The sequence below is a fragment of the Variovorax sp. GW821-FHT09B01 genome, assembly GCF_059418345.1.
Genome location: NZ_JBWKPQ010000019.1, coordinates 55,691 through 109,591, shown reverse-complemented (window position 1 = coordinate 109,591; position 53,901 = coordinate 55,691). Strand labels below are relative to the sequence as shown.

The following is a 53,901-nucleotide window of genomic DNA, read 5'->3' as shown; positions in this document are numbered from 1 at the left end:
GGTCGAGGATGGTGCCGATGCGCAGCGCGCCGCGCACGCCGCCCTTCATGCGCTCGGCGGCGATCGCGAAATCGTTGAGGCCTTCGAGCGCGTGTTCCGCGTGGTTCAGCAGCGCCGCGCCGTCGCGCGTCAGCAGCAGGCCGGTGGGCGTGCGCTGGAACAGCTCGAGCTCGACCAGCGCGCCGAGCTCCTTGAGCTGCAGGCTGACTGCCGGCTGCGTGAGGAAGAGGCGCTGCGCGCCTTTGGACACCGATCCCTCGCGCGCGACGGCCACGAAGGCCTGCAGCAGCCGCGGGTCGATCTTCTTCATGCGGCGCGCGTGCTCAGGGCATGAGCGTGTTCGAGGGCAGCGTCTCGTCGAGCAGCTTGCGCGCCGTCTCGATGCCGGCCACCGGCAGCAGCTTCGGGTCGAGCAGGCCTACCTGCACCAGCACGCTGGCCTGGTCCCAGTAGATGTGCTCGTGGTAGAGCTTGTCGCCGCGGAACTTGATGACCGCGAGCAGCGGCACCTCCACGCGCCGGCCCGTGGGCGCCACGCCCGGCAGCATCCACGGGATCTCGGTGGTGTGGGTGAAGGTGAACAGCAGCTCGTCGACCACCTGCGTCGCGCCGACGGTGCGCGAGATCGAGGTCAGCGCGGTGTCGGGCGGATTGCTGTTGACGAAGTGGTTGGTATAGAAGGCGTGCAGGTTCCCGTAGCCCACGCCGCCCGTCATGGTCGGAATGTGGTTGACGTAGGGCTCGGTCACCATGGTCGACATGGTGTCGTCGACGTTGCGCGTGCCGAACTCGTACTCGCAGTGCTTGTCCCACAGCGCCGAGAGGTCGTAGTGCGGCCCGATCGCGGCCTTGAGCGCGGCGATGCTGCGCTCGTGCGCCATCAGCGCCGAGGGCTTGTGGAAGTGGTCGCCGCCCGCGCGCGCGAAGGCGTGGTCCACGCCCGGATAGACGTGCAGCGCCACCTTCGGATGGCCCTGGAGCGCCTGCACGATGCGCTCGCGCGCCTCGGGCGGGCAGAACTTGTCGAGCTCGGCCACGTGCAGCAGCAGTGGCTTGCGGATGTTCTTCGCTTCCTCGAGCGCCGCGTCGATGCCCACGCCGTAGTAGCCCACCGACACGTCGGCATCGGTGCGGCAGGCCGCGAGGTAGGCCAGCTTGCCGCCGAGGCAGAAGCCCAGCACGCCAGCCTGGCGCTCGACCACCTCGGGCCGGTCGCGCAGCACGTCGAGCGCGGCCTGGATGTCCTCCATGCCCTTGGCCTCGTCGAAGCCGCCGTAGAACTTGAAGGCCTGCTGCCAGTCGGCCTCGCTGTAGCCCAGCTCCACGTCGGGCTGCTGGCGCCAGAACAGGTCGGGCACCAGCGCCACGTAGCCTTCTTCGGCGTAGTAGTCGGCCACGTCGCGCATGGTCTTGTTCACGCCGAAGATCTCCTGCGCGATCACCAGGCCGGGCCCGTGGCCCGAGGCCGGCACGGCGAGGTAGCCGCGGAAGCTGCCGCTGCCGTCTTTGGCGGCGAGCTGGATGTATTGACCTGTCATCGGTGTCTCCAAGGTGGGGATGGGTGTTCTGCAGGCGCGGTCGCGGCCTGGGGTCTTCGCCCGAGGGGCGGACGCTGCAAGGATAATCCGCCCCCATGGAAATCATCAGCTTTCTCGTCGACTTCATCCTGCATGTCGACAAGCACCTCGAGGCCTTCGTCATCGCCTACGGCCCCTGGGTCTACGCGCTCCTGTTCCTGATCGTGTTCGTCGAGACGGGGGTGGTGGTGATGCCCTTCCTGCCCGGCGATTCGCTGCTGTTCATCGTGGGTGCGCTGTGCGGCGTGGGGCTGATGAGCTTTCCGATCGCCTGCACCTTGCTGGTGATCGCGGCCATCCTCGGCGACCAGTGCAACTACAGCATCGGCCGCTACTTCGGGCCCAAAGTGTTCCAGTGGGAGAGTTCGCGCTTCTTCAACCGCAAGGCCTTCGACCAGGCCCATGCCTTCTACGAACGCTACGGCGGCATCACCATCGTGCTGGCGCGCTTCATGCCCTTCATCCGCACCTTCGCGCCCTTCGTGGCCGGCGTGGCCGAGATGAGCCGCGCCAAGTTCAGCATGTTCAACGTCGGCGGTGCGCTGCTGTGGGTGCTGGGCATCGCGACCGCGGGCTACTTCTTCGGCAACCTGCCGCTGGTGCGCCAGCATCTCGACAAGATCATCTGGGCGCTGATCTTCGTGCCGGGCCTGCTCGCGATCTTCGGTGCCTGGCGCGCGGCGCGGGCCGAGAAGGCGCGCGCGCAGCAGGGCGCCTGAGGCCGTCCGCCCACAAAAAAGAGCGCCCCGCGGGGCGCTCTTTTCGTTCAGGCAGTGCGGGTGGCAAGCACCCGGCCGATCAGTAGTTCGGGCCGTTGCGCGGGTAGTAGTTGCCCTGCGGATAACGCTGCTGGTTGTAGTAGTTGCGTTCGTCGGCATTGCGGCCGACCTGATTGCCGATGATGCCGCCGATGGCGGCACCACCCACGGTGCTGGCGGTGTTGCCGCCGATCGCATTGCCGACCAGCGCGCCACCGACCGCGCCGACGCCCGTGCCCAGGTTCTGGTTCGGGCCCGACGCGCAGCCTGCCAGCGCCATCACGGAGGTGGCCGCCGCAGCGGCAATCCAGATGCGTGCTTTCATGATGTCCACCTTTCTGTTTAAAAAAATCGATGGAGTGATCTTCTGCAAAACGGCGTTCCATCCTGTGTAGGAGCCCGCCGCGCCTGCCTGTGCGGGGCGCCGGGCCGCAGCGTGGGAAGGGGAGCCTGCGCGGGGTCGGCGCTGCCCACGCCGCCCTCTGAAAACAGGGCCCGCAGACCGCTCAGAGCTGCCGGCTGCGCGCCAGCGGCGGGTTCTGCGCGAAATAGCGCTGGATGCCGCGCATCAGCGCATCGGCCAGGTCTTCCTGGTACTGCACGCGGCGCAGGTTGGCTTCTTCCTCGGGGTTGCTGATGAAGGCGGTCTCGACCAGCACGCTCGGAATGTCGGGCGCCTTCAGCACCGCGAAGCCGGCCTGCTCGACCTGGCCCTTGTGCAGTCGCGCGCCGATGCCCTTGATCTCGCCGAGCATCGCGCCGCCGAGCTTGAGGCTGTCGTTGATCTGCGCGGTGGTGCTCATGTCGAGCAGCGCGCGCTGCACCTGCGCCTCGTGGTTGCCGACGTTCACGCCGCCGACCTTGTCGGCGTCGTTCTCCTTGTTGGCGAGCCAGCGCGCGGCGCTGCTCGAGGCGCCGCTCTGGCTCAGTGCGAACACGCTGGCGCCGCGTGCGGCCGGCGTGGTGAAGGCGTCGGCATGGATGCTCACGAACAGGTCGGCCTGCACGCGCCGCGCCTTCTGCACGCGAACGCCCAGCGGCACGAAGAAGTCGGCATCGCGCGTGAGGAAGGCGCGCATCGGGTTGCCGTTGATGCTGCTGGCGTTGATGCGGTCGCGCAGGCGGAACGCGACCTGCAACACGATGTCTTTTTCGCGCGTGCCGGCCGGGCCGATGGCGCCGGGGTCCTCGCCGCCATGGCCGGGATCGAGCGCGACGATGATGATGCGGTCGGTGCGGTTGGTGGTGGCGCCGCCGCGCGCGACCGCCACCGGCGGCGGCGGAGTCACGGGGCGGGGCGCGGCCGCGGGCGGGCTCGGCGGCATCGGCAGCGGGCGGTTCTCCGCGACCACCGGCGGCGGCGTCGCGGGACCGGGCCGCATCGACTGCTGCGCCATGAGATCGCCCAGCGGATCCTGTACGGGAGGCGGCGCGGTCGCGACGACGGGTGGGCGCACGGGCGGCGCGACGGGCGTGGGAACGGGCCGCGGTGCCGGCACGTTGGGCGAGGGCCGCACGAGGATCGGCGGCCCGCCGTCGGGTGCCAGGCCCGAGGGCGGCGTCGCGGGCGGTGGCACCGCGGGGGCGCTGGCCACCGAGGTGTCGTTGCTGCCGCTGGTGCGCGGGGCGTCGCGCAGGCGCTCGGTGATCAGCGCCTCCATCGGGTCGATGGCCTTCTCGGGATAGAGGTCGAGCACCAGCCGGTGCTTGTAGGCGGCGATCGGTGCGAGCGAGAACACCTGCGGCGCCACGGTCTGCTTGAGGTCGAACACGATGCGCACCACCTTCGGTGCGTTCTGTCCCACGCGCAGGCCGTTGATGTAGGGGTCGCCGGGCTTGATCTTGCCGACCAGTTCGCGCAGTTCGCTGCTGAGGTCGATGCCCTCGATGTCGACCGCGAGCCGCGGCGGGTTGCCGACCACGAGCTGCTGCGAATGCAGGCGCACGTCGGACTCGATGGTCACGCGCGTGTAGTCGGCCGCGGGCCAGACGCGCACCGCGAGGATGCTGGCGCCGCGCGCGATCTGATGGACGCCGAGCACCAGCGCGAGGCTGCCGCCCTGCAGCAGCACGCGCCGCTTGAGGCCGCCCGCCTTCATGCGGCGGCGTGGGACAGCAGGTCGCCGCCGCGAGGTGTGTTCGCCAGGAGTGTCACGCTGCGTGTGTCGTCGGTCATTGCTTCGATTTTAATAGCTAGGTCCGCAATTGGAGTGCGCCCCGCCGCGTTTTCGGGCCATTCCGCCAGCTTGAGGCCCGGGCCCGCGAAGATGTCACGGAAGCCCGCATCCTCCCATTCGCGCGGATCGCTGAAGCGGTAGAAGTCGAAGTGGAAGATCGCGAGGCCGTCGGGCGCCTCGTGCGGCTCGACCACTGCATAGGTCGGGCTCTTGATGCGCCCCGTGATGCCGAGCGCGCGCAGCAGGTGCCGCACGAAGGTGGTCTTGCCGGCCCCGAGGTCGCCGTGCAGTTCGACGAAGGCATCGCGCAGCGCGGGGGAGGCCGCGAGCGAGCGAGCGAAGGCCTCGGTGTCGGCCTCGTCGCGCCAGCGCATTTCTACAATCGGCAAGTGATCGTCAGCAGCCATCCACTCGTTGTGCGTATTCAGGCCTTGGCCCGGGAACTCGGATTCTCCCAAATCGGAATCGCGGGCGTCGATCTGTCGAGCGCCGAGGACGGTCTGATGCAATGGCTGGCCCATGGGTTCCATGGCGAGATGGATTACATGGCCGCGCACGGCACGCGGCGCGCGCGGCCCGCCGAGCTGGTGCCCGGCACCGTGAGCGTGATCACCGCGCGCATGGACTACCTGCCGCGCGATACCGATCCCGACTGGCAGGCGATCGAGTTCGAACGCCTGCGCTGGCCCGGCGAGGCGATCGTCTCGGTGTATGCGCGCGGCCGCGACTATCACAAGGTGTTGCGCAACCGGCTCGCGAAACTGGCCGAGCGCATCGCGCAGGAGGTCGGGCCTTTCGGGCATCGCGCCTTCACCGATTCGGCGCCGGTGCTCGAGGCCGAGCTGGCCTCACGCAGCGGGCAGGGCTGGCGCGGCAAGCACACGCTGGTGCTCGATCGCAACGCGGGCTCGATGTTCTTTCTCGGCGAGATCTACGTCGACATGGTCCTGCCCGAGAGCGAACCGGTGAGCTCGCACTGCGGCAGCTGCAGCGCCTGCATCGACGTGTGCCCGACGCAGGCGATCGTCGCGCCGCGGCGGCTCGATGCGCGGCGGTGCATCTCTTATCTCACGATCGAGCATGGCGGGGCGATCCCGGTCGAGCTGCGGACGTTGATGGGCAACCGGATCTATGGCTGCGATGACTGCCAGTTGATCTGTCCGTGGAACAAGTTCGCCAAGAAGAGTTCGTTGCCGGACTTCGATGCGAGGGAAGGGCTGACGGGGCGCAGTCTGGCCGAGCTGTTCGCCTGGACCGAGGAGGAGTTCCTGCGCAGGACCGAGGGGAGTCCGATCCGGCGGATCGGCCACGAGCGGTGGCTGCGGAACATCGCGGTGGCGCTGGGGAATGCGCTGAGGGCTGGCGAGGAGGGGGCTCGCGAGGCCCTGGTGTCCCGCAAGGACGGCGCCAGTGCCTTGGTTCGGGAGCACGTGGAGTGGGCCTTGGGGACCGTTGCTTCCGAGTAGGTTCTTTCGTTGGAGTGGCCGGCTGCGCTCGGCCTTGATGTTCGTCAGCCGGCTTCTCGCGCAACGGCGATGGCAGGCTGGCGGGCCAGTTCGATGAAGGCCCGCACGTAATCGATGGCGGTGTCCGCCTCGCGTGCCCCGAGGAAGATCTGCTTGGCGATGCCGCGCGGGCCGAGCCGCACCGGCACCACGTCCATCTTCTGCGCGTATTCCTCGACCAGCCAGCGCGGCAGCGCGGCCACGCCACGGCCGCTGGCCACCATCTGCAGCATGATGTCGGTGGTCTCGATGGCCTTGTGGCGCTTGGGCGTGACACCGGCCGGCAACAGGAAATGGTTGTAGATGTCCAGGCGCTCGACGTCCACGGGATAGCTGATGAGCACCTCCTCGGTCAGCTGCCGGGGCTTCACGTAAGGCGCCGAAGCCAGCGCATGGCCCTTGGCCACCACCAGCACCTGCTCGTAGTCGAACACGGGCTCGAACTTCAGGCCCGGCTTGTAGAGCGGGTCGGGCGTGACCAGCAGGTCGATCTCGTAGCCGAACAGCGCGCCGATCCCGCCGAACTGAAATTTCTGCTTCACGTCCACGTCCACATCGGGCCATGCGGCCAGGTAGGGTGAAACCACCTTGAGCAGCCACTGGTAGCAAGGGTGGCATTCCATGCCGATGCGCAGCGCGCCGCGCTCGCCCTGCGCGAACTGGCCCAGGCGCTCCTCGGCCAGGTCCAGTTGCGGCAGCACGCGGTTCGCCACCGCCAGCAGGTACTGGCCGGCCTGCGTCAGGCGCAGGCTTCGGCCTTCGCGCAGCCAGATGTCGGTGCCCAACTGCTGTTCCAGCTTCTTCATGCTGTGGCTCAGGGCCGACTGGGTCAGGTTCAGCACGCCCGCGGCGGCCGTCAGCGAGCCTTGCTGTTCGACCTGCCGGACGATGCTGAGGTGGAGGCGTTCAAGCATTCACATGACTCCTGTTCATGGATTGTTGAAATAAAACCATTTTACGTCATCGATTCCCCTGGCTAGCATCCAGCCAGATGAAAGAAGAAATGACACGTCCACTCCGTCTCGTCGCTGTTTCCGGCGGACTGCAACGCCCATCGAAGTCCGCCGCGCTGGCTGAGCACCTGCTGGAGCTGATCGCCGACGCGTTCCCTTGCGAACAGCGCCTGGTCGAACTCGGCCCCCTCGCGCCGCAGTTCGCCGGTGCGGTCTGGCGCTCCCAACTGCCCGAAACGGTGGAACGGGAACTGGCCGCGATCGAACGAGCCGACGTGCTGGTGGTCGCAACGCCGGTCTATCGCGGCTCCTACACGGGACTGTTCAAGCACTTCTTCGACTTCATCGATCAGGACGCCCTGATCGACAAGCCCGTGCTGTTGGCCGCCACCGGCGGCAGCGAGCGCCATGCCCTGGTGATCGACCACCAGCTGCGACCGTTGTTCAGCTTCTTTCAGGCGCGTACCTTGCCGCTGGGTGTCTACGCGACCGACAACGATTTCGTCGACCACCGCCTGCGGAGCCAGGCCCTCATCGAGCGGGCGAGGCTGGCGGTCCAGCGGGCCTTGCCATTGCTCGAATTGCCGCGCCTCGCCTCTCCCCTCGCGGCCGAGGAGGCGGCTCTGGCCTGAAGCCGGAATTCGTCTTCTCTCTTCAAAAAAACCAGATCGCTGGATTCCAATGAACAAAGAACTCGCCTTCAACCTCAAGAGCATCCGTTTCGATGAGAACTACCAGCCATCGGACAGCACGCGCATCACCACCAATTTCGCCAACCTGGCCCGGGGAACGAGCCGGCAACAGAACCTGCGCAACACCTTGAGGATGATCGACAACCGCTTCAACGACCTGGCGCACTGGGACAACCCGACGGGCGATCGCTATGCCGTCGAGCTCGAGATCATCTCCGTGGAGATGAGCCTGGATGCCGAGAGCGGTAATGCCTCGTTCCCGCTGATCGAGATACTGAAGACCAGCATCCTCGACAAGAAGACGAACAAGCGCATCGACGGCATCGCGGGGAACAACTTCTCTTCCTACGTGCGCGACTACGACTTCAGCGTGTTGCTTCCCGAATACAACGCCCATCGGGCTGAATTCGGCACGCCGGAGGATTTCGGCGACCTGCACGGAAAGCTGTTCCAGCAGTTCGCCAACTCGCGCATCTACAAGGAGCGTTTCGGTAAGCCGCCTGTCATCTGCATCAGCGCCTCGACCAGCAAGACCTATCAGCGGACCGGAAACCAGCACCCGGTACTGGGTGCCGAGTACCAACAGAACGAACTGTCCTCGACCGACCAGTACTTCGCCAAGATGGGGATGCAGGTTCGTTTCTTCATGCCGCCCAATGGCGTTGCGCCCCTGGCTTTCTATTTCCATGGCGACCTGCTGGGCGACTACACGAGCCTCGAGCTGATCGGCACCATCAGCACGATGGAAACCTTCCAGAAGATCTATCGCCCCGAGATCTACAACGCCAATTCCTCGGCCGGAAAAATCTACAGCCCGAGCCTGAAGAACCAGGACTACTCGTTGACGCAGATCGTCTACGACCGGGAAGAACGCAGCCAGCTGGCGGTCAAGCAGGGGAAGTTCGCGGAGGAGCACTTCATCAAGCCCTACAGGAACGTTCTCGCGCAGTGGGTTGCCGATTGCGTTGTCTGACCCCCATCCACATGCCATCGAGCGGCTGCGCGGCCCCACAGGCCCCGCAGTACGCTCGCCATCCCGTCTTCGCTTGAAAAAAGGAAAATCCAGATGTTCGAAACCTCCATCGCCGGCAGCCTGCCGAAGCCAGCCTGGCTGGCCGAAACCAACAAGCTGTGGCCTCAGTGGGCGGCCGAAGGCGATGCGCTCCGCCAGGCCAAGGCCGACGCGACCCTGCTGTGGATCAAGGCCCAGGAGGACGCGGGCCTGGACATCGTGTGCGACGGCGAGCAGTCGCGCCAGCACTTCGTGCACGGCTTCCTCGAGCAGGTCGAGGGCATCGACTTCGAGCACAAGGTGAAGATGGGCATTCGCGACAACCGCTACGACGCGATGGTGCCGCAGGTGGTCTCGGCCCTGCGCCTCAAGGGCCGCGTGCATGCCTTCGAGGCGCAGCTCGCGCGTGCGCACACGAAGAAGAAGCTCAAGTTCACCCTGCCGGGCCCGATGACCATCGTCGACACCGTGGCCGATCGTTTCTACGGCGACAAGGTGAAGATGGCCTTCGCTTTCGCCGAGTTGCTCAACCAGGAGGCCCTGGCGCTGCAGGCCGATGGCGTGGACATCATCCAGTTCGACGAGCCCGCCTTCAATGTCTACATGAAGGATGCCGCCGACTGGGGCGTGCAGGCGCTCGAGCGCGCGGCGCAGGGCCTGACCTGTACGACGGCCGTGCATATCTGCTACGGCTATGGCATCAAGGCCAACACGGACTGGAAGAGCACCCTCGGCGAAGAATGGCGCCAGTACGAGCTGGTGTTCCCCGCACTCGCCAAGAGCCGAATCGATCAGGTGAGCCTGGAGTGCATCCACTCCCACGTGCCGCCCGACCTGATGAGTCTGTTGTCCGGCAAGGACGTGATGGTCGGCGTGATCGACGTGGCCAGCGAGGCGATAGAGACCCCCGAGGAAGTGGCCGACACCATCGGCCGCGCCCTGCAGTTCGTCCCGAAGGAGCGCCTGTTCCCGTGCACGAATTGCGGCCTGGCCCCGATGAGCAGGGACGTGGCATGGCGCAAGCTCAAAGCCCTCGCAGAAGGCACCAAGCTGGCCAAGGAGCGGCTAGCCACGGCGTAACACCAAAAAGAAGGACGCGCCACGGCGCGTTGACCCTGATCCCCTCTGGCTGTGCCGAGGAGCGCAGGAGAAAGCGGGATCAGGGCCGCAGCTGTCTGAGCGGAACGAAGTGCAGCGAGTTCTGCGGACCCCCGCTTTCTCCGAGCACCGCAGGTTGCCCGTAGCGAAGCGGAGGGACACAGACAGTGGGGTCGCCTTCTCTTTGGTTACTTTCTCTTGGCGAGACAAGAGAAAGTGACTCGCCCGCCGGGGCGAGACCCGGCCAACAGCCTCCGCACGACCAACAAAAAAATCAAGAAAACACCGGTCGAAGCATTCAACGAGGCAGCGCCAAGGCAAACGGCAAACTGACCACCCCCAACACCGTAGACATAGTCACCAACCCCGCCACAAACGCCCCGTTGTACCCCATCCTCTGCGCCAACACATAAGCACTCGAAGCCGTAGGAACCGCAGAAAAAGCCATCAACACCGAAGCCTGCGCCGCATCCAGCCGCAACCACCGCGCCAGCCCCCAAGCCACCAGCGGCAAGATGAAGTGCCGAATCGAAAGCACCGAAGCGGCCAGCACCTTCCCCCGCCCCAACGTAGCAAACTGCATCCCCGCCCCTGCCGCCAGCAACCCGAGCGCCAACGAAGCCGCCCCGATCCGCGACAAGGTCGGCGTCAGCCAGCCAGGCACCGTGAACCCCAGCACATTCGCCAGCAACCCCGCCACCGTCGCCACGATCAGCGGATTGCGCACCAACTGCCGCGCGAACCCCGTCTGCGCATGCCGCGTCATTGGCCACACCGCCGCGATGTTCATCATCGGCACGCACACCCCGATCAGCACCGCGATCAGCAGCAGGCCTTCGGGTCCCGCGAGCCGCTCGGCCATCGCGAGGCAGATGAAGGAGTTGAAGCGGAACGCGACCTGCACGCTCGCCGCATGGTCGCGCCGATCGAGGTGCGAGCCGATGCCGGGCACCCAGGGCAGCGCATAGGCCAGCGCCACGCCGCAGAGGCTCACGCCCACGCCCGCCATCAGCAAGCTCGAGGTCGCACCGAAATCGAGCGGGCTGCGCACGATCGAATGGAACAGCAGCGTGGGAAAAAGAAAGTAGTAGACGAGGCTCTCGACCTGGTCCCAGACCTTGCGGTCCAGCGCGGTGTAGCGGCACAGGAGCCAGCCGATGGCGATCAGGGAGAAGTCGGGGAAAAGCAGCTGCGCGTAGTTCACCGCGCCGAGCATAAACCGCCCAAACCATGGGTATTCCACAGCCCGGGTCGCAGCGGCGAGCCGCTAGCATCGCTGCTTTCGCAATTTTCGTCCCCATCGTTCAAGGAGTAATCGATGCAACGTCGTCAATGGAGTGCCTTCGTCGGTGCCGCCGCGCTGGTCGCGGTCGCGGGCCCGGCCTTCGCCCAGGGCTATCCCAACAAGCCGGTCGAACTGAGCGTTCCCTTCGCCCCGGGCGGTACGACGGACATCGTGGCGCGCGTGGTGGCCGATCCGCTGGGCAAGGTGCTGGGCCAGCCGGTGGTGGTGATCAACCGCGCCGGCGGCGGCGGCATCGTGGGCGCGGCCGAGACGGCGCGCTCGGCGCCCGACGGCTACAAGCTCGGCGTGGCCACGGTGTCGAGCACCGCGGCCAACCCGGCCATCAATCCGAAGACGCCGTACGACCCGATCAACGACTTCACGCCGATCATCAACATCGCGGCCACGCCGAACATCATCGCGGTCAACCCGAGCTTCCCGGCGAAGAACTACGCCGAGTTCGTGGCCGAGCTCAAGAAGAACCCCGGCAAGTACTCGTACGCCTCGTCGGGCACGGGCGGCATCGGCCACCTGCTGATGGAGCTCTACAAGAGCCTCACCAACACCTTCGTCACGCACATCCCCTACCGCGGCGCGGGCCCGGCGCTCAACGACGTGGTGGCCGGCCAGGTGCCGATCATGTTCGACAACATCCCCTCGGCCATGCCCTTCATCCAGAGCGGCCGCCTGGTCCCGATCGTGGTGTCGGCGCCGCAGCGCCTGGCCGCGCTGCCGAACGTGCCGACCTTCAAGGAAGTCGGCCTCGAGCCGGTGAACCGCATGGCCTACTACGGCATCCTCGGCCCGAAGGGCCTGCCGAAGGAAGTGGTCGACAAGATCAGCGCCGGCGTGAAGAAGGCGGTGGAAGATCCGGCGGTGAAGAAGCGCATCGAGGACACCGGCTCGCTGATCGTGGCCAACACGCCCGAGCAGTTCTCGGCCCAGATCAAGGCCGAGTACGAGGTCTACAAGGACGTCGTGGCCAAGCAGAAGCTCAAGCTCGACTGAGCCTGCCCGATCCCGAAGGGGCCGTTCCCTGCAGAGGGAGCGGCCTTTTTTCATGGCCATCGCCATGGTTGTCGCCCAGGCCCGGCGCGGGGGCCGCGCTTTTTGCTATCTTGCCCACCCATGACCGAGGCCGCCGCCGCACCCACCCCCGACATCGACGAATTCATCGACGCCCTCTGGCTCGAGGACGGCCTGTCGAAGAACACGCTCGCCGCCTACCGGCGCGACCTCGCGCTGTTCGCGCACTGGCTCGACCAGCAGCGCGGCGGCATGAAGCTCGGCGCGGCGCAGGAGGCCGACCTGCAGGCCTACATGGGCGTGCGACTGTCGGCCAAGGGCAAGGCGACCTCGGCCAACCGGCGGCTCACGGTGTTCAAGCGCTACTACCGCTGGGCGCTGCGCGAGCGCCGCATCGTGGCCGACCCGAGCCTGCGGCTGATGCCGGCGCGCCAGATGCCGCGCGCGATCAAGCTGCTGTCGGAGAAGCAGGTCGACGACCTGCTCGGCGCGCCCGACGTCGACACGCCGCTGGGCCTGCGCGACCGCGCGATGCTCGAGCTGATGTATGCGAGCGGGCTGCGCGTGAGCGAGCTGGTGTCGCTCAAGGTGATCGACATCAGCCTCAACGACGGCGTGCTGCGCGTGCTCGGCAAGGGCAGCAAGGAGCGGCTGGTGCCCTTCGGCGGCGAGGCGCGGCGCTGGATCGAGCGCTACATCGAGGAGTCGCGCCCCGTGATCCTCGACGGCCAGCAGACGCCCGACCTGTTCGTGACCGCGCGCGGCGCGGGCATGACGCGCGTGATGTTCTGGGTCATCGTGAAGAAGCAGGCGGCCGCGGCCGGTATCCACGTGCCGCTGTCGCCGCACACGCTGCGCCATGCCTTCGCGACCCACCTGCTGAACCACGGCGCCGACCTGCGCGCGGTGCAGATGCTGCTGGGCCATGCCGACATCTCGACCACCACCATCTACACCCACGTGGCGCGCGAGCGGCTCAAGCAGCTGCACGCCCAGCACCACCCGCGCGGCTGAGCCCCGCGCTCAGTGGCTCCTGCGCCGCCGGCCCTCGGGCGCGGCGGAGAGCGCGGGCGAGAGCGTGTCGAAGAAGGCGCTGACCATGCGCATGTCGCGCCGCTCGGCCAGGCACAGCGCATGGGCCGAGGTGAAGATCTCGGTGTCGCTGATCGCCACGCGGTGCAGGTCGGGCGCGGGCACGTACTCGACCTCCGATACCGCGGCGATGCCCAGTCCCTGCAGCACGGCTTCGCGGATTACCTCGCGGCTGCCGATCTCCATCACCACGTCGGTCCGGATGCGCGCCTTGTCGAGCGCGAGCTCGAGCGCCTTGCGCGTGGTCGAGCCCTGCTCGCGCATGATCAGCCGCTCGCCCTCGAGCTCGGCCAGCCGGATCGCGCGGCGGCGCGCGAAGCGGTGCGAGGAGGGCACGAAGACCACCACCGGCTGCTTCATGAAGGGCACCGAGAGGAAGCGCTCGTCGCGCACCATCTGCGCGAGCACGCCCACGTCGGCGCTGTAGTCGAGCAGCTGGTTCAGCACGTCCTGCGAGTTGCCGGTGCTCACCGTCACCTTGATGCCGGGATAGCGCTGGTTGAAGTCGACCAGCATCTTCGTCACGTGATAGGGCCCGACGGCCGCCACGCGCAGGTGGCCGGTGCGCAGCTCGCCCGCGTCGCCCAGCAGGTTCACGGCGTCGGCCTCCAGGCTGAAGATCTGCTGCGCGAGCTGCATCAGCTGTTCGCCCATCACCGTGAGCTGCACGCGCCGGCCGCGGCGGTGGAACAGCTCGACCTTGTAGGCCTCCTCGAGAAAGCGCACCTGCGTCGTGATGGTGGGCTGGCTCACGTGCAGGCTCTCGGCGGCGCGCGTGAAGCTGCCTTCGCGGGCCACCGCGAAGAAGGAACGAAGCTGGGTCAGGCGCATGCGGCGGCTCCGGAAAAAAGCGGAATTCTCGATGAATCCGACTATAGGTTCATTGAATACATCGACGAAAAAATTTGAATTGGATCGATGAATGGGCCGGTGATGTACTCGCCGCCAGGCGCTCCAGGTCGGCACCCAAAAGACGACCGGAACGCCACGAATCCCCGGGCCGCCACGACGGCGGCGCGGGGGACCGGAACCGCAGAAGACTGGAGACACAGATGATGAAACGCAGAAGCTTGCTGTTCGGAGCTGCCGCCGGCGTGGGCGCGGCCTTCCTTCCACCGGCGCGGGCGCAGCAGGCGCTCACGGTCGGGCTGATTCCTTCCGAGGATTCGCGCGCGATGATCGCCAACAGCCAGCGCATGATGGACATGCTGGCCCAGGGCCTCGGCATGCCGGTCAAGCCCTTCGTGGCGGCCGACTACAACGGCGTGATCGAGGCGCTGCGCTCGAAGCGGCTCGACGTGGCCTACCTCGGCCCGTTCTCGTACGTGCTGGGCACCACGGTGGCCGACATCGAGGCCTTCGCGGTCGCCGAGACCAAGAAGGCCGGCCGCACCTTCTATTACAGCCAGGTGGTGGCCCACAAGGACAGCGGCATCAAGAGCGTGAAGGACTTGAAGGGCCGCACCTTCGCCTTCGTCGACCCCAGCTCCACCTCGGGCCACCTGTTCCCCAAGGCCGGGCTGATGAAGGCCGGCTTCGATCCCGACAAGGACTTCGGCCGCGTGATCTTCTCGGGCTCGCACGATTCGAGCGCGATCGCGGTGCAGAACCGCAAGGTCGACGCGGCCGCCATCGCCGACCGCATCCTCGATGCCGCGGTGGCGAAGGGCCTGGTCAAGCGCGAGGACCTGGTCGAGGTCTGGCGCTCGGATCCGATCCCCGAGTCGCCCACGGTCTGGCGCAAGGACCTCGGCGCCGATCTCAAGCAGCGCGTGCAGGCGGCCTTCCTGCAGGTGAAGGACATCCCCTGGTCCGACCAGGGCCTGCTCAACGGCTTCCACCCCACCAACGACGCGGCCTACAACGTGATCCGCGACACGGCCAAGATCCTGAAGCTCGACCTGGGGAAGATGAAATGATCGAGATCCGCGGCCTTGGCAAGCGCTACGGCGACTTCACCGCGCTCCACCAGGTCGACCTCGCGGTCGGCAAGGGCGAGTTCGTCGTCATCCTCGGTGCCTCGGGCGCCGGCAAGTCCACCCTGCTTCGCTGCATCAACCAGCTCGCCGAGCCCACGCAGGGCGAGGTGCGGGTGGACGGCGCGCCCGTGCGGCGCGATCGCGCGGGGCTGCGCCGCGTGCGCCGCGACGTGGCGATGATCTTCCAGCACTACAACGTGGTGCCGCGCCTGTCGGTGCTGAAGAACGTGCTGACCGGGCGGCTGGGCTCGATGCCGGCGCTGGCCTCGTGGTTCCAGGTCTTTCCGGCGCGCGACATCGCGATCGCGCGCGAATGCCTGCGCCGTGTCGAGCTCGACCACAAGGCCGACCTGCGCACCGACACGCTCTCGGGCGGCCAGAAGCAGCGCGTGGGCATCGCGCGGGCGCTGGCGCAACGGCCCAAGGTGATCCTGGCCGACGAGCCCGTGGCCAGCCTCGATCCGAAGACCTCGCGCAAGGTGCTCAATTACCTGCGGCAGGCCAGCCGCGAGGACGGCATCACCGTGATCTGCAACCTGCACCAGGTCGACTACGCGCGCGAGTTCGCGCAGCGCGTGATCGGCGTGGCGGGCGGGCGCGTGGTGTTCGAGGGCCGGCCCGATGAGCTCACGGACGAGGTGCTGCAGCGCATCTATCCGGGCGGCCTCGAGCCCGACCCCGGGGAACCGAAGGAAGACGCGGCCGTGGCCGCGGTGTACACGCCGGCGATGCCGCCGGTCCAGCAACTCGCCCTGGAGCAGCCATGATCGCGATCGGACGCTACAACCTGTTGATCGCCCGCAGCGGCGGCAACCCCGGCTGGTGGAAGTACCTGGTCGCCGCGGCGGCCGGGCTCGGCGTGCTCTGGTGGGCCGCGATCGGCGCGCAGGTGAGCTTCGGCGAACTCGCCAAGGGCATGCCCTGGATCGCCGATTTCCTCGGCCGCATGCTGCCGCCCAACTGGGAGTTCATGGGCAAGCTGGTGAAGCCCGCCATCGAGACGGTGCAGATCGCGCTCTGGGGCACGCTGCTGGCGGTGGTGCTCGCGGTGCCGCTGTGCTTCTTCGCGGCGCGCAACATCTCGCCGAACCCGGCGGTGTTCCATGCGATGCGGCAGGTGCTCAACATCACGCGCGGCATCAACGAGATCATCCTCGCGCTGATCTTCGTGGCGGCCGTCGGGCTCGGGCCCTTTCCCGGCGTGCTGGCGCTGGCGCTGCATGGCGCGGGCATGCTCGGCAAGTTCTTCGCCGAGTCGATCGAGGAGATCGACCAGGGGCCGATCGAGGCGCTGCGCTCCACGGGCGCGGGCCCGATCCAGACCATCGTCTTCGGCGTGATCCCCCAGGTCGTGACGGCATGGATCGGCGTCATCGTCTACCGCTTCGAGACCAACCTGCGCCAGGCCACCGTGCTGGGCATGGTGGGCGCGGGCGGCATCGGCTTCGAGCTGGTGGGCAGCATGAAGCTGTTCCAGTACCAGGACACGGCGACCTGCATCCTGGTCATCGTGGTCATGGTGATGACCGCCGACTACCTCTCGACCCGGCTGCGCGCCTGGATCCAGCAGGGCAGCCGTTCCTGAGGCCGCGCGCCGACGACCGACCCCGACCATGACCTTCCACTACTTCAACCCCGTGCAGAGCACGTACGGGGCCGGGGCCCTGTCGTCCCTGCCGAAGCTGCTCGCGGGCCGCCGCGCGGCGCTGGTGACCTTCCAGGAGGCCCGCGCGATCGGGCTGCTGGGCCGGCTCGAGGCGGTGCTCGGCGATGCGCTGGCCTGCGTGATCGACAACGTGCGGCCCAACCCCGACGTGGCCGAACTGGCCGCGACCTACGCGCAGTTCTGGCGCGCGCATCCGCAGGTGGAGGCGATCGTGGCGGTCGGCGGCGGCAGCGCCATCGACACCGCGAAGGCGCTGATGGTGGCGGGCGAGGGCGCGCGCTTCGACGACCTGGTGGCCGGCCTGGCCGGCGAGCGGCCCTTCGTGCCGGTGCACGCCAAGATGCTGATCGCCGTGCCGACCACCGCGGGCACCGGCAGCGAGGTCACGCCCTGGGCCACGATCTGGGACCGCGGCCGGCAGCGCAAGTATTCGCTGCACCTGGCGCAGACCTGGCCGCGCCATGCGCTGATCGATCCCGAGCTGATGCTGTCGCTGCCCGCGGCGGTCACCTTGCAGAGCGGGCTCGATGCGCTCTCGCATGCGCTCGAGTCGATCTGGAACGTGAATGCCAACCCGGTGTCGGACACCTTCGCGGTGGCCGCGGTGCGCGACACGCTCGAGGTGCTGCCGCAGCTGATGGGGCGGCTCGACGACGTGGCGCTGCGCGGGCGCATGGCGCTGGCCGCGCTGAAGGCCGGCATGGCCTTCTCCAACACCAAGACCGCGCTGGCGCACTCGATCTCCTACGAGATGACGCTGCGCTACGGCCTGCCGCACGGCATCGCCTGTTCGTTCCCGCTGCCGCTGGTGCTCGAGCGCGCGATCGGCCGGCGCGCCGACCGCGACGCGGTGCTGGCACAGGCGCTGGGCCTGCCGCTCGCGAAGGCGCCGCGCCGGCTCGCGGCCTTCATCGAATCGCTGGGCGTGAAGACCCGCTTCGCCGACTACGGTGTGGGCGAGGACGAGGCGCGGCGGATGCTGCTGCAGGCCCTGAGCGGCGCGCGCGGGCGCAACTTCATCGGCGGCGCGATCGCGCAGGACACCGCCTGAGCAGGCGGGGCGCGGCGAATCCCGGGTCGCTCGCGGCTTGCCGCAGAATCGGCGGCTTTCGAACACGAGAGACATCGACATGAGGATCAACCGCGTCTTCCTCGCCGGCCTCGCGCTGGCCGCGACCGCCGCCACCATCGGCCCCGCCCTGGCCCAGGGCTACCCCTCCGCCAAGCCCATCCGCCTGATCGTCGGCTATCCGCCCGGCGGCGGCATCGACTTCGCGGCGCGCACGGTGCAGGTGCCGCTGCAGGAGGCGCTCAAGCAGCAGCTGGTGGTCGACTACAAGCCCGGCGCGAGCGGCATGATCGCGGCCACCGAGCTCACGCGTCAGCCGGCCGACGGCTACACGCTGCTGCTGGCCAACACCGGGCCGTTCGCGATCGCGCCGTACCTGCAGAGCAAGCCGCCCTACGACCCCATCAAGCAGTTCACCTACATTGGCCAGATCAGCCAGGGCAGCTACATCGCGGTGACGCGGCCCGACCATCCGGCCAAGGACCTCAAGGCCTTCGTGGCCTGGGCCAAGGGCCAGCCCGGCAAGGTCAACTTCGCCTCGGGCGGCAACGGCACCTCGACGCACCTCAACGGCGAGCTGATGAACCAGGTCACGGGCCTGGACATGACGCACGTGCCCTACAAGGGCAGCGCGCCCGCGGTGCAGGACCTGATCGGCGGGCAGACGCAGATCCTGATCGACGCGGGCAGCGTGCTGCTGCCGCAGGTGAAGGGCGGCAAGCTCAAGGCGCTGGCCGTGACCGGGCCGCAGCGCGATCCGCAGCTGCCCGACGTGCCGACCGTGAAGGAGCTGGGCCTCGCGGGCATGGAGTCGGTGGGCTTCCAGGGCCTGGTGGGGCCGGCGGGCATGCCCAAGGAGGTGGTGGACCGCCTGTCGGGCGAACTCGCCAAGGCGCTGGCGCAGCCGGCGGTCCGCGCCAAGTTCGCCGCCGCGGGCGCCGAGGTCCATTCGCTGGGCCCGACCGAGTTCGCGGCCTTCGTGAAGGCCGACAACGAGAAATGGTCGAAGCTGATCCGCGAGCGCAAGCTGCAGCTCGACTGATGGAGGCAGACTCGAGCGCCATGACGAATCCGATGCATTCCTTCTTCTTCCCGACGCGCCGCACCGCGGTGCTCGCCTCGCTGGCCGCGGCCGGCGCCTTCCTCTGCGGCGCCGCGGCGGCCCAGACCCCGGCCGTGCCCAAGACCCTGCGGCTGATCGTGGCCTATCCGGCCGGCGGCGTCAGCGACGTGGTCGCGCGCGCGCTCGGCGACCGGCTCGCGGCGCAACTCGGCACCACGGTGGTGGTCGAGAACCGCGCGGGCGCCAGCGGCGCGATCGGCATGGACGCGGTGGCCAAGGCCGCGCCCGACGGCGCGACCCTGGGCTTCTCGGCCATCAGCCCGCTGGTGCTGAGCCCGCACCTGGGCAAGCTGCCCTTCGATCCGCTGAAGGACGTGGCGCCGGTGGCCAGCGTGATGTATTCGCCGGTGCTGCTGATCGCCACGCCCGCGAGCAAGGCGAAGGACTTCCGCGCGCTGCTCGACGACGCCAGGGCCCATCCGGGCGCGGTGCGCTGGGCTACATCGGGGCCGGCCTCGCTCGGCCACATCGTGCTCGAGCAGCTGCGCTCGGCGGCCAACGTCGACATCACGCACGTGCCCTACAAGGGCGGCGGCCAGCAGCTCAACGATGCGCTGGGCGGGCAGTTCGAGATCCTCTCGACCAACGCCAGCCCCACGCTGGGGGCGCACATCCAGTCGGGCAAGCTGCGCCCGCTCGCGGTGGGCGCGCCGGCGCGGCTCGAGAGCCTGCCGCAGGTGCCCACGCTGGGCGAGCTGGGCTACAAGGCGGCCAACATCAACTCGCTGTTCGGCGTGTTCGCGCCGGCCGCCACGCCGCCGGCGCTGCTCGCGCGCTACAACGCCGAGATCAACAAGGCGCTGGCCAGCCCCGAGCTGCGCGCCAAGCTCACGGCCACCGACAACGTGCCCACGGGCGGCCCCGCGGCCGACTTCGCGAAGGAGATCGCCAGCGAGTTCGAGAGCAATGGCAGGATCGTGAAGGCGGCCGGCATCAAGGCCGACTGAGAACCCCACCGGCCGCGCGGGCTTGTCGCCCGCGCGATAGCCACTCCGATTTCCCTACCTTATAGTAGGTAGCCATGAGCAGCGTTTCCTCAGCAGCCCTCGCCACCGGCAGCACGCGCGACCAGATCCTGGGCGCGGCGCGCGAACTCATCGCCACGCGCTCCTACCTGGGCTTCAGCTTCCAGGACGTGGCCGACGCGGTCGGCGTGCGCAAGGCCAGCCTCTACCACCACTTCCCGTCCAAGGAGGCGCTGGGCGTGGCCGTGCTGCGCGACGCGATCCAGGGCTTCCGCCGCAGGGACGAGGCCAAGGCCCGCACGCCGCGCGAGTCGCTCGACGCCTATTTCCGCATGTACCGCAACGGCCTGCGCGCCGGCTCGGCGGTCTGTCCCGCGGGGGCGCTGGCCCCGGGCTGGGACTGCATCAACGACGAGCTGCGCCGCACGGTGCAGGAGCTGCGCCAGATGCAGGTGCTGTGGCTGACCGGCGTGCTCGGCGCGCTGGTGTCCGAGCGCGCCCAGGGCGCCGGCAGCGCGGGCCCCGCGGCGCTGGCGGCCTATGTGTTCGCGGTCTGCCAGGGCGCGCTGATCGCGGCGCGCATGACCGGCCGCGTGGAGGATTTCGACGACGCGGTCGCGCAACTGAGGAGTTCGCTGCCCGTCTGACGCCCCGGCATCCACCCGAAGGCACGCCACGCGTGCCTCTTTTTTGACCTGTCAACCTACCGATTGGATGGTAGTTTTTAGGAGCACATCATGAAAGCCGTCATTTCCGCCTATGCCCGTTCGCCGTTCCATTTCGCGAAGAAGGGCGCGCTGGCCGAGGTGCGTCCCGACACGCTGGCCGCCGGCGTGGTCCGGGGCCTGCTGCAGCGCACCGACCTCGATCCCGCGCTGCTCGAGGACATCGTCCTGGGCTGCGCCTATCCCGAGGCCTCGCAGGGCAACAACCTCGCGCGCATCGTCGGCCTGCTGGCCGGCCTGCCGCACGAGGTGGGCGGCATGACCGTCAACCGCTTCTGCGGCTCGTCGATGCAGGCGGTGCACATCGCGGCCGCGCAGATCGAGGCCGGCATGGGCGAGGCCTTCCTCTGCGTGGGCGTCGAGTCGATGAGCATGGTGCCGCAGGGCGGCTTCAACTTCTCGCCGAGCCCGGAGCTGCTGGCCGACACCGACGCCTACATCTCGATGGGCGAGACCGCCGAGAACGTGGCGCAGCGCTGGAACGTGAGCCGCGCCGACCAGGAGGCGCTGGCGGTGGAGTCGCACCGCAAGGCCGCGGCCGCGCGCGAGCAGGGCCGCCTGGCCGGCGAGATCGTGCCGGTGCGCCTGGCCTCGGGCGAACTGGTCGAGGCCGACGGCTGCATCCGTCCCACCACCTCGGCCGAGGCACTGGCCAACCTCAAGCCGGCCTTCCGTCCCGATGGCGTGGTGACGGCCGGCACCTCGTCGCCGCTGACCGACGGCGCGGCCGCGGTGCTGGTGACCAGCGATGCCTTCGCCGCGCGCCATGGCCTGAAGGCGCTGGCGCGCATCAGGTCCTTCGCCACCGTGGGCGTCGACCCGGCCATCATGGGCATCGGCCCGATCCCGGCCACGCGCAAGGCGCTGGCACGCGCGGGCCTGAGCGTGGCCGACCTCGACGTGGTCGAGATCAACGAGGCCTTCTCCTCGCAGGCGCTGGCCTGCATCCGCGACCTCGGGCTCGACCCGGCCACGGTCAACCTCGATGGCGGCGGCCTGTCGATCGGCCATCCGCTGGGCGCGACCGGCGCGCGCATCACGGGCAAGGCGGCCTCGCTGCTGGCGCGCGAGAACGGCCGCTATGCGCTGGCCACGCAGTGCATCGGCGGCGGACAGGGCATCGCGACCATCCTCGAGCGCGTCTGAGCGCCGGCGCGACACGACGCGGCACGGTGGCGACAATGCCGCCGTGCCATCAGCGAAGGAGGAACGCACCATGACCGACACCATCACCCCCCGCGCCAAGCTCTACCTCGACGACCTCGCCGTGGGCGACCGCTTCACAAGCGGCGAATACGCGCTCGACGCCGAGAAGATCAAGGCCTTCGCGCTGCAGTTCGATCCGCAGCCCTTCCACACCGACGAGGAGGCCGCCAAGCGCACCTTCTTCGGCGGCCTGGCCGCGAGCGGCTGGCACACGGCGGCCGTCACCATGCGCCTGCTGGTCGACAGCGGCATCCCGCTGGCCGACGGCATCATCGGTTCGGGCGGCGACGAGATCCGCTGGCCGCAGCCCACGCGGCCCGGCGACGTGCTGCACGTGGTCAGCGAGATCGTCGAGATCGTGCCCTCGCGTTCCAAGCCGGGCCGCGCCATGGTCCGCGTGCGCTGCGAGACGCGCAACCAGCGCGGCGAGGTGCTGCAGCACTTCTCGCCCAAGCTGGTGGTGATGAAGAAGCCGGATTGACTCCTAGGCGGCGCTGCCGCCGCCCAGCGCCTTCAGCTCCTCGTCGCTGAAGCCCGCGCGCGTGCGCGCCTCGAGGTTGAACGGCGGCTTGAGCCGCGGCGCCTCGTAGCGCGCCACGAGTTCGGGGTAGGCGGCCTCGGCGTCGATGCCCGCGCGCTCGCAGAGCCAGCGGTACCAGTGGTTGCCGATCGCCACGTGGCCCACCTCGTCGCGCAGGATGATGTCGAGGATCTCGACCGCGCGCAGCGCATCGGGCGTGTTCACGCGCTTGAGCTTGGCCTGGATCAGCGGCGTGGCATCGAGCCCGCGCGCCTCGAGCGTGCGCGGCACCAGCGCCATGCGCGCGAGCACGTCGTCGCGCGTCTTCTCGCACATGCTCCACAGGCCGTCGTGGCCGGTGAAGTCGCCGTAGCGCCAGCCCATGGTCCGCAGGTGCGCATGCAGCAGCGTGAAGTGCTGCGCCTCCTCGTCGGCCACGCGCAGCCAGTCCTGGTAGTAGCGCGCGGGCATGCCGTCGTAGCGCCAGGCGGCGTCGAGCGCGAGGTTGATGGCGTTGAACTCGATGTGGCAGATCGAATGGACCAGCGCCGCGCGGCCCTCGGTGTTGAACGGCGAGCGCTTGCCCACCGCCATGGCCGACACGCGCAGCGGGCGCTCGGGCCGGCCCGGTACGCCGAGCTCGTCGCCGGGCACGCGCACGGGTTCGTCTGCTATGGTTTCGCTAGCGATATGCGCTGCCAGCGCGCGGGTTGCCGCCACTTTCTCTTCGGGGTCGGTGAGGCGCAGCGCGGCCAGGGCGCTCAATCGGGGGTGCATCCCTACAATTCTAGGTTTCACCCCTCTTTCCCTTTCCGGAGACTCCCACGATGGCCCTCTATGAACTCGACGGCGTGGCGCCGCAACTCGGCGACGGCGCCTGGGTCGCCGACAGCGCCGAGGTGATGGGGCGCGTGACGCTGGCCGAGAACGCGAACGTCTGGTTCGGCGCCGTGCTGCGCGGCGACACCGAGGCCATGACCATCGGGCGCAACAGCAACATCCAGGACCTGTCGGTGCTCCATTGCGACATCGGCTGCCCGCTGACCGTGGGCGAGAACGTCACCGTGGGCCACCAGGTCATGCTGCACGGCTGCACCATCGGCGACAACACGCTGATCGGCATGCAGGCGGTGGTCTTGAATAACGCGAAGATCGGCCGCAACTCGATCGTCGGCGCCGGTGCGCTCGTGACCGAGGGCTCGGAATTCCCCGACAACTCGATGATCCTGGGATCGCCCGCCAAGGTGGTGCGCACGCTCGACGAAGCGGCCGCCGCCAAGCTGCGCCAGGGTGCGGAGCACTACGTCAAGAACGCCCGCCGCTTTGCGGCCGGCCTGAAGAAGATCGCCTGAGCCTGCGCGCGAGGGCACCCGAAGAAAGAACCCCGTTGTGAGCGAGCTGCACAAATTCCTGTTCGATGGCCTGCCGGTGCGCGGCATGATCGTGCGCCTGACGGACGCCTGGCAGGAGATCCTCGCGCGGCGCGCCTCCAACACCGCCACCGGCGCCTACCCGCCGCCGGTGGTCGAGCTGCTCGGCGAGATGACGGCCGCGGCCACGCTGATGCAGGCCAACATCAAGTTCAACGGCGCGCTGATCCTGCAGATCTTCGGCGACGGCCCGGTGAAGGTGGCCGTGGCCGAGGTCAAGCCCGACCTGAGCCTGCGAGCCACCGCCAAGACCATCGGGGAGCTGCCGGCCGATGCGCGGCTGCCCGACATGGTCAACGTGAACAACAAGGGCCGCTGCGCGATCACGCTCGACCCCAAGGACAAGCTGCCGGGCCAGCAGCCCTACCAGGGCGTGGTGCCGCTGTTCGGCGACGAGGGCGAGAAGCTCGGCAAGCTCAGCGAGGTGCTGCAGCACTACATGCTGCAGAGCGAGCAGCTCGACACCACGCTGGTGCTGGCGGCCGACGACAAGGTGGCCGCGGGCCTGCTGATCCAGCGCCTGCCGGTCAAGGGCGAGGGCAACCTCGAGGGCACCTCGCCGGCTGATCGCGACCAGGCGAACGAGGACCAGATCGGCCGCAACGAGGACTACAACCGGATCTCGATCCTGGCCTCGACGCTCACGCGCGAGGAGCTGCTCACGCTCGACGTCGAGACCATCCTGCGGCGCCTGTTCTGGGAAGAGAAGCTGCTGCGCTTCGAGCCGCAGCGCGGCATGCTGGGCCCGCACTTCGCCTGCACCTGCGGCCGCGAGCGCGTGGCGCAGATGATCCGCGGCCTCGGCGCCGAGGAAGCCGAGAGCATCCTCGCCGAGCGCGGCGACATCGAGGTGGGCTGCGACTTCTGCGGCAAGCAGTACCGCTTCGACGCGGTCGATGCGGCGCAGATCTTCCGCCCGCCGGGCGACCAGATCCCCGGCACGCCGGTGGTGCAGTAAGTCGGTGCCGGGCGCTCAGCCCGGCTGCCGCAGCACCTTGACCATCGCCGCGAGCCGCTCGTTCGCATAGCCGGCCGCGAGCGCGCGGTCGAACCATCCCATCAGGAAATCGGGAAAGCCCGTGTCGAGCCGCGCCTCGCGCGCCTGCCGCACGAACAGCCGGCCCGAGCCCGCGCAGGTCGCCATCGAGCTCTCGGGTTCGCCATAGCGCTGGTCGTGGATGCTCTCGCCCTCGGCGCGGATCATCTCGCCGATCACGGGCGAGATGGTGCCGATCATTTGCGCGAAGTCCCGCACCGGCAACTGCTCCGATTCGAAGATGCGCACGCCGTGGAAGAAGCCGGCCATCGCGCCGAACATGCACGAGAGCGTGGCCAGGTCCCAGGCGGCGGCGTTGCCGATCGGCTCGCCCAGGTAGGCGATGTGGCCCGCGATGGCCTCGAGCACCGGCCGGCAGGCCGCGAGCGCGCGCTCCTCGCCCGACACGAACAGCGGCGTGTCGGGCCGGCCGATCTGCGAGGGCGTGGCGAGCAGCGCGCCGTCGAGGTAGGCCACGCCGTCGAGTCGCGCCCAGTCGTCGCGCGCATCCTGCGGCGTGCCGGTGCTCAGCTGCACCAGCACCTTGCCGCGCAGTGCCTCGGCCACGCCCGGCTGCGCGAGGATCGCGCGCCAGGCCGCGTAGTCGGCCACGCAGACCAGCACGATGGGGCTGGCGGCGACGGCCGCGCGTGCATCGGCGGCGAGCACGGTGCCCTGGCCGAGCAGCGCTTCGGCGCGGCTCGGCGTGCGGTTCCACAGCGTGAGCGTGTGGCCACGCTGCAGGGCGCGCGCGAGCGCGATGCCCATCGGGCCGAGGCCGATGAGGGAGACGTCGGTAGGGGTCATGGTTGCTTCCTGCATGGATCGGGGATGCGGTTCATTCGTGCGCCGGGCTGAGGTTCTGGCCCAGGCCGCCGTCGACCGTGAGCCGCGCGCCGGTGGTGAAGGTGGCGTCGAAGGCCAGGAACAGCACCGCGCGCGCCACTTCCTCGGCGCTGCCGTGGCGCCGCATCGGCGTGATCTGGTCGCCCAGGCGCACGAACTCCGCGCGCTCGGCGGGCGTGGCATCGGCCACGCCGAGCGTGGGCGTGTCGATGAAGCCCGGGCTCACCACGTTGACGCGGATGCCGCGCCCCACCAACTCGGCCGCGAAGCCCGAGGCGAAGGAGCGCAGCGCGGCCTTGGTCGCGCTGTAGACGCCCATGCCGTGCATGCCGCCCTCGTCGGCGATCGACGAGGTGAAGACGATGGACGCGCCGGGCTTCATCAGCGGCGCGAGCTTCTGCACCGTGAAGAAAGCGCCCTTGGTGTTGATCGCGAAGGCGCGGTCGTAGCCGGCCTCCGTGACCTGCTCGAAGGGCTCGAGCGTGGCGATGCCGGCGTTGATGTGCAGCAGGTCGACGTGGCCCAGCGTCGCGCGCGCGGTGGCCGCGAGCGCATCGATGTCGGCCAGCGAGGCGGCGTCGCTCGCCAGCACCTGCGCCTGCGGGCCCAGCGCGTGCCGCGCGGCCTCGAGGTTCTTCGGATTGCGCCCGGTCAGGATCACGCGGGCGCCGCCCGCGAGCAGCGCCTGGGCCGTGGCCAGGCCCATGCCGATGGTGCCGCCCGTGATGACGGCGGTCTTGCCGCGGTAGCGGGTGTTGCTGTCTTGGTGGAGAGTGGTGTTCATGGCCGCGATGATTCCGCGCGCATCGCGCGCGGTCGCGCACGATCGGGCAGCCCCGAGCACGAACGGACGACGGCGCGCGGCCGATAATGGCCCGATGAGCGACACCGACCTGCGCATCGAACTGCGGCAGACGCCCGCCGGCATCGTCGGCTACGAGCCGCTGCCCGAGCACCGCATCAAGCTCCACGTGGGCGCGCCGGTGGCCGGCGCCTGCCAGTTCCATCGCTTCCTCTACACGCGCGGCGACCTCGACATCGTGCCCGCGGGCGTGAGCGACGTGTGGCACGAGGAGGCAGCGAGCACCTCGCTGATGCTGCGCGTGTCGACCGCGCTGCTGCGCCGCACGGCCGACGAGATGGGGCTGCCCGCCGAGTGCGCCACGCTCGCGCAGCGCCACCAGTTCCGCGATGCCCACATCGAGCACATCGCCTGGGCCCTCGACGCCGAGCGCCGCGCCGGCTTTCCCAACGGCACCCTGTATGCCGACAGCCTCGGCACCGCGCTCGCCGTGCACCTGCTGAGCGGCCAGCGCCGCCCCGAGCCCGTGCCCGCGCGCGGCCTCACGCGGCCGCAGCTGCGCCGCGTGACCGAGCACATCGAGGCCCACCTCGACGGCGACCTTTCGCTATCCTCGCTGGCCGACGTGGCGGGCCTCAGCGCCTCGCACCTCAAGACCTTGTTCAAGCGCTCGACCGGCCTGCCGGTGCACGAGTACGTGGTTCACCGCCGCGTCGACCGCGCGCGCGGCCTGCTGCTGCGCAGCGAGCTGCCCGCGAGCCAGGTGGCGCTGGAGAGCGGCTTCTCGCACCAGAGCCACATGGCGCGCTGCATGCGGCGCGTGCTCGGCGTGACGCCGGGCGAGGTGCGGCGCGCGGGTTGAACGGGGCGCTCAGCGCGCCTTGGCTTCGCGCGGGTTCGCGCTGTCGAAACCGCCGAAGAAGATGTCGGGCGCGCTCGTGTTGTGCTTCGACGGCACGCTGCGGCCGAAGCGGAATTCCGTGCCTTCTAGCGTCTTCACCTCGGGCAGCGGCGTCGCGACCGACGGCGCGTCGGGCGTGGCCTGCCAGCGCACTTCGCTGACGTCGGCGTTGTCGGGCGTCACGTACATCGAGCGCAGCACCGCGAAGGGCCGTGCCTCGCGCGTGGGGGCCGAGAAGCGCACGTCGAGCGCGGTGCGTTCGCGGCTGATCTCCTCGACGTTGGCGACGGCGCTGCCGCCGCGCGCGAAGCGCAGGTGGATCGACAGCGGCTTCGGCACGATGCGGATCGAGGCGATGTCGACCACCGGCCGGCCGGCCTGCTCGACCGGGCCGAGCAGGAACGAGGAGCCGTAGACGCCGTCGCCGAAGCGCGCCTCGGGCAGGGGCTTGATGCGCCAGTAGCCGTCGGAGGGATAGAGCACCAGCGCCTCGAGTGCCTTGCCGTTTTCCTTGCGGAACACCTGCAGCAGGTGGAAGCCGCGGTCGCTGACGGTGCCCACGCGCACCGGCACGCGCTGCGGCCGCCAGAAGCTCGCGAGCGTCATGCCGACGATGCGCCACTGCGCGTTGTCGAGCAGCACCACGGTCCGCGGCTCGAAGCGGTGCGCGGGGTCGGTGGGATGCTCGCCGCCGTCGAAGTTGCAGCCCGAGAAGTCGGGCGCGGTGACGTCGTTGCCGATGCTGTCGAGGTAGGACGGCTGCAGCGCCTCGATGCGCAGCCGCCGGATGCCTTCGCCGCGCAGCACCAGCGAGACGTTGTCCTCCTCGGCGCAGGCGGTGGGTGTGGTGCCGTTCTCGACCGTGGCGCGCAACGGGGCCGCGCTGGCGGCGGCGCCGACCAGCACCGAGGCCGCGAGGGCGGTGGCGAGGAGGGCGGCGGTGCGGAAGCGACGGCGAAGAGGCATCGGGTCTCCAGGCAAGAGGAAGAGGAAAACGGCAACGGACGCCGAAGCTTAGAGGATGGCGCAGCGCAGGCCGGCGCCATGTCGGAGGGCACCGCGCGGGCGCGGCGGCCTCACTCGCGGCGCGCGAGCAGGTCGGTGAACAGGCGGTGCTCGCACTCGGGATCGGAGCACTTGTCGCAGGACCAGGTCCAGCCTTCGCCCGTCGTGGCGGCGTCGCGATCGGGCGCTACGGCATCGCGTCCGCCGTCGCGCGACAGGCCGCCGCGGTCGGCCACGCTCTGGATCGCGCGCCAGGCGCTGGCCAGCCGTTCGCTGCCGCTGCCATGCACCACGGTGTAGGCCACGCCCGCGCTGGCGAGCGCGCGGCGCACCATCGCGTCGACCGGCTCGCGCACGTGCGGGCCGTCGCGCATCTCGTCGGCCACCCAGGGCAGGTCGAGCGCGGTCAGCAGGGTGATCGCGCAGCGCTGCTGGGCCGCGAGCGCATCGGGGTAGAGGGTGGTGTCGGCGAACAGCAGCTCGCTGTAGACGGCGGTCATGACGGCCGTGGTGTCGGCCACCGCCACGCCGAGCGCGGCCGCGGCATCGATGCGGCGGGTCTGCTCCTCGGCGATGGCCTGCTGCTCGTCGGCACGCGGCGTGCGGCCTTCGCGCTCGCACCATTCGCGCAGGTACTCGCCGACGAAGGTGGCGTGGATGCCGCGCTCGTTCATGCGCTGCACGAGGGCGCGCGCGAGCTCGGTCTTGCCGGTGCTCTCGGCGCCGAGCAGCGCGACGATGCAGCCGGTGGGCAGCACGGGCGTCATGCGGCGGCCGCCCTCGGCAGCCGCTGGCGCCAGGCCAGGTAGCCGGCCACGCTGAGCGCCGCGAACACGGCGTACAGCCCGACCGTGAGCCACAGGCCCTTGTGGACGAAGAGGCCGATGCTGACCAGGTTGACGGCCAGCCACACGACCCAGTTCTCGATGAACTTGCGCCCGAGCAGGAACTGGCCGACCAGGCTCAGGCCGGTGGCGAAGCCGTCCCACCAGGGCACGTCGGTGTCGGTGAAGCGGCGCAGGAAGAGGGCGACCGCGGGCCAGGCCAGCGCGCAGGCCAGCAGCGCGAGCGCGAGGCCGCGGCGCGAGAGGCGGCTCACGCGCAGCGCCGAGCCGTCGGCCCGGTGGCCACGCAGCCATTGCAGCCAGCCCCAGAAGGCGACGACCGCGAAGAAGACCTGCAGCGAGGCGTCGCCATAGATCTTCGCCTGCGCGAACACGCCCACGTAGAGCAGCGAGCTGACGATCGCCAGCGGCCAGCCCCAGTGGATCTCGCGCATGTTGCAGCCGACCATGGCCAGTGCCAGCACGGCGGCCACGCATTCGAGCCAGGTGACGGGAGAGCCCCAGAGCGCGAAGGCGGGGGCGGAAAGGAGTTCGGGCATCGGCTGGGCGGCGTGCACGGCGCGCCGAGGGCTCGGCGAGAGCGGCCCGCGTGGATCAGTGGGCGATCTGGACGAAGACCTCGTTGGGCTTGACCATGCCCAGCTCCTGGCGGGCACGTTCCTCGACCATCTCGAGGCCGTCCTTGAGGTCGTTGACCTCGGAGGCCAGCCGCTCGTTGGTGATGGCGGCCTTGGCGTTCGACTCCTTCTGCGAGGCCAGCTTGGCCTGCAGCTGCGCCACGTCGCGCACGCTGCCGCGCCCGTTCCACAGCTGCCACTGGAGGATGGCCAGCAGCACGAGCAGAACGATGGGAGGAATGAAGCGCGCGCGCATGGTCCGCGGACTTTACCCGCGCTCCCCGCACGGCCCGCCAGGGACGGCGCATCGCCGATCCGCGAAATGCGGAAAAAGCGGCAATGCGCGCGGCTCTTCGGGCCGGGGAGGGGGCATCACTTGAGGTTGTAGAACGCGCCGCGGCCCGGGTAGACGGCGATGTCGCCGAGGTCTTCCTCGATGCGCAGCAGCTGGTTGTACTTGGCGATGCGGTCCGAACGCGAGAGCGAGCCGGTCTTGATCTGGCCGGCGTTGGTGCCCACGGCGATATCGGCGATGGTGCTGTCCTCGGTCTCGCCCGAGCGGTGCGAGATCACGGCCGTGTAGCCGGCGCGCTTGGCCATCTCGATCGCGGCGAAGGTCTCGGTCAGGGTGCCGATCTGGTTGATCTTGATCAGGATCGAGTTGGCGATGCCCTTCTCGATGCCTTCCTGCAGGATCTTGGTGTTGGTGACGAACAGGTCGTCGCCCACCAACTGCACGCGCTTGCCCAGGCGTTCGGTCAGGTGCTTCCAGCCGTCCCAGTCGCCTTCGTGCATGCCGTCCTCGATGCTGATGATCGGGTACTTGTCGACCCAGGTCGCCAGCATGTCGGTCCAGTTCTCGGCCGACAGCGAGAGGTTCTCGCCAGCCAGCACGTACTTGCCGTCCTTGTAGAACTCGCTGGCGGCGCAGTCCAAGCCCAGCGCGATCTGCTCGCCGGCCACGTAGCCGGCCTTGTCGATGGCTTCGAGGATCAGCTGGATCGCCGCTTCATGGCTCTCGACGCTCGGCGCGAAACCGCCTTCGTCGCCCACGGCGGTGCTGATGCCGCGGTCGCCCAGGATCTTCTTGAGCGCATGGAACACCTCGGCGCCGTAGCGCACGGCTTCGCGGAAGCTCGGCGCGCCCACGGGGATGATCATGAACTCCTGCAGGTCCAGGCTGTTGTTGGCGTGCGCGCCGCCGTTGATGACGTTCATCATCGGCACCGGCATCTGCATGCCGCCCATGCCGCCGAAGTAGCGGTACAGCGGCAGGCCCGATTCCTCGGCGGCCGCGCGGGCCACGGCCATCGACACGGCCAGCGTGGCGTTGGCACCCAGGCGGCCCTTGTTGTCGGTGCCGTCGAGGTCGATCATCGTGCGGTCGAGGAAGGCCTGTTCGCTGGCATCGAGGCCGAGCACGGCTTCGGAGATCTCGGTGTTGATGTTCTCCACCGCCTTGAGCACGCCCTTGCCGAGGTAGCGCTTCTTGTCGCCGTCGCGCAGCTCGATGGCTTCGCGCGAACCGGTGGATGCGCCCGAGGGCACGGCCGCGCGGCCCATGGTGCCCGATTCGAGCAGCACGTCGCACTCGACGGTGGGATTGCCGCGGCTGTCGAGGATCTCGCGGCCGACGATGTCAACGATTGCACTCATCTTCTTTTCTTTCTCCAGTAAAAACGGATCACAGACCTTCGACGACGACCATGCGCATGATCGCGGCGCCCTGGCGCGACTCGCGCGCCTTGCCGTATTCGGGCGAACTGTTGAACTGCTTCGCGGCCTCGACGCTCGGGAACTTGAGGATCACGATGCGCTGCGGCGCCCAGTCGCCCTCGAGCACCTCGACCTTGCCGCCACGCACGCAGACCTCGGCGCCATGCGCCTGCATGGCGGCGGTCGACCACTTCTTGTACTCCTCGTACTGGGTCGGGTTCGTGACTTCGACGTTGGCGATGATGTAGGCGCTGGTCACGCAACCGCCTTCAGCGTCTTGCCCGCATTGCCGGCGCCCTGGCCCTTGTGGTCGAGCGCGGCCTTGATGAAGGCGTTGAACAGCGGATGGCCGCTCCACGGCGTGGACTTGAACTCGGGGTGGAACTGCACGCCCATGAACCACGGATGCACGTCCTGCGGCAGCTCGACGATCTCGGTGAGCTGTTCGCGCTGCGTGAGCGCGGAGATCACGAGGCCGGCCTTGCGCAGCTGGTCGAGGTAGTTGACGTTGGCTTCGTAGCGATGGCGATGGCGCTCGGTGACCACGTCGCCGTAGATGCTGTGGGCCAGCGTGCCGTCGGTCACGTCGGAGCTCTGCGCGCCCAGGCGCATGGTGCCGCCGAGGTCGGACTTCTCGTTGCGCACCTTGATCGTGCCGTCGGCGTCCTTCCACTCGGTGATCAGCGCGATCACGGGGCAGGAGGTCTCGGGGTCGAACTCGGTGCTGTTGGCATCGGGCAGGCCGGCCACGTGGCGCGCGTACTCGATGGTGGCGACCTGCATGCCCAGGCAGATGCCGAGGTAGGGCACCTTGCCTTCGCGCGCGAAGCGGGCCGCGAGGATCTTGCCCTCGACGCCGCGCTGGCCGAAGCCGCCGGGCACGAGGATGGCGTCGTACTTGGCCAGGCGCGAGACGTCCTGCGCGGTGATGGTCTCGGAGTCGACGTAGTCGATCTTCACGCGCGCATGGTTCTTCATGCCGGCGTGGCGCAGCGCCTCGTTGAGCGACTTGTAGCTGTCCGACAGGTCGACGTACTTGCCGACCATGGCGATCGCCACTTCCTGCTGCGGATGCTCGACCTCGTAGACCAGTTCGTCCCAGCGCGAGAGCTTGGCCGGCGGCGTGTTGATGCGCAGCTTGTCGCAGATCAGGCCGTCGAGGCCCTGCTCGTGCAGCATGCGCGGCACCTTGTAGATGGTGTCCACGTCCCACATCGAGATCACGCCCCATTCGGGCACGTTCGAGAACAGCGAGATCTTGGCACGCTCGTCGTCGGGGATCGGGCGGTCGGCGCGGCACAGCAGGGCGTCGGCCTGGATGCCGATCTCGCGCAGCTTCTGCGCCGTGTGCTGCGTGGGCTTGGTCTTGAGCTCGCCGGCGGCGGCGATCCAGGGCACGTAGCTCAGGTGCACGAAGGCCGAGTTGTTCGGGCCCATGCGCAGGCTCATCTGGCGCACGGCCTCGAGGAAGGGCAGCGACTCGATGTCGCCCACGGTGCCGCCGATCTCGACGATGGCCACGTCGACCTCGTGCGCGGTGCCGATGCCGGCGCCGCGCTTGACGTATTCCTGGATCTCGTTGGTGATGTGCGGGATCACCTGCACCGTCTTGCCGAGGTAGTCGCCGCGGCGTTCCTTCTCGAGCACGGTCTTGTAGATCTGGCCGGTCGTGAAGTTGTTGGCCTTGCGCATGCGCGTCGTGATGAAGCGCTCGTAGTGGCCGAGGTCGAGGTCGGTTTCCGCACCGTCGTCGGTGACGAACACCTCGCCGTGCTGGAACGGCGACATCGTGCCGGGGTCGACGTTGATGTAGGGATCGAGCTTGATGAGGGTGACTTTGAGGCCGCGCGATTCGAGGATCGCGGCCAGCGAGGCGGAGGCGATTCCCTTGCCGAGGGAAGACACCACACCACCGGTGACGAAGACAAATTTGGTCATGCCAGTTCCGGACGCGAGGACCGGGCAGTGGGAAATTGAGATTATAGGTGTGCCCCCGGCGACACCCGGCGCGGGTGGACACTGTTACCTCGCCCGGCGCGGGACATCGGGGCCGCCGCGAACGACCGTTCGCCCCAGGGCGCGGCGGGGATGCGCGGGTCATTACACTCCGCCCCACCATGCAAGACCTCGCCGGCAAACACATCGTTCTGGGACTCACGGGCGGCATCGCCTGCTACAAATCGGCCGAGCTGTGCCGGCTGTTCGTGAAGGCGGGGGCCACGGTCCAGGTCGTCATGACCGAATCGGCCGAGCAGTTCATGACGCCGGTCACGATGCAGGCGCTGTCGGGCCGCCCCGTCTACACCTCGCAGTGGGACGCGCGCGAGCCCAACAACATGCCGCACATCAACCTGAGCCGCGAGGCCGACGCGATCGTGCTCGCGCCCTGCAGCGCCGACTTCATCGCGCGCCTGGTGCAGGGCCGCTCCGACGAGCTGCTGAGCCTGCTGTGCCTGGCGCGCCCGCGCGACCGCGTGCCGCTGCTTCTCGCGCCCGCCATGAACCGCGAGATGTGGATGCATCCCGCGACCCAGCGCAACCTGGCGCAGGTGGCGGCCGACGGCGCCACCGTGCTCGGCGTGGGCAACGGCTGGCAGGCCTGCGGCGAGACCGGCGATGGCCGCATGCTCGAGCCGGCCCAGCTGCTCGAGGACATCACCGCCTTCTTCCATCCCAAGCTGCTCGCGGGCCAGCACCTGCTGGTGACGGCCGGACCGACCTTCGAGGCGCTCGATCCGATCCGCGGCATCACCAACCACTCGTCGGGCAAGATGGGCTTCGCCATCGCCCGCGCCGCGCGCGAAGCCGGCGCCGAGGTCACGCTGGTGGCCGGGCCGGTGCACCTGCCGACGCCGCGCGGCGTCACCCGCATCGACGTGCGCTCGGCGCAGGAGATGCTCGCGGCGACCGTCGGTGCATCCTCGCGTGCTAGCGTTTTCGTAGCAACGGCGGCGGTCGCCGACTGGCGCCCCGCGACCCAGAGCGACCAGAAGATCAAGAAGGACGGCAGCGGCAAGACGCCGGTGCTCGAGTTCGTCGAGAACCCCGACATCCTGCTGACCGTGGCGCGCAGCGAGCGCGCGCAGGCGAAGAAGCTGTTCTGCGTGGGCTTCGCGGCCGAGAGCGAGAACCTCGTCGCGCATGCCAAGGCCAAGCGCGAGCGCAAGGGCATCCCCTTGCTGGTGGGCAATATCGGCCCGCTGACCTTCGGCCAGGACGACAATGCGCTGCTGCTCGTGGACGCCGATGGCGTGCGCGAACTGCCTCGCGCGCCCAAGCTCACGCTGGCGCGCGAGCTCATGACGGAGATCGCGGCGCGGCTGCCCGACTGGAGGGTCTGATGAAGGCTGAATGGAACACCCCGCCCAATGGCGACTTCGTGCGCTATGTCGAGGGGCTGACGGCCCAGGCCGCGAGGAACCTCGGGCGCGGCCAGACGGACGTGACCGGCGAACACGGGCTCGACGTCGGCATGACGCCGAGCGCGGGACCGGGCGCGGTGGTGCCGCCGGCACAGGCCCGCGCGCGCGCCGCGGCCACCAATGCCGCCAAGTCCGAATCCGCGCAGGGCGGGCCCTTCGGCGCGCTCACCAAGCCCCTGCTCGGCGCGGCCGGCGTGGCCTTCGTGATCCTGTGGTCGGTCGGCGTGCCGATCTACGTGCTCGTGGTGCTGGCCGGCCTGGCGTTCTGGTTCGCCGGCAAGCTCAAGACGCTGGCCTTCCCGGGCGCGGCCAAGTGGCAGCAGGTGCTCGAGCAGGCGAACCGCCGCGAGACAGAATCTCAACAAGGAAAAGCAAGCAAGTGAAAGTCGACGTCCGCATCCTCGATCCCCGCATGGTGGAGCAGTTGCCCACCTACGCCACACCCGGCAGCGCGGGGCTCGATCTCAGGGCCTGCATCGATGCGCCCGTCACGCTGGAGCCCAATGCCTGGCAACTGGTGGGCACCGGCATCGCGATCCATCTCGGCGACCCGGCCTATGCGGCGATGATCCTGCCGCGCTCGGGCCTGGGCCACAAGCACGGCATCGTGCTGGGCAACCTGGTCGGGCTGATCGACAGCGACTACCAGGGCGAGCTCAAGATCAGCGCCTGGAACCGCAGCGACACGCCCTTCGTGCTGCAGCCGATGGAGCGGCTCGCGCAGCTGGTCATCGTGCCGGTGGTGCAGGCGAAGTTCCATGTCGTCACCGAGTTCGCGCCCACGCAGCGCGGCGAGGGCGGCTACGGTTCCACCGGCAAGCACTGACCGGCAGCTGACTGCAGCGACGCGCAACCGCGCGCAACGGCGCGTATCGCGGCGGTAAAGAAAGGAACCTCGGAAGCGGGGCGGGGCTCACAGGTTTCAGCTTGTGTCCTTGCGTCATCGCCGTGGCCACTGCGGCGTTGAACACACAGGCGGGTGCGCCGCTCCATCGCATGGCGCACCGTTCTTTCCGAGGAGCCTTTCAACATGAAGATCTCAATGCGCTTCGTTTCCGTCACCGCATCCGTGCTGGCCCTGGCCACGCTCACCGCCTGCGTGGCACCCGCACCGGTCTACCAGACCTCCCGCTATCCCTACCAGCCGCCGCCGCAGGCCGTGCCCTACCGCGAGGCCGCCTACGTCGAGTACGGCCACGTGGCGAACATCGAGGTGCTGCGCAGCGAGACCGCCGGCACCGGCACCACCGGTGGCGGTGCCGTGGCCGGTGGCGTCATCGGCGGCGTGGTGGGCAACCAGTTCGGCCGCGGCAACGGCCGTGCGGCGGCCACCGCGCTCGGCGTGATCGGTGGTGCGCTGCTGGGCAACACCATCGAGGCGCAGCAGAACGGTCCGCGTGCCTACGAGAGCTACCGCATCTCGGTGCAGACCGACCGCGGCGGCTACCGTGCCTTCGACGTGCAGCACCCGGGCGACCTGCGCATCGGCGACCGCGTGCGCATCGACAACGGCCAGCTCTCGCGCATGTAGGTCGGCATCGGCGTCACATCGCGCCAGCCAAGAAAAAGCCGGGCAATGCCCGGCTTTGTCGTTGATGCGCCGAGGGACTCAGTGCAGCGTGTCGTTGCCCGGCGAGACCGGCTGCACCTTGAAGAAGGCCGTGCCCGCGGTGCCGCGGCCGATCTCCTCCTCGGTGGCTTCGCGCACCGAGCGCACGAGGATGTCGAGTCGGATCGCGATGCCCGCCAGCGGATGGTTGCCGTCGAGCACGAGGTGCTCGGGATAGATCTCGGACACCGTGTACATCGCATCCTTCGGGATGTTCTCGCTCACGCCCGCGGGCAGCGCGCTGCCCTCGAAGGTCATGCCTTCCTCGGTGCCTTCGGGGAAGAGGGCGCGCGGTTCGAGGAAGAGCAGCTGGTCGTTGAAGTCGCCGAAGCCCTGTTCGGGCTCGACCTGCAGCTGGATGCGGTCGCCGGGCTCATGGCCCTGCAGGGCTGCCTCGATCACGTCGAACAGATCGTCGCCACCGATCAGGAATTCGACCGGTTCGTCGAGCACGTCCAGCACATCGCCGAGCGTGTCTTTCAGGGTCCAGGTCAGGCCGACCACGCATTGTTCAGAGATTTCCATTGCAGAATTCTCCCATGGAGATCACAACACCGCTGCCCCTGCTGGGCGGCCTGAGCGCCGCGCAGTTCATGCGGCGGCACTGGCAGAAGAAACCGCTGCTGGTGCGACAGGCGGTACCCGACATGGTGCCACCCATCGACCGTTCCGCGCTGTTCGCGCTGGCCGAACGCGAGGAGGTCGAGTCCCGGCTGATCCGCCATGGCAAGACCGGCTGGAGCCTGAAGCACGGCCCGCTGCCGCGCCGTTCGCTGCCCTCGCTGAAGCAGGCCGCCTGGACCCTGCTGGTGCAGGGCGTGGACCTGCACCACGAGGGCATCCATGCGCTGCTGCGGCAGTTCGGCTTCCTGCCCGACGCGCGGCTCGATGACCTGATGATCAGCTACGCGAGCGACGGCGGCGGCGTGGGTGCGCATTTCGACAGCTACGACGTGTTCCTGCTGCAGGCGCAGGGCCGGCGCCGCTGGTCCATCGGCAAGCAGGGCGACCTGCGGCTGCAGCCCGACGTGCCGCTCAAGATTCTCGAGCGCTTCGAGCCCGAGCAGAGCTTCGTGCTCGAGCCCGGCGACATGCTCTACCTGCCGCCGCGCTACGCGCACGACGGCGTGGCGGTCGGCGGCGACTGCATGACCTTCTCGATCGGGCTGCGTTCGCCGTCCGCGGGCGAGCTCGGTGCCGACCTGCTGGCGCGCATCGCGCAGGCCCATGCCGACGAACTCGAGGATGCGGGCCCGTCGGCCGCCGTGCGCTACCGCGACCCCGCGCAGCCCGCGGTCGAGGCGCCCGGCGCCATGCCCGCCGCGCTGCAGGCCTTCGCGCGCAAGGCGGTCGAGATGGCGCTGCGCGACCCCGACGCGATCGACCGCGCGCTCGGCGAATCGCTGACCGAGCCCAAGGCCAGCACCTGGTTCGACGAAGGCGGCGAGGCGCCCGACGCGCTGCATGCGGTGCGGCTGGACCGCCGCACGCGCATGCTCTATGACGCGCGCCATCTCTACATCAACGGCGAGAGCTTCCGCGCAGGCGGGGCCGATGCCACGCTGATGCGGCGCCTCGCCGACCGGCGCGCGCTCGGGCCGCGCGAGCTCGCGAAGGCCAGCGACGATGCGCTGTCGCTGCTGGCCGAATGGTGCGAGGCGGGCTGGCTGCATGCCGAGTGACACCGCGTTGCCGTCGCCGCTGCCCGAGGGCCGCTTCGACGGCCGCGAGGACTTCGACCGGCTGCTGCGCACCGCGCTCGCGTCGGCCGCGCAGCAAGGCTGGAAGGAACTGATCTTCAGCGACCCCGACTTCGCCGACTGGCCGCTGGGCGAGCGCGCGAGCATCGAGGCGCTGCAGGCCTGGTCGGCCAGCGGCCGCAGGCTGGTGCTGCTGGCCGAGCGCTTCGATGGCGTGGAGCGCCGGCATGCGCGCTTCGTCGGCTGGCGCCGCAGCTGGGACCACATCGTCGAATGCCGCGCGTTGCGCGTGTCGCCGGCACAGGCCGGCAGCGGCGTGCCGAGCGCGCTGTGGACACCGTCGTGGTTCCTCCATCGCATCGACCTCGAACGCAGCCGCAGTCTCGCCAGTGCCGATGCGCGCACGCGCAGCGCGCTGCGCGAATCGATCGAGGAATGCTGGCGCCAGGCGCGGCCCGCCTTTCCCGCGAGCACGCTGGGCTTGTAAGCCAATGCCGCGAATCCCGCGGCCAGACATAAGAGCGACAGCATGCGGGTCTAGAATTTTTTTCGTCCCTCAAGACCTTCATTGCCAAAGGAGCCTTTTCATGAAGAAGACAACGTCCGTCCTGCTCGCCTCGCTGCTCGCCGCTTCCGCCCTGGTGGCTTGCGGCAAGAAGGAGGATGCGGCGCCCGCCGTGACCACGCCGCCGCCCGCGCCCGTGACCGAGCCCGCACCGGCCCCCGCGCCCGCCCCTGCCGCATCGGCGCCGTCGATGGGCGCCTCGGCACCATCGGCCGCCGCATCGTCGGCACTCGATGCGGCCAATGCCGCGACCGAAGCCGCGAAGAAGGGCGAAGCGCCGAGCAAGTAAGCCGTCGCCGCACACGAAGCAAAGCCGCCTCCAGGGCGGCTTTCTTCATGGGGCTTTCAATCGCCTTTCAATCGGCTGCCGATCGCGCGGCACGCGCGCTCAGACGTCGAGCCAGGGCGAGCCTTCGGCCGCGCTTGCGGTGAGCATCTCGGCCTCGTTGCCGCCGAGTGCCTGTGCCATCAGCTGGCGCACGATCTCGGGCCGGTTGTTCTGCTCGCTCAGGTGCGCCGCGACCACGTGGCGCAGCCCGTCGTGCAGCACCGCGCGCGCGATCTCCGCGGCGGCCTGGTTCGAGAGGTGGCCGTAGTTGCCGCCCACGCGCATCTTCAGGAACGGCGGGTAGGCCGAGTTGGCCAGCAGCTCGCTGTCGTGGTTGAACTCCAGCAGCAGCGAATGCGCGCCACTCAGGCGCGCGAGCACATGGGCGGTGGCATGGCCGAGGTCGGTCAGCACGCCGAGCGTGCGATTGCCGTCGGTGCAGCGCAGCTGCAGCGGCTCGCGCGCATCGTGCGGCACGGTGAAGGGATGCACCGAGAGCTCGCCGACCGCGAAGTCCTCGTCGTCGCGCGCGATGTGCAGCTGCCCTTCGAAGTCGCGCCCGCCCGTGGCCAGCCAGGTGCCTTCGCTCATCCAGACGGGAATGCGGTTGCGCCGCGAGAGGGTGTGGGCGCAGCCGATGTGATCGCCGTGTTCGTGCGTGACGAAGATGGCATCGATGTCGCTCGCGGCGAGCCCGGCGCGGGCCAGCCGCTGATCGAGCTGGCGGATGCCGAAGCCGCAGTCGATCAGGAGCCGGGAGGTGCGGCCGCCGCTGGTCGCCTCGACCAGCGCGGCATTGCCCGTGCTGCCGCTGCCGAGGCTTCGGAAGCGGAGCATGGGACTTACTTCAGGTCGTCGGCGATGACCTTGACGATGCGCTCGGCATTGGCCGAGGTCTCAGGCGCGCCGGCTTCGTTCTGCACCGACACCGTGCTGCTCTCGCCCTGGCTCTTGATCAGGATGCGGAACTTGAGCGGCGACTCGGTCTTGCTCGAGCTGAACAGCTTGCCGAAGAAGCCGGGCTCCTTCTTGTCGGGGTTCGGCGGCACGTAGCGCACGAAGTAGACGCCGGCGCTGCGGTCGCGGTCTTCCACCGTGAAGCCGGTGCGGTCGAGCGCGAGGCCGACGCGGCGCCATGCGCGGTCGAAGCCGTCGCTGAGCTGCACGATCGGCTGGCCGCCGACATTGGCCACGCGGGCGGTCTGCACCGGTGCCGCGGCGGCGGTGGCCGCGACCTGCTTGGCCTGCTCCTGCGAGACGCCGAGCTTGACCATCAGGCGGCGCAGGAATTCGGCTTCGAGCTCGGGGTCGGACGGACGCGGCTGCCAGACGGTCTGGTCCTGGCGCGTGTTGGTGTAGACCTCCTGCATGCCGCGGTGGCTGATGTAGATCTCGGTGCCGTTCGCCGTGCGCTCCATGCGGGTGCGGAAGCGGTCGAGTTCGCCGGTGGAGTAGATCGAGTCGACCAGCTTGCCCAGCGTGCCGCGGATGATGTCCTGCGGCAGCTTGGCGCGGTTCTCGGCCCAGTCGGTTTCCATGATGCCGAGGTTGCGCTGCTCGGTGGTCAGCAGGAAGCCGCTTTCCTGCCAGAAGTCCTTGACCGGCTCCCAGAGCTGGTCGGGCGAGCGGTTGACGACCAGCCAGCGCTGCGTGCCGGTGCGTTCCAGGCGCACGTCGCCGAGGTTCGAGACGGCGGTGGGCACGCCCGGTGCGTTGGCGACGCCGGTCTGGTAGGCATTGGCGGTCACGGCACCGCCGGGAATGTTGTAGCGGTTGTCACGCGAGAGCTGCGACAGGTCGGGCGGCACTTCGAGCGTCGGGGCCTTGCCGGCGCTCTTGTAGTCGATCTTGTCGCTCTCGAGAACGGAGCAGGCGGCGAGGCTGGCGACGAGGGCCAGGAGTGCGAATCGCGAGAGGTACTTCAACGTCGTCTTCCTTGTTGGAATGGTTCGGTCAATCGATGGGCCGCTGTGCCCGCCCGTTCTGAGCTCGGTTCAGGCAAAAGGTTGCTTAACCTCGGACGCGGCAGGGTAAAAGAAGATCGTGGAGGGAATGTGGAGGTGGCGAGGGCGCGGTGGCGCGCATCAGTCCTTGAGCAGCCCGGTCGCGCGCAGCGCGGCCTCGACCGCCGGACGGCTGGCCTCGGAGAGCTCGGTCAGCGGCAGCCGCAGCGCACCGCCGCAGAGGCCGAGGCGGGACATGGCCCACTTGAGCGGAATCGGATTGGGTTCGACGAACAGGTTGCGGTGCAGCGGCATCAGTTCGAACTGGATCTGCATCGCGCGCTTCACGTCGCCCGCGAGCGCGGCCACGCAGAGCTCGTGCATCTTGCGCGGCGCCACGTTGGCCGTGACGCTGATGTTGCCCTTGCCGCCGCACAGCATGAGCGCCACGGCGGTCGGGTCGTCGCCCGAGTAGACGGCGAAGCGCTCGGGCAGGTCGCGGATCAGCCACTGGGCGCGTTCGATGTTGCCGGTGGCTTCCTTGATGCCGATGATGCCGGGCACCTGGGCCAGGCGCAGCACGGTGTCGTGCGCCATATCGGCGACGGTGCGGCCGGGCACGTTGTACAGCACGGTGGGCAGGTCGCCCACGGCTTCGGCGATGGCCTTGAAATGCTGGTACTGGCCCTCTTGCGTGGGCTTGTTGTAGTAGGGGACGACCTGGAGCTGGGAATTGGCGCCCACGCCCTTGGCGAACTTGGCGAGCTCGATCGCTTCCTTGGTCGAGTTGGCGCCGCAGCCGGCCATGACGGGAACGCGGCCCCGGGCCTGTTCGACCGACACGCGGATGATTTCGCAGTGCTCTTCCACGTCGACCGTGGGCGATTCGCCGGTGGTGCCGACGACGCCGAGGCAGTCGGTGCCTTCGTCGATATGCCAGTCGATCAGCCGGCGCAGCGCGGGATAGTCAACGCTGCCGTCGTCGTGCATCGGCGTGGCCAGCGCGACGATGCTGCCTGTGAGTTGCTCCAAGGGGGAATCTCTTTGTCGTGGACGAAAGCACGCATTCTAATAGCGCACCCCCTGCCCGCCACCCGGGCGGCCCCGGGTCCCGAGGGGGTGGTCAGGCGGCCTTCAGCGGATGGCGCGCCGGCAGGTCCGCCGCGGCGGCGGGCGCCCGGACCGCGGCGATGCGCTGCACGAAGCGCGCCGGCTCGCTCAGGAAACCGTCCTCGTAGGCCACCACGCGCAGCCCGTCGCAGGCGGCCAGCAGCTCGCCCGGGCGCAGCAGGAAGTCGGGCCGCGAGGGCTTGCCCACGCTCTCGTTGCCCGCCGCGAAGGTCTCGTAGAGCAGCACGCCGCCGGGCGCCACGGCCGCGACGATGTCGGGCAGCCGCGCCCGCCACAGGTAGTTGGTGACGACCACCGCGCCGAAGCCCTGGCCGGCGAAGGGCCAGGGGCCGTCCTCGATGTCGGCGGTGACGACCGTGCCGAAGGCGGCTGCCGCGGCGGTGGCCTCGGGCGAGCGGTCGACGCCCGTGGCCGGGTGCCCGCGCTGCGCGAACCAGTGCATGTGGCGCCCGGCGCCGCAGGCCACGTCGAGCACGGTGGCGCCCGGCGCGAGCAGGTGGCTCCAGCGCACGATCCATTCCGAGGGCGCAGACAGGCCGTGGACCGGGGAAGGGGGATTGGTTACATCTTTCATGGCGCCTTGCGCCCGCCGGGCGCGCGATCGGTCAGAAGCACGACCAGATCTGGTCGACCAGCATCACCGCGAATTCGGGGTGGGTGTAGAGGCTGAACACGCCCGCCAGCGCCAGCGCCGCGGCGGCGAACCAGCCGGTGCGTGCGAGCCGTTGGCGCGAGAGGGGTGTCATGGCCGCCATTGTGATCCCGGCTCAGCCCGCGTATCAGCCCGCGTGCGCGGCGGGCCGGCCCACCGGGCGCGCGATCGCGCTCTCGCGCACCGGCAGGTTGACCAGCGCCGCGAACACGCCGAGCGCGATCGCGAGATACCAGACCACGTCGTAGCTGCCCGTGGTGTCGTAGAGGTAGCCGCCGAGCCAGACGCCGAGGAAGGAGCCGACCTGGTGGCTCAGGAACACGAAGCCGCTGAGCATCGAGAGGTGGGCCACGCCGAAGATGCCCGCCACGATCGCGTTGGTGGCCGGCACGGTCGAGAGCCAGAGGAAGCCCATCGCGGCCGAGAACAGGTAGACGCTCAGCGGCGAGGTCGGCACCACGAGGAACAGCGCGATGGACACCGCCCGCGCGAAGTAGATCGCGGCCAGGATCTTGCGCTTGGCGAGCTTCTGGCCCAGCAGCCCCACCGTGTAGGTGCCGAACACGTTGAACAGGCCGATCAGCGCCAGCGCATAGCCGGCCACGTCGGCCGGCAGGCTCTTGTCGCGCAGGTAGGTCGGCATGTGGATGCCGATGAACGCGAGCTGGAAGCCGCAGACGAAATAGCCGGCCATCAGCAGGCCGAAGCTCGGATAGCGGAAGGCCTCGCCCACGGCCTGCAGCACCGACTGCTCGCGCTGCGCGGCCGCCGCTTCGCGCCGCGGCTCGCGCAGGCCGAAGGCCAGCGGCACGATCACCAGCACCAGCACGGCGACCACCGCCAGCGCGGTCTGCCAGCCGAACTGGCCGATCAGCCGGCCCTCGACCGGCGCCATCAGGAACTGGCCGAAGGAGCCGGCCGCGGCCGCCACGCCCATCGCCCACGAGCGCCGCTCGGCCGGAATCTGCCGCCCGATCACGCCGTAGATCACCGCGTAGGTGGTACCGGCCTGGGCCGCGCCGATCAGCAGGCCCGCGCTCAAGGTGAACAGCAGCGGCGTCGGCGAATGCGCCATGCCCAGCAGGCCCAGCGCATAGAACACCGCGCCGCCGATCAGCACCCGGAACGCGCCGAAGCGGTCGGCCAGCATGCCCGCGAACACCCCGAAGATGCCCCACGAGAGGTTCTGTATCGCCAGCGCGAATGAGAAGGTCTGCCGGCTCCAGTCCTGCGCCTGCGTGATCGGCTGCAGCCAGAGCCCGAAGCCATGGCGGATGCCCATCGAGAGCGTGACGATCATGGCGCCGCAGAACAGCACCTGCCTGATCGAGAGGGTGGGAGTGGAAGGCGATTGCATGCGGCGACTGTAGCCAAGAGCCGGCTTTGCCATGCGCGCCGCCGGCGACAGCCATTGATGATTTATCGGCGGCGTTTCAATGCGTTTCAGGCATCAAAGCCAGCCGGTGCGATGGCCCGCGCTCCTGGAAAGCCATGGGCGCAGGCGCGCCAGGCCAGCCACAGCGCCGGCACCAGCAGCACGAGCAGCGACCACGGCAGCGCGCCGGCGCCGCGGCCCTGCAGCAGCAGGCCGCCGATCAGCCCACCGCCCGCGATGGCGCTGTTCCAGGCCGTGACCACCATCGACTGCGCCACGTCGGCGGCCTCGCCGGCCGCCTGCGCCGAAGCGGTCTGGAACAGGGTCGCGGCGCCCCCGAAGCTCAGGCCCCAGACGGCGACGGCGAGGAACACCGCCGGCGCGGAGTCCGTGGCCACGCCCAGCAGCAGCGCCGCCCCGCCGAAGGCCGCGGTGCTCGCCAGCACCAGCTCGCGCAGCCAGCGGTCGATCAGCACGCCGGTGAGCCAGATGCCCGCCAGCGAGGCGGCGCCGAAGGTCAGCAGCACCAGGTCGACCCGTTCGCCGAGCCCCGCATAGGCGAGAAAGGGCGCGATGTAGGTGTAGAGGATGTTGTGCGCCAGCACGAAGGCCAGCATCACCGCGAGCACGGGGCGCACGCCCGGCAGCACGAACACCTGCCGCACGCGCTGCCGGCGGCCGGCCGCCTGGCCGGGGAAGTCGGGCACGCGCCAGCGCACCCAGGCCAGCAGCAGCACGGACAGCAGCGACATGCACAGGAAGGCCGCGCGCCAGCCCACGCTGTGGCCCAGCAGCGTGCCGGCCGGAATGCCCAGCGACAGCGCCAGCGGCGCGCCGAGCATCGCCACCGCGGTCGCGCGGCCGCGCAGCGCGGGCGCCACCATGCGGCCCGCATGGCCGGCGACCAGCGCCCACAGCAGGCCCGCGAACACGCCGGCGAAGAAGCGCGCGACCAGCGTCAGCGCGTAATCGTGCGACAGCGCGGTCACCGTGTTGACGATCGCGAAGCCGCCGATGGCCAGCATCAGCAGCGGCCGCCGCCGCCAGCCCTGGGTCAGGGCGACCAGCGGGATCGCCGCCACCAGCGAGCCGATCGCATAGACCGTGACCCACTGGCCGACCAGCGCGGGCGCGATGTCCAGGCTGGCGCCGATCTGCGGCAGCAGGCCGGCCGGCATGGCCTCGGTCAGTATCGTGACGAAGCCGGCGGCGGCCAGCGCCAGCAGGCCGGACAGGGGCAGCCGGTCCTCGGGCGAAGGGGTGGTGCGCTCAGCCATGGATGGCGTCCCGCAGGTCGTTCACGAAGCCGCCCGACATGCCTTCGTAGAGCGTGTTCGTGAAGGCCACCACGCTGAGGCCGCGGGCGCGGTCCACGAACCACGAGTGCCCGTAGGCGCCGCCCCAGCGCCAGGTGCCGACGGATTCGGGCGAGGCCGCCGCCACCGGATCGTGCAGCACCGAGAAGCCGAGCCCGAAGCCGTAGCCCGGCGCGTCGGCCGGGCCCCAGGCGCCGGTGTGGTTGCGGCCCATCTCGTCGACCGAGGCGCGCGGCAGCAGCGGCGCGCCGCCCTCGCGCAGGGTCTCGAGCAGCCGCAGGAAGTCGTGCGCGCTGCCGACCATGCCCGCGCCGCCCGAGGGGAAGGCATCGGGGTCGAAGGCGCGCGCGGGATCGAAGCGGATGCCGATGGCGCCGTCGAACGGCGTCGCGACGATCGGGCCGTCCATGCGCCGCGGTGCCGCGCCGGGAACGTTGACGTAGGGCACGGCGAGCCGGGCTTCGTCCGGCGCGACGCCGAAGCCGGTGTCGCGCAGGGCCAGCGGAGCGGTCACGAGCCGGCGCACCGCGTCGGCCAGCGGCTGGCCGCTCGCGGCCTCGATCACGCCGCCGAGCACGTCGATCGCCAGCGAATAGAACCAGCCCGTGCCCGGCGCATGGAGCAGCGGCACCCGTGCAATGCGCCGCAGGTTCTCGGCCAGGTCGATGCCGCTGCGGTCCATGCCGTCGGACACGCCGGCCTGCGCGTAGGGACCGTCGTCGCTGGCCTCGAAGAAGCGGTAGCCGAGCCCGGCGGTGTGGGTGAGCAGCTGGCGCAGCGCGATGACCGGCTCGCTGCCGTCGGGCAGGCGCGGGCGGAAGTCCGGCAGCCAGCGCGTGACCGCGTCGTCGAGCGCGAGCCGGCCCTGCGCCGCGAGCACCATCGCGGCCGTCGAGACGATGGGCTTCGACACCGAGGCCAGCCGAAACAGCGCGTCCTCGCGCATCGGGCGGCCGGCCTCGCGGTCCGCCAGGCCGGCTGCGCGGCGGTGCACGAGGCGCCCGTCGTGGGCCACCAGCACCACCGCGCCGACCAGCCGCTGCTCGGCCAATGCGCGATCGATGGCCGCGTCGATGCGCGCCGGGTCGGGGCCGCGCCAGTTGGCGGCGGAAGAGGAAGGTTTTTCGTGGGCGAATGACATGGCGCCAACGATAGGAACAAGCCGACTGCGGAAAAAGGGGGATAGAGTTCCGCTCAGTGAGGACGTCGGTGTCCGTAATGGAGCCTCTCATGGACAGCCTCAGCGGCTTTTCCGTTTTCGTCCAGGTCGCCGAAACCCGCAGCTTCGTCGCCGCCGGGCGTGCCCTCGGCGTGTCCGCCTCGGCCGTGGGCAAGCGCGTGGCGCGGCTGGAGGAGCGCCTGGGCGTGCAGCTGTTCCACCGCAGCACGCGCAGCATCACGCTCACGGCCGAGGGCACGCTGTTCCTCGCGCGCAGCCGGCGCGTGCTGGCCGAGATCGAGGCCGCGGAGCAGGAGCTCTCCCACTCGGCGCTCGCGCCGCGCGGCAAGCTGCGCGTCAGCCTGCCGTTGATCAGCTCGCTGGTGCTGCCGGTGCTGGCCGGCTTCATGCGCGAGCATCCGGCCATCGAGCTCGACCTGGATTTCAGCGACCGGCTGGTCGACGTGGTCGAGGAGGGCTTCGACGCCGTGGTGCGCACCGGCGAGCTGGCCGATTCGCGGCTCTCGGTGCGCCGGCTGGGCGCGTTCTCGCAACTGCTCGTGGCCTCGCCCGACTACCTCGAGCGCCACGGCACGCCGGCCTCGATCGCCGAACTCGCCGCGCACGCCTGCCTGCACTACCGCTTTCCCGCCACGGGCAAGGTGGAGGTCTGGCCGCTCGTGCCGCTGCCCGACGGCAGCGAGTTCAAGCCGCCGGTCGCCATGATCTGCAACACCATGGAGGCCCGCCTGTGCTTCGCCGAGCGCGGCCGCGGCATCGCCTGCCTGCCCGACTTCAGCGTGCGCGAGGCCCTGGCCGCCGGGCGGCTGCGCAGCGTGCTGCCCGAAGCCGTGCGGCCCCACACCATCGGCCTGGGCGTGCTGTGGCCGTCGGGGCGCCATCCCGCGCCCAAGCTGCGGGCCTTCATCGACCACCTGAGTGCCCACCTGTTCACGCCGCCGCCGGCTTCCTGTACGGGCATCCAGTTGTTTGGCGGCGACTGACTACAATCCGCCCCCATGGCGACTCCCCCCAAGACTCCAACCAGTTCCTCCGACGCCTCCGGCTACTCCGAAGGCTCGATCCGCGTGCTCAAGGGCCTCGAGCCCGTCAAGCAGCGCCCGGGCATGTACACCCGCACGGACAACCCGCTGCACATCATCCAGGAAGTGCTCGACAACGCGGCCGATGAAGCGCTCGCGGGCCACGGCAAGAAGATCAAGGTCACGCTGCACGCCGACGGCTCGGTCAGCATCGAGGACGACGGCCGCGGCATCCCGTTCGGCCTGCATCCCGAAGAGAAGGCGCCCGTGATCGAGCTGGTCTACACCCGGCTGCACGCGGGCGGCAAGTTCGACAAGGGCTCGGGCGGCGCCTACAGCTTCTCGGGCGGCCTGCACGGCGTGGGCGTGTCGGTGACCAATGCGCTGTCGAAGCGGCTCGAGGTGGCGACGCACCGCGAGGGCTCGGTGGCCAGGCTGGCCTTCAGCGGCGGCGACGTGATCGAGGCGCTCGAGGTCCGCAAGCTCGAGGCCGGCGAGCGCAAGCAGGGCACCACGGTGCGCGCCTGGCCCGACGCCAAGTACTTCGAGACCGTCGCGCTGCCGATGGGCGAGATCACCCACCTGCTGCGCAGCAAGGCGGTGCTGATGCCCGGCGTGAGCGTCACGCTGGTCAACGAGAAGACCAAGGAAACGCAGCAGTGGCTCTACAAGGGCGGCCTCAGCGACTACCTGATGCAGACGCTCAACGGCGATCCGGTGATCCCGCTGTTCGAAGGCAGCGGCCATGCCGACAAGAACGCCGACAACTTCGCCGAGGGCGAGGGCGCCGACTGGTGCGTGGCCTTCACCGAAGACGGCCAGCCGGTGCGCGAGAGCTACGTCAACCTGATTCCCACCAGCGCCGGCGGCACGCACGAGAGCGGCCTGCGCGACGGCCTGTTCACGGCGGTCAAAGGCTTCATCGAGCTGCACTCGCTGCTGCCCAAGGGCGTGAAGCTGCTGCCCGAGGACGTGTTCGCGCGCGCTTCCTATGTGCTGAGCGCCAAGGTGCTCGATCCGCAGTTCCAGGGCCAGATCAAGGAGCGGCTGAACTCGCGCGACGCGGTGCGGCTGGTGTCGAGCTTCGTGCGCCCGGCGCTCGAGCTGTGGCTCAACCAGCACGTCGACTACGGCCGCAAGCTCGCCGAACTGGCGATCAAGGCCGCCCAGACGCGCCAGCGCGCGGGCCAGAAGGTCGAGAAGCGCAAGGGCTCGGGCGTGGCCGTGCTGCCCGGCAAGCTGACCGACTGCGAGAGCAAGGACATCAGCCACAACGAGGTCTTTCTGGTCGAGGGCGACTCGGCCGGCGGCAGCGCCAAGATGGGCCGCGACAAGGAAAGCCAGGCCATCCTGCCGCTGCGCGGCAAGGTGCTCAACACCTGGGAGGTCGAGCGCGACCGGCTGTTCGCCAACACCGAAATCCACGACATCTCGGTGGCCGTGGGCGTCGATCCGCACGGCCCCGACGACACGCCCGACCTCAGCGGCCTGCGCTACGGCAAGATCTGCATCCTTTCCGATGCCGATGTGGACGGCTCGCACATCCAGGTGCTGCTGCTCACGCTGTTCTTCCGCCACTTCCCGAAGCTGATCGAAACCGGCCACGTGTATGTCGCGAAGCCGCCATTGTTCCGGGTCGACGCGCCCGCGCGCGGCAAGAAGCCGGCCTCCAAGGTCTATGCGCTCGACGAGGGCGAACTGACCGCCACGCTCGACAAGCTGCGCAAGGACGGCGTGCGCGAAGGCGCCTGGAGCATCAGCCGCTTCAAGGGCCTGGGCGAAATGAGCGCGGAACAATTGTGGGAAACCACGCTCAATCCGGACACCCGGCGCCTGATGCAGGTCCAATTGGGCCGTTTCGACTTCAGCGCCACCCAGGGCGAGATCACCAAGCTCATGGGCAAGGGCGAAGCGGCGGCGCGGCGCGAACTGATGGAACTGCGCGCCGACGACGTCGACATCGATGTTTGATTCCACCCCGCATGTCTCTCCTCAAGCCTTCGTTGCTCCTGGCCTTTCTGCTGCTCGCGCTGCAGGGGCCGGCGCGCGCCGCTGACGTCTACGGCTACATCGACGCCAACGGCGTGGCGCACTTCGCGGCCGAGAAGATCGACGAGCGCTACCAGGTGTTCTTCCGCGACGGCCAGAGCTTCGACACCACGCAGGGCATCTCGCCGCTCGGCCGTCTGGGCCGCGGCGACCGCAAGCTCGACGGCAAGTTCGATGGCAAGGTGTCGCCGGCCTCGCAGACGCTGCTGGCCATGTTCGAGGCCTCGCCGAGCTACAAGATCGCCAAGAGCGCGCTGCGCGATGCCTCGAACAAGCATGCGATCGACTACGAGCTGCTGCAGGCGCTGATCGCCACCGAGTCGGGCTTCGACGCGCAGGCCGTCTCGCCCAAGGGCGCGCGCGGGCTGATGCAGCTGATGCCCGGCACCGCGCAGCGCTACGGCGTGGCGGGCGACCAGCGCGCGAGCCTCGAGAAGAAGCTGTTCGACCCGCGCATCAACATCGCCGCCGGCTCGCACTACCTGCGCGACCTGATCGCGATGTTCCCGGGCCAGATCGAGCTGGCGCTGGCGGCCTACAACGCGGGCGAGGGCGCGGTGCAGCGCGCGGGCAACAAGATCCCGAACTACAAGGAAACGCAGAACTACGTGCAGACGGTGCTGCAGCTCTATGCCTACCTCAAGCCCTCGGTGGCCCGGGGCGGCAGCCTGCGCGGCGGCAAGACGCCGGGGCGCATCCGCATGGAGATGACGGTGCCCGCCGGCGGCGCAATCGGCCGCGGCAACATGCCCTCGGATTCGCCGCGCAGCCTGCCGGCGATGCCCGCCGTGCCAGAGTCGGCCGCGCCGCCCGCGGCCGATGCCGGCGAGCGATCCGCCGCGCCGCTCTCGTGAGCACGGCGTCCCGCGAGCGAGCGCCTTCGCCCGCCCCGACCATCCCAAGAACGAGGAGACCGCGATGCAACGCCGAGATTTCGTCCTGGCCGGCGCCGCCGCGCTGAGCGGTGCCGCGCGCGCCCAGCATCCGGCCTCGCACGCCGCGCCGCAGCCCGTGCCGTCCTCGGCCGAGCCTTATGCACGGCTGCAGGGCGGCGTGCCGCACCACATGACGCCCGAGCAGGAGTCGCAGCGCGTCACCGACAGTCCCGCGCCGCGCGGCCCGCAGGGGCGCTGGGCGGCGCGCGCGGCGCTGCCGCTCCCGCGCAGCGAGATGGCCTGGGCCACGGCCGCGCAGGGCCGCATGCACGTGGTCGGCGGCTACGGCGAGGGCGCGGTCAACCGCGACTACCACCACATCTACGACCCGCAGGCCGACCGCTGGCTCGACGGCGCGCCACTGCCGCGCGGCGCCAACCACGTCGCCGTGGCGGCCGATGGCGGCCGGGTCTACGCGCTCGGCGGCTTCGTCGAGCAGAACCGGCGCTCCGACACGAATGCCTACGTCTACGAGATCGCGGCCAACCGCTGGACCGCCATCGCGCCGCTGCCGCGTCCGCGCGGCGCGGCCGCCGCCGTCGTGCTCGACGGGCAGCTGCACCTGATCGGCGGCGCCTCCGAGCCCGCGGCCGAGCGCGCCAGTGTGGGCTGGCACGAGGTCTACGACCCCAAGGCCGACCGCTGGAGCGCGCGCAAGCCGCTGCCCGGCGCGCGCGACCACGTGGGCTGCGTGGCGCACGGCGGCCTGATCCACGTGGTGGGCGGGCGCTTCAACACCTTCGAATACAACACCGACCTGCACCACGTCTACCTTCCCGCGCGCGACACCTGGGAGCCGCGTTCGCCGCTGCCCACCGCGCGCTCGGGTCATGGCCTGGTGGTCTACCGCGACCGCTTCTTCGCCATGGGCGGCGAGGGCGGTTTCCTCGTCGGCGGCGTGCCGCGCCAGGCCAAGGTCTTCGGCCAGATGGAAAGCTACGATCCGGTGGCCGACAGCTGGCAGCGCCATGCGCCCATGACCACGCCGCGCCACGCGGTCGGCGCCGCCGTCATCGGCGACTGGATCTACGTGGCCGGCGGCGGTGCCGTGCTCGGCGGCTCGGTGCAGTCGGCGGTGCACGAGGCCTTCACGCTGGGCTGAACGCCTTCGCCGCCACTCCTTTTTTTCGTTTTCTCACCCGCTCTTTCATGGACTCCCAACCCCCGCTCGATCTCCTGCCTCCCGGCGACGACAACAACGACGGCGGCGACGGCACCTCGCTCACGCTCGCCGACTATGCCCAGACCGCCTACCTCGAATACGCGCTGAGCGTGGTCAAGGGCCGCGCGCTGCCCGACGTGTCGGACGGCCAGAAGCCGGTGCAGCGGCGCATCCTCTATTCGATGTCGCGCATGGGCCTGGGCTTCGGCGGCACCAACGGCACCGTGGGCGCCAAGCCCGTGAAGAGCGCGCGCGTGGTCGGCGACGTGCTCGGCCGCTTCCATCCGCACAGCGACCAGGCCGCCTACGACGCGCTGGTGCGCATGGCGCAGGACTTCTCGCAGCGCTATCCGCTGGTCGACGGCCAGGGCAACTTCGGCAGCCGCGACGGCGACGGTGCCGCGGCCATGCGCTACACCGAGGCGCGCCTCGCGCGCATCACCAGCCTGCTGCTCGACGAGATCGACGAAGGCACGGTCGACTTCATCCCCAACTACGACGGCAGCACCGAGGAGCCGCGCCTCCTGCCCGCGCGGCTGCCGTTCACGCTGCTCAACGGCGCCAGCGGCATCGCGGTCGGCCTGGCCACCGAGATCCCGAGCCACAACCTGCGCGAGATCGCCGACGCCTGCGTGGCGCTGATCAAGTCGAACGGCAAGCTCAGCGAGGAAGAGCTGTTCGCCATCGTGCCCGGCCCCGACTATCCGGGCGGCGCGCAGATCATCAGCAGCGCGGGCGACATCGCCGATGCCTACCGCAGCGGCCGCGGCTCGCTCAAGGTGCGCGCGCGCTGGAAGATCGAGGACCTCGCGCGTGGCCAGTGGCAGCTGGTGGTCAACGAGCTGCCGCCGGGCGTGAGCACGCAGAAGGTGCTCGAGGAGATCGAGGAGATCACCAACCCCAAGGTCAAGGCCGGCAAGAAGGCACTGAGCACCGAGCAGACCCAGGTCAAGGCCGCGATGCTCTCGGTGCTCGACGTGGTGCGCGACGAGTCGAGCAAGGACGCCGCCGTGCGCCTGGTGTTCGAGCCCAAGACCTCGCGCATCAGCCAGGAGGAGTTCATCACCACCTTGCTGGCGCAGACCTCGCTCGAGACCTCGTCGTCGATCAACCTCACGATGGTGGGCATCGACGGCAAGCCGACGCAGAAGTCGCTGCGGCAGATGCTCAACGAGTGGATCGCGTTCCGCGAGATCACGGTCGAGAAGCGCACGCGCTTCCGCCTCAACAAGGTGATGGACCGCATCCACATCCTCGAAGGCCGGCAGCTCGTGCTGCTCAACGTCGACGAGGTGATCGCGATCATCCGTGCGGCCGAAGATCCGAAGGCCGCGCTGATCGAGCGCTTCAAGCTCAGCGAGATCCAGGCCGAGGACATCCTCGAAATCCGCTTGCGCCAATTGGCGCGGCTCGAGGCCATCAAGATCCAGCAGCAGCTCGACGAGCATCGCACCGAGCAGAAGAAGCTCGAGGACATCCTCGCCAACCCTGCCACGCTGCGCCGCCTGCTCGTCAAGGAGATCGAGGCCGATGCCAAGACCTTCGAAGACCCGCGCCGCACGCTGATCCAGGCCGAGAAGCGCGCCGTGGCCGAGGTCAAGGTGGTCGACGAGCCGGTCACCGTGATCGTCTCGCAGAAGGGCTGGGTGCGCGCGCAGAAGGGCTGGGCCAGCGAGAAGGCCGCGGGCAACGGCGCCGCGGCGCCCGAGTACAGCTTCAAGTCGGGCGACTCGCTCTACGGCGCCTTCGAATGCCGCAGCGTCGACACGCTGCTGGTGTTCGGCAGCGCCAAGGACAAGAGCGTGCGCGTCTACACCGTGCCCGTGGCCTCGCTGCCGGGCGCGCGCGGCGACGGCCAGCCGGTCACCACGCTGATCGAGCTCGAT

General features: G+C 69.4%; 58 protein-coding genes (2 of these 58 only partly in view). 31 read left to right on the top strand and 27 right to left on the bottom strand.

The window, feature by feature from the left end; genetic code table 11:
* Positions 1–310, bottom strand: the beginning of a protein-coding gene (locus AC07RV_RS34715; RefSeq protein WP_296777219.1) for a LysR family transcriptional regulator. 629 nt of this gene lie to the left of the window's left edge; the window shows 310 of its 939 coding nt (coding positions 1–310); its start codon is at positions 308–310; its stop codon lies beyond the left edge, outside the window.
* 13 nt (positions 311–323) lie between these two features.
* Positions 324–1,538 (bottom strand): dienelactone hydrolase family protein, encoded by a 1,215-nt coding sequence (locus AC07RV_RS34710; protein ID WP_296777221.1) that lies wholly within the window; start codon positions 1,536–1,538, stop codon positions 324–326.
* A 95-nt stretch (positions 1,539–1,633) separates the two neighbouring features.
* Between AC07RV_RS34710 and AC07RV_RS34705 the strand changes: the two genes are divergently transcribed.
* Entirely contained in the window at positions 1,634–2,296 is a 663-nt protein-coding gene (locus AC07RV_RS34705; RefSeq protein ID WP_093354573.1) for a DedA family protein, read from the top strand.
* A gap of 79 nt (positions 2,297–2,375) precedes the next feature.
* Here AC07RV_RS34705 and AC07RV_RS34700 read toward each other — a convergent pair whose 3' ends face one another.
* The 3 genes from AC07RV_RS34700 to tsaE form a co-directional block, all read right to left on the bottom strand.
* Entirely contained in the window at positions 2,376–2,660 is a 285-nt protein-coding gene (locus tag AC07RV_RS34700; protein WP_057597702.1) for a YMGG-like glycine zipper-containing protein, read from the bottom strand.
* A gap of 181 nt (positions 2,661–2,841) precedes the next feature.
* A complete protein-coding gene (locus AC07RV_RS34695; protein ID WP_296777226.1) occupies positions 2,842–4,434 on the bottom strand; it encodes an N-acetylmuramoyl-L-alanine amidase in 1,593 nt (530 codons plus the stop codon).
* Positions 4,431–4,919, bottom strand: a complete 489-nt coding sequence (gene tsaE, locus AC07RV_RS34690) for a tRNA (adenosine(37)-N6)-threonylcarbamoyltransferase complex ATPase subunit type 1 TsaE (protein ID WP_057597919.1) — start codon at positions 4,917–4,919, stop codon at positions 4,431–4,433. Before tsaE ends, AC07RV_RS34695 begins: the two co-directional genes overlap by 4 nt.
* On the opposite strand from tsaE, the gene queG reads away from it, so the two are divergent.
* Positions 4,905–5,978, top strand: a complete 1,074-nt coding sequence (gene queG / locus AC07RV_RS34685; protein ID WP_296777447.1) for a tRNA epoxyqueuosine(34) reductase QueG — start codon at positions 4,905–4,907, stop codon at positions 5,976–5,978. The genes tsaE and queG overlap by 15 nt on opposite strands.
* Positions 5,979–6,022: 44 nt before the next feature.
* Here the strand turns inward: queG and AC07RV_RS34680 are convergent, their stop codons facing one another.
* Positions 6,023–6,931, bottom strand: coding sequence for a LysR family transcriptional regulator (locus AC07RV_RS34680; RefSeq protein ID WP_296777229.1), 909 nt, complete (start codon positions 6,929–6,931; stop codon positions 6,023–6,025).
* An 89-nt stretch (positions 6,932–7,020) separates the two neighbouring features.
* Between AC07RV_RS34680 and msuE the strand changes: the two genes are divergently transcribed.
* The 3 genes from msuE (at position 7,021) to AC07RV_RS34665 (ending at position 9,754) form a co-directional block, all read left to right on the top strand.
* On the top strand, positions 7,021–7,602 hold the full coding sequence (gene msuE, locus AC07RV_RS34675; protein ID WP_296777231.1) for an FMN reductase: 582 nt from the start codon (positions 7,021–7,023) through the stop codon (positions 7,600–7,602).
* Between the two features lie 49 nt (positions 7,603–7,651).
* Positions 7,652–8,635, top strand: a complete 984-nt coding sequence (locus AC07RV_RS34670; protein ID WP_296777233.1) for a DUF1852 domain-containing protein — start codon at positions 7,652–7,654, stop codon at positions 8,633–8,635.
* A 93-nt stretch (positions 8,636–8,728) separates the two neighbouring features.
* Entirely contained in the window at positions 8,729–9,754 is a 1,026-nt protein-coding gene (locus AC07RV_RS34665) for a methionine synthase (RefSeq protein ID WP_296777235.1), read from the top strand.
* Between the two features lie 316 nt (positions 9,755–10,070).
* Here the strand turns inward: AC07RV_RS34665 and AC07RV_RS34660 are convergent, their stop codons facing one another.
* Positions 10,071–10,988 carry an AEC family transporter gene (locus AC07RV_RS34660; RefSeq protein ID WP_093354593.1) on the bottom strand — a complete coding sequence of 306 codons (918 nt, stop codon included), beginning with the start codon at positions 10,986–10,988 and terminating at the stop codon, positions 10,071–10,073.
* 102 nt (positions 10,989–11,090) lie between these two features.
* On the opposite strand from AC07RV_RS34660, the gene AC07RV_RS34655 reads away from it, so the two are divergent.
* Entirely contained in the window at positions 11,091–12,065 is a 975-nt protein-coding gene (locus AC07RV_RS34655) for a tripartite tricarboxylate transporter substrate binding protein BugE (protein ID WP_057595916.1), read from the top strand.
* Between the two features lie 120 nt (positions 12,066–12,185).
* Positions 12,186–13,097, top strand: a complete 912-nt coding sequence (gene xerD, locus AC07RV_RS34650) for a site-specific tyrosine recombinase XerD (RefSeq protein ID WP_057595917.1) — start codon at positions 12,186–12,188, stop codon at positions 13,095–13,097.
* Positions 13,098–13,106: 9 nt separating this feature from the next.
* Here xerD and AC07RV_RS34645 read toward each other — a convergent pair whose 3' ends face one another.
* The gene (locus AC07RV_RS34645) at positions 13,107–14,006 is read right to left on the bottom strand and encodes a LysR substrate-binding domain-containing protein (RefSeq protein ID WP_208513310.1); all 900 of its coding nucleotides are present in this window, start codon (positions 14,004–14,006) and stop codon (positions 13,107–13,109) included.
* A gap of 224 nt (positions 14,007–14,230) precedes the next feature.
* Here AC07RV_RS34645 and phnD point away from each other — a divergent pair, with 224 nt between their 5' ends.
* The 9 genes from phnD (at position 14,231) to AC07RV_RS34600 (ending at position 22,389) form a co-directional block, all read left to right on the top strand.
* Positions 14,231–15,094 carry a phosphonate ABC transporter substrate-binding protein gene (phnD, locus tag AC07RV_RS34640; RefSeq protein ID WP_296777240.1) on the top strand — a complete coding sequence of 288 codons (864 nt, stop codon included), beginning with the start codon at positions 14,231–14,233 and terminating at the stop codon, positions 15,092–15,094.
* Positions 15,091–15,921 carry a phosphonate ABC transporter ATP-binding protein gene (phnC, locus tag AC07RV_RS34635; RefSeq protein ID WP_296777243.1) on the top strand — a complete coding sequence of 277 codons (831 nt, stop codon included), beginning with the start codon at positions 15,091–15,093 and terminating at the stop codon, positions 15,919–15,921. Before phnD ends, phnC begins: the two co-directional genes overlap by 4 nt.
* Complete coding sequence (phnE, locus tag AC07RV_RS34630) at positions 15,918–16,739, top strand: phosphonate ABC transporter, permease protein PhnE (RefSeq protein ID WP_143129334.1); 822 nt, start codon at positions 15,918–15,920, stop codon at positions 16,737–16,739. The genes phnC and phnE overlap by 4 nt, the downstream gene beginning before the upstream one ends.
* 28 nt (positions 16,740–16,767) lie before the next feature.
* Complete coding sequence (gene psrA, locus AC07RV_RS34625) at positions 16,768–17,871, top strand: iron-containing alcohol dehydrogenase PsrA (protein WP_296777246.1); 1,104 nt, start codon at positions 16,768–16,770, stop codon at positions 17,869–17,871.
* Positions 17,872–17,950: 79 nt separating this feature from the next.
* Positions 17,951–18,931 (top strand): Bug family tripartite tricarboxylate transporter substrate binding protein, encoded by a 981-nt coding sequence (locus AC07RV_RS34620; RefSeq protein ID WP_296777248.1) that lies wholly within the window; start codon positions 17,951–17,953, stop codon positions 18,929–18,931.
* Between the two features lie 20 nt (positions 18,932–18,951).
* Positions 18,952–19,959: a Bug family tripartite tricarboxylate transporter substrate binding protein gene (locus AC07RV_RS34615; RefSeq protein WP_296777250.1), complete on the top strand. Its 1,008-nt coding sequence runs from the start codon at positions 18,952–18,954 to the stop codon at positions 19,957–19,959.
* Positions 19,960–20,033: 74 nt separating this feature from the next.
* Positions 20,034–20,624 (top strand): TetR/AcrR family transcriptional regulator, encoded by a 591-nt coding sequence (locus tag AC07RV_RS34610; protein WP_296777252.1) that lies wholly within the window; start codon positions 20,034–20,036, stop codon positions 20,622–20,624.
* A 90-nt stretch (positions 20,625–20,714) separates the two neighbouring features.
* Positions 20,715–21,848, top strand: a complete 1,134-nt coding sequence (locus AC07RV_RS34605) for a thiolase family protein (RefSeq protein ID WP_296777254.1) — start codon at positions 20,715–20,717, stop codon at positions 21,846–21,848.
* 70 nt (positions 21,849–21,918) lie between these two features.
* A complete protein-coding gene (locus tag AC07RV_RS34600) occupies positions 21,919–22,389 on the top strand; it encodes a MaoC family dehydratase (protein ID WP_296777256.1) in 471 nt (156 codons plus the stop codon).
* A gap of 3 nt (positions 22,390–22,392) precedes the next feature.
* Here AC07RV_RS34600 and AC07RV_RS34595 read toward each other — a convergent pair whose 3' ends face one another.
* On the bottom strand, positions 22,393–23,205 hold the full coding sequence (locus AC07RV_RS34595) for a ferritin-like domain-containing protein (RefSeq protein ID WP_296777258.1): 813 nt from the start codon (positions 23,203–23,205) through the stop codon (positions 22,393–22,395).
* A 50-nt stretch (positions 23,206–23,255) separates the two neighbouring features.
* Between AC07RV_RS34595 and AC07RV_RS34590 the strand changes: the two genes are divergently transcribed.
* The gene (locus AC07RV_RS34590) at positions 23,256–23,780 is read left to right on the top strand and encodes a gamma carbonic anhydrase family protein (protein ID WP_057595925.1); all 525 of its coding nucleotides are present in this window, start codon (positions 23,256–23,258) and stop codon (positions 23,778–23,780) included.
* A gap of 37 nt (positions 23,781–23,817) precedes the next feature.
* Positions 23,818–24,816: an Hsp33 family molecular chaperone HslO gene (gene hslO / locus AC07RV_RS34585; RefSeq protein ID WP_057595926.1), complete on the top strand. Its 999-nt coding sequence runs from the start codon at positions 23,818–23,820 to the stop codon at positions 24,814–24,816.
* A 15-nt stretch (positions 24,817–24,831) separates the two neighbouring features.
* Here the strand turns inward: hslO and AC07RV_RS34580 are convergent, their stop codons facing one another.
* Positions 24,832–25,701, bottom strand: a complete 870-nt coding sequence (locus AC07RV_RS34580) for an NAD(P)-dependent oxidoreductase (protein ID WP_296777262.1) — start codon at positions 25,699–25,701, stop codon at positions 24,832–24,834.
* Between the two features lie 31 nt (positions 25,702–25,732).
* A complete protein-coding gene (locus AC07RV_RS34575) occupies positions 25,733–26,524 on the bottom strand; it encodes an SDR family oxidoreductase (RefSeq protein ID WP_296777264.1) in 792 nt (263 codons plus the stop codon).
* A gap of 94 nt (positions 26,525–26,618) precedes the next feature.
* Between AC07RV_RS34575 and AC07RV_RS34570 the strand changes: the two genes are divergently transcribed.
* The gene (locus AC07RV_RS34570; protein ID WP_296777266.1) at positions 26,619–27,404 is read left to right on the top strand and encodes an AraC family transcriptional regulator; all 786 of its coding nucleotides are present in this window, start codon (positions 26,619–26,621) and stop codon (positions 27,402–27,404) included.
* Between the two features lie 9 nt (positions 27,405–27,413).
* Here AC07RV_RS34570 and AC07RV_RS34565 read toward each other — a convergent pair whose 3' ends face one another.
* The 7 genes from AC07RV_RS34565 to pyrG all read right to left on the bottom strand — a co-directional run bounded on the left by AC07RV_RS34565 (position 27,414) and on the right by pyrG (position 33,564).
* Positions 27,414–28,409, bottom strand: coding sequence for a hypothetical protein (locus AC07RV_RS34565; RefSeq protein ID WP_296777268.1), 996 nt, complete (start codon positions 28,407–28,409; stop codon positions 27,414–27,416).
* A gap of 110 nt (positions 28,410–28,519) precedes the next feature.
* A complete protein-coding gene (locus tag AC07RV_RS34560) occupies positions 28,520–29,215 on the bottom strand; it encodes an AAA family ATPase (protein ID WP_296777270.1) in 696 nt (231 codons plus the stop codon).
* On the bottom strand, positions 29,212–29,832 hold the full coding sequence (gene pnuC / locus AC07RV_RS34555; RefSeq protein WP_093354629.1) for a nicotinamide riboside transporter PnuC: 621 nt from the start codon (positions 29,830–29,832) through the stop codon (positions 29,212–29,214). Before pnuC ends, AC07RV_RS34560 begins: the two co-directional genes overlap by 4 nt.
* Positions 29,833–29,887: 55 nt before the next feature.
* Positions 29,888–30,166: a cell division protein FtsB gene (ftsB, locus tag AC07RV_RS34550; RefSeq protein ID WP_093354631.1), complete on the bottom strand. Its 279-nt coding sequence runs from the start codon at positions 30,164–30,166 to the stop codon at positions 29,888–29,890.
* Between the two features lie 116 nt (positions 30,167–30,282).
* Positions 30,283–31,566: a phosphopyruvate hydratase gene (eno, locus tag AC07RV_RS34545; RefSeq protein ID WP_093354635.1), complete on the bottom strand. Its 1,284-nt coding sequence runs from the start codon at positions 31,564–31,566 to the stop codon at positions 30,283–30,285.
* A 28-nt stretch (positions 31,567–31,594) separates the two neighbouring features.
* Positions 31,595–31,885 (bottom strand): DUF1330 domain-containing protein, encoded by a 291-nt coding sequence (locus AC07RV_RS34540; protein WP_296777275.1) that lies wholly within the window; start codon positions 31,883–31,885, stop codon positions 31,595–31,597.
* Complete coding sequence (gene pyrG, locus AC07RV_RS34535) at positions 31,882–33,564, bottom strand: CTP synthase (protein WP_208513325.1); 1,683 nt, start codon at positions 33,562–33,564, stop codon at positions 31,882–31,884. The genes AC07RV_RS34540 and pyrG overlap by 4 nt, the downstream gene beginning before the upstream one ends.
* A gap of 179 nt (positions 33,565–33,743) precedes the next feature.
* On the opposite strand from pyrG, the gene coaBC reads away from it, so the two are divergent.
* The 4 genes from coaBC to AC07RV_RS34515 all read left to right on the top strand — a co-directional run bounded on the left by coaBC (position 33,744) and on the right by AC07RV_RS34515 (position 36,579).
* Entirely contained in the window at positions 33,744–34,967 is a 1,224-nt protein-coding gene (gene coaBC / locus AC07RV_RS34530) for a bifunctional phosphopantothenoylcysteine decarboxylase/phosphopantothenate--cysteine ligase CoaBC (RefSeq protein WP_057595937.1), read from the top strand.
* Positions 34,967–35,431 carry a hypothetical protein gene (locus AC07RV_RS34525; RefSeq protein ID WP_208513326.1) on the top strand — a complete coding sequence of 155 codons (465 nt, stop codon included), beginning with the start codon at positions 34,967–34,969 and terminating at the stop codon, positions 35,429–35,431. Before coaBC ends, AC07RV_RS34525 begins: the two co-directional genes overlap by 1 nt.
* Entirely contained in the window at positions 35,428–35,874 is a 447-nt protein-coding gene (dut, locus tag AC07RV_RS34520; protein ID WP_057595939.1) for a dUTP diphosphatase, read from the top strand. The genes AC07RV_RS34525 and dut overlap by 4 nt, the downstream gene beginning before the upstream one ends.
* Before the next feature lie 204 nt (positions 35,875–36,078).
* Positions 36,079–36,579 (top strand): outer membrane lipoprotein, encoded by a 501-nt coding sequence (locus AC07RV_RS34515; protein ID WP_057595940.1) that lies wholly within the window; start codon positions 36,079–36,081, stop codon positions 36,577–36,579.
* 78 nt (positions 36,580–36,657) lie between these two features.
* On the opposite strand, the gene AC07RV_RS34510 is transcribed toward AC07RV_RS34515, so the two are convergent.
* Positions 36,658–37,182, bottom strand: a complete 525-nt coding sequence (locus AC07RV_RS34510; protein WP_208513327.1) for an FKBP-type peptidyl-prolyl cis-trans isomerase — start codon at positions 37,180–37,182, stop codon at positions 36,658–36,660.
* Between the two features lie 14 nt (positions 37,183–37,196).
* On the opposite strand from AC07RV_RS34510, the gene AC07RV_RS34505 reads away from it, so the two are divergent.
* The 3 genes from AC07RV_RS34505 (at position 37,197) to AC07RV_RS34495 (ending at position 39,211) form a co-directional block, all read left to right on the top strand.
* A complete protein-coding gene (locus AC07RV_RS34505; RefSeq protein WP_296777280.1) occupies positions 37,197–38,339 on the top strand; it encodes a cupin domain-containing protein in 1,143 nt (380 codons plus the stop codon).
* Positions 38,329–38,844: a hypothetical protein gene (locus AC07RV_RS34500; RefSeq protein ID WP_296777282.1), complete on the top strand. Its 516-nt coding sequence runs from the start codon at positions 38,329–38,331 to the stop codon at positions 38,842–38,844. The genes AC07RV_RS34505 and AC07RV_RS34500 overlap by 11 nt, the downstream gene beginning before the upstream one ends.
* A gap of 100 nt (positions 38,845–38,944) precedes the next feature.
* Positions 38,945–39,211 (top strand): hypothetical protein, encoded by a 267-nt coding sequence (locus AC07RV_RS34495; RefSeq protein WP_093354655.1) that lies wholly within the window; start codon positions 38,945–38,947, stop codon positions 39,209–39,211.
* Between the two features lie 99 nt (positions 39,212–39,310).
* On the opposite strand, the gene AC07RV_RS34490 is transcribed toward AC07RV_RS34495, so the two are convergent.
* From AC07RV_RS34490 to AC07RV_RS34455, 8 genes are all read right to left on the bottom strand, one after another.
* Entirely contained in the window at positions 39,311–40,087 is a 777-nt protein-coding gene (locus tag AC07RV_RS34490) for an MBL fold metallo-hydrolase (RefSeq protein ID WP_093354658.1), read from the bottom strand.
* 5 nt (positions 40,088–40,092) lie between these two features.
* The gene (bamC, locus tag AC07RV_RS34485; RefSeq protein WP_093354660.1) at positions 40,093–41,175 is read right to left on the bottom strand and encodes an NlpB/DapX family lipoprotein; all 1,083 of its coding nucleotides are present in this window, start codon (positions 41,173–41,175) and stop codon (positions 40,093–40,095) included.
* Between the two features lie 159 nt (positions 41,176–41,334).
* The gene (dapA, locus tag AC07RV_RS34480) at positions 41,335–42,225 is read right to left on the bottom strand and encodes a 4-hydroxy-tetrahydrodipicolinate synthase (protein ID WP_082322177.1); all 891 of its coding nucleotides are present in this window, start codon (positions 42,223–42,225) and stop codon (positions 41,335–41,337) included.
* Positions 42,226–42,316: 91 nt separating this feature from the next.
* Positions 42,317–42,898 (bottom strand): class I SAM-dependent methyltransferase, encoded by a 582-nt coding sequence (locus AC07RV_RS34475; protein WP_296777286.1) that lies wholly within the window; start codon positions 42,896–42,898, stop codon positions 42,317–42,319.
* Between the two features lie 31 nt (positions 42,899–42,929).
* Positions 42,930–43,070 carry a hypothetical protein gene (locus AC07RV_RS34470; protein ID WP_172705632.1) on the bottom strand — a complete coding sequence of 47 codons (141 nt, stop codon included), beginning with the start codon at positions 43,068–43,070 and terminating at the stop codon, positions 42,930–42,932.
* Between the two features lie 33 nt (positions 43,071–43,103).
* The gene (locus AC07RV_RS34465; RefSeq protein ID WP_296777288.1) at positions 43,104–44,333 is read right to left on the bottom strand and encodes an MFS transporter; all 1,230 of its coding nucleotides are present in this window, start codon (positions 44,331–44,333) and stop codon (positions 43,104–43,106) included.
* A gap of 86 nt (positions 44,334–44,419) precedes the next feature.
* Positions 44,420–45,628: an MFS transporter gene (locus AC07RV_RS34460; RefSeq protein ID WP_296777290.1), complete on the bottom strand. Its 1,209-nt coding sequence runs from the start codon at positions 45,626–45,628 to the stop codon at positions 44,420–44,422.
* Complete coding sequence (locus tag AC07RV_RS34455; RefSeq protein ID WP_296777291.1) at positions 45,621–46,808, bottom strand: serine hydrolase domain-containing protein; 1,188 nt, start codon at positions 46,806–46,808, stop codon at positions 45,621–45,623. Before AC07RV_RS34455 ends, AC07RV_RS34460 begins: the two co-directional genes overlap by 8 nt.
* Before the next feature lie 89 nt (positions 46,809–46,897).
* Here AC07RV_RS34455 and AC07RV_RS34450 point away from each other — a divergent pair, with 89 nt between their 5' ends.
* The 5 genes from AC07RV_RS34450 to parC all read left to right on the top strand — a co-directional run.
* The gene (locus AC07RV_RS34450) at positions 46,898–47,830 is read left to right on the top strand and encodes a LysR family transcriptional regulator (RefSeq protein ID WP_208513332.1); all 933 of its coding nucleotides are present in this window, start codon (positions 46,898–46,900) and stop codon (positions 47,828–47,830) included.
* A gap of 15 nt (positions 47,831–47,845) precedes the next feature.
* Entirely contained in the window at positions 47,846–49,840 is a 1,995-nt protein-coding gene (locus AC07RV_RS34445; protein WP_296777294.1) for a DNA topoisomerase IV subunit B, read from the top strand.
* Between the two features lie 11 nt (positions 49,841–49,851).
* Positions 49,852–50,772 carry a lytic transglycosylase domain-containing protein gene (locus AC07RV_RS34440; RefSeq protein WP_296777297.1) on the top strand — a complete coding sequence of 307 codons (921 nt, stop codon included), beginning with the start codon at positions 49,852–49,854 and terminating at the stop codon, positions 50,770–50,772.
* A gap of 64 nt (positions 50,773–50,836) precedes the next feature.
* On the top strand, positions 50,837–51,955 hold the full coding sequence (locus AC07RV_RS34435) for a Kelch repeat-containing protein (RefSeq protein WP_296777299.1): 1,119 nt from the start codon (positions 50,837–50,839) through the stop codon (positions 51,953–51,955).
* A 47-nt stretch (positions 51,956–52,002) separates the two neighbouring features.
* Positions 52,003–53,901, top strand: partial view of a DNA topoisomerase IV subunit A gene (gene parC / locus AC07RV_RS34430; RefSeq protein ID WP_296777302.1) — the 5' portion only. 513 nt of this gene lie beyond the right edge of the window; 1,899 of the gene's 2,412 nt are visible here — the first part of the coding sequence; the start codon lies at positions 52,003–52,005; its stop codon lies beyond the right edge, outside the window.

What these genes read in the sequence shown, in the direction of transcription:
- AC07RV_RS34500 (WP_296777282.1), top strand. Translation starts at nt 38,329, where the DNA reads ATGCCGAGTGACACCGCGTTGCCGTCGCCGCTGCCCGAGGGCCGCTTC.
- AC07RV_RS34445 (WP_296777294.1), top strand. Translation starts at nt 47,846, where the DNA reads ATGGCGACTCCCCCCAAGACTCCAACCAGTTCCTCCGACGCCTCCGGC.
- xerD (WP_057595917.1), top strand. Translation starts at nt 12,186, where the DNA reads ATGACCGAGGCCGCCGCCGCACCCACCCCCGACATCGACGAATTCATC.
- AC07RV_RS34670 (WP_296777233.1), top strand. Translation starts at nt 7,652, where the DNA reads ATGAACAAAGAACTCGCCTTCAACCTCAAGAGCATCCGTTTCGATGAG.
- AC07RV_RS34560 (WP_296777270.1), bottom strand. Translation starts at nt 29,215, where the DNA reads ATGACGCCCGTGCTGCCCACCGGCTGCATCGTCGCGCTGCTCGGCGCC.
- AC07RV_RS34605 (WP_296777254.1), top strand. Translation starts at nt 20,715, where the DNA reads ATGAAAGCCGTCATTTCCGCCTATGCCCGTTCGCCGTTCCATTTCGCG.
- AC07RV_RS34455 (WP_296777291.1), bottom strand. Translation starts at nt 46,808, where the DNA reads ATGTCATTCGCCCACGAAAAACCTTCCTCTTCCGCCGCCAACTGGCGC.
- msuE (WP_296777231.1), top strand. Translation starts at nt 7,021, where the DNA reads ATGACACGTCCACTCCGTCTCGTCGCTGTTTCCGGCGGACTGCAACGC.
- AC07RV_RS34465 (WP_296777288.1), bottom strand. Translation starts at nt 44,333, where the DNA reads ATGCAATCGCCTTCCACTCCCACCCTCTCGATCAGGCAGGTGCTGTTC.
- AC07RV_RS34705 (WP_093354573.1), top strand. Translation starts at nt 1,634, where the DNA reads ATGGAAATCATCAGCTTTCTCGTCGACTTCATCCTGCATGTCGACAAG.
- tsaE (WP_057597919.1), bottom strand. Translation starts at nt 4,919, where the DNA reads ATGGCTGCTGACGATCACTTGCCGATTGTAGAAATGCGCTGGCGCGAC.
- AC07RV_RS34510 (WP_208513327.1), bottom strand. Translation starts at nt 37,182, where the DNA reads ATGGAAATCTCTGAACAATGCGTGGTCGGCCTGACCTGGACCCTGAAA.
- AC07RV_RS34475 (WP_296777286.1), bottom strand. Translation starts at nt 42,898, where the DNA reads ATGAAAGATGTAACCAATCCCCCTTCCCCGGTCCACGGCCTGTCTGCG.
- AC07RV_RS34570 (WP_296777266.1), top strand. Translation starts at nt 26,619, where the DNA reads ATGAGCGACACCGACCTGCGCATCGAACTGCGGCAGACGCCCGCCGGC.
- AC07RV_RS34595 (WP_296777258.1), bottom strand. Translation starts at nt 23,205, where the DNA reads ATGCACCCCCGATTGAGCGCCCTGGCCGCGCTGCGCCTCACCGACCCC.
- AC07RV_RS34435 (WP_296777299.1), top strand. Translation starts at nt 50,837, where the DNA reads ATGCAACGCCGAGATTTCGTCCTGGCCGGCGCCGCCGCGCTGAGCGGT.
- AC07RV_RS34440 (WP_296777297.1), top strand. Translation starts at nt 49,852, where the DNA reads ATGTCTCTCCTCAAGCCTTCGTTGCTCCTGGCCTTTCTGCTGCTCGCG.
- eno (WP_093354635.1), bottom strand. Translation starts at nt 31,566, where the DNA reads ATGAGTGCAATCGTTGACATCGTCGGCCGCGAGATCCTCGACAGCCGC.
- AC07RV_RS34700 (WP_057597702.1), bottom strand. Translation starts at nt 2,660, where the DNA reads ATGAAAGCACGCATCTGGATTGCCGCTGCGGCGGCCACCTCCGTGATG.
- AC07RV_RS34515 (WP_057595940.1), top strand. Translation starts at nt 36,079, where the DNA reads ATGAAGATCTCAATGCGCTTCGTTTCCGTCACCGCATCCGTGCTGGCC.
- AC07RV_RS34575 (WP_296777264.1), bottom strand. Translation starts at nt 26,524, where the DNA reads ATGAACACCACTCTCCACCAAGACAGCAACACCCGCTACCGCGGCAAG.
- AC07RV_RS34665 (WP_296777235.1), top strand. Translation starts at nt 8,729, where the DNA reads ATGTTCGAAACCTCCATCGCCGGCAGCCTGCCGAAGCCAGCCTGGCTG.
- psrA (WP_296777246.1), top strand. Translation starts at nt 16,768, where the DNA reads ATGACCTTCCACTACTTCAACCCCGTGCAGAGCACGTACGGGGCCGGG.
- AC07RV_RS34490 (WP_093354658.1), bottom strand. Translation starts at nt 40,087, where the DNA reads ATGCTCCGCTTCCGAAGCCTCGGCAGCGGCAGCACGGGCAATGCCGCG.
- ftsB (WP_093354631.1), bottom strand. Translation starts at nt 30,166, where the DNA reads ATGCGCGCGCGCTTCATTCCTCCCATCGTTCTGCTCGTGCTGCTGGCC.
- AC07RV_RS34695 (WP_296777226.1), bottom strand. Translation starts at nt 4,434, where the DNA reads ATGAAGGCGGGCGGCCTCAAGCGGCGCGTGCTGCTGCAGGGCGGCAGC.
- AC07RV_RS34460 (WP_296777290.1), bottom strand. Translation starts at nt 45,628, where the DNA reads ATGGCTGAGCGCACCACCCCTTCGCCCGAGGACCGGCTGCCCCTGTCC.
- AC07RV_RS34680 (WP_296777229.1), bottom strand. Translation starts at nt 6,931, where the DNA reads ATGCTTGAACGCCTCCACCTCAGCATCGTCCGGCAGGTCGAACAGCAA.
- coaBC (WP_057595937.1), top strand. Translation starts at nt 33,744, where the DNA reads ATGCAAGACCTCGCCGGCAAACACATCGTTCTGGGACTCACGGGCGGC.
- AC07RV_RS34470 (WP_172705632.1), bottom strand. Translation starts at nt 43,070, where the DNA reads ATGACACCCCTCTCGCGCCAACGGCTCGCACGCACCGGCTGGTTCGCC.
- AC07RV_RS34615 (WP_296777250.1), top strand. Translation starts at nt 18,952, where the DNA reads ATGACGAATCCGATGCATTCCTTCTTCTTCCCGACGCGCCGCACCGCG.
- AC07RV_RS34590 (WP_057595925.1), top strand. Translation starts at nt 23,256, where the DNA reads ATGGCCCTCTATGAACTCGACGGCGTGGCGCCGCAACTCGGCGACGGC.
- AC07RV_RS34600 (WP_296777256.1), top strand. Translation starts at nt 21,919, where the DNA reads ATGACCGACACCATCACCCCCCGCGCCAAGCTCTACCTCGACGACCTC.
- AC07RV_RS34655 (WP_057595916.1), top strand. Translation starts at nt 11,091, where the DNA reads ATGCAACGTCGTCAATGGAGTGCCTTCGTCGGTGCCGCCGCGCTGGTC.
- AC07RV_RS34505 (WP_296777280.1), top strand. Translation starts at nt 37,197, where the DNA reads ATGGAGATCACAACACCGCTGCCCCTGCTGGGCGGCCTGAGCGCCGCG.
- AC07RV_RS34660 (WP_093354593.1), bottom strand. Translation starts at nt 10,988, where the DNA reads ATGCTCGGCGCGGTGAACTACGCGCAGCTGCTTTTCCCCGACTTCTCC.
- AC07RV_RS34645 (WP_208513310.1), bottom strand. Translation starts at nt 14,006, where the DNA reads ATGCGCCTGACCCAGCTTCGTTCCTTCTTCGCGGTGGCCCGCGAAGGC.
- phnD (WP_296777240.1), top strand. Translation starts at nt 14,231, where the DNA reads ATGAAACGCAGAAGCTTGCTGTTCGGAGCTGCCGCCGGCGTGGGCGCG.
- AC07RV_RS34610 (WP_296777252.1), top strand. Translation starts at nt 20,034, where the DNA reads ATGAGCAGCGTTTCCTCAGCAGCCCTCGCCACCGGCAGCACGCGCGAC.
- AC07RV_RS34580 (WP_296777262.1), bottom strand. Translation starts at nt 25,701, where the DNA reads ATGACCCCTACCGACGTCTCCCTCATCGGCCTCGGCCCGATGGGCATC.
- AC07RV_RS34495 (WP_093354655.1), top strand. Translation starts at nt 38,945, where the DNA reads ATGAAGAAGACAACGTCCGTCCTGCTCGCCTCGCTGCTCGCCGCTTCC.
- AC07RV_RS34450 (WP_208513332.1), top strand. Translation starts at nt 46,898, where the DNA reads ATGGACAGCCTCAGCGGCTTTTCCGTTTTCGTCCAGGTCGCCGAAACC.
- pyrG (WP_208513325.1), bottom strand. Translation starts at nt 33,564, where the DNA reads ATGACCAAATTTGTCTTCGTCACCGGTGGTGTGGTGTCTTCCCTCGGC.
- AC07RV_RS34620 (WP_296777248.1), top strand. Translation starts at nt 17,951, where the DNA reads ATGAGGATCAACCGCGTCTTCCTCGCCGGCCTCGCGCTGGCCGCGACC.
- AC07RV_RS34525 (WP_208513326.1), top strand. Translation starts at nt 34,967, where the DNA reads ATGAAGGCTGAATGGAACACCCCGCCCAATGGCGACTTCGTGCGCTAT.
- phnE (WP_143129334.1), top strand. Translation starts at nt 15,918, where the DNA reads ATGATCGCGATCGGACGCTACAACCTGTTGATCGCCCGCAGCGGCGGC.
- pnuC (WP_093354629.1), bottom strand. Translation starts at nt 29,832, where the DNA reads ATGCCCGAACTCCTTTCCGCCCCCGCCTTCGCGCTCTGGGGCTCTCCC.
- phnC (WP_296777243.1), top strand. Translation starts at nt 15,091, where the DNA reads ATGATCGAGATCCGCGGCCTTGGCAAGCGCTACGGCGACTTCACCGCG.
- AC07RV_RS34565 (WP_296777268.1), bottom strand. Translation starts at nt 28,409, where the DNA reads ATGCCTCTTCGCCGTCGCTTCCGCACCGCCGCCCTCCTCGCCACCGCC.
- AC07RV_RS34710 (WP_296777221.1), bottom strand. Translation starts at nt 1,538, where the DNA reads ATGACAGGTCAATACATCCAGCTCGCCGCCAAAGACGGCAGCGGCAGC.